45 protein-coding genes, 8 pseudogenes and 1 riboswitch are annotated in these 53,490 nt (G+C 65.3%); of the genes and pseudogenes, 27 read left to right on the plus strand and 26 right to left on the minus strand.

Annotated features, from left to right (window positions below):
• From NI18_RS25030 to NI18_RS26845, 4 genes and pseudogenes are all read left to right on the plus strand, one after another.
• Window positions 1-595: pseudogene (locus tag NI18_RS25030) on the plus strand (chromosome segregation protein SMC); the annotation flags it as partial.
• A gap of 1,480 nt (window positions 596-2,075) precedes the next feature.
• Window positions 2,076-2,258 (plus strand): hypothetical protein, encoded by a 183-nt coding sequence (locus NI18_RS24320; protein WP_128082175.1) that lies wholly within the window; start codon window positions 2,076-2,078, stop codon window positions 2,256-2,258.
• A 300-nt stretch (window positions 2,259-2,558) separates the two neighbouring features.
• The gene (locus NI18_RS25645) at window positions 2,559-2,801 is read left to right on the plus strand and encodes a hypothetical protein (protein ID WP_198526991.1); all 243 of its coding nucleotides are present in this window, start codon (window positions 2,559-2,561) and stop codon (window positions 2,799-2,801) included.
• A 569-nt stretch (window positions 2,802-3,370) separates the two neighbouring features.
• Window positions 3,371-3,643 (plus strand): helix-turn-helix domain-containing protein, encoded by a 273-nt coding sequence (locus tag NI18_RS26845; RefSeq protein ID WP_306286341.1) that lies wholly within the window; start codon window positions 3,371-3,373, stop codon window positions 3,641-3,643.
• Window positions 3,644-4,325: 682 nt separating this feature from the next.
• Here the strand turns inward: NI18_RS26845 and NI18_RS09905 are convergent.
• The 10 genes from NI18_RS09905 to NI18_RS09955 all read right to left on the minus strand — a co-directional run bounded on the left by NI18_RS09905 (window position 4,326) and on the right by NI18_RS09955 (window position 15,708).
• Window positions 4,326-5,846: a hypothetical protein gene (locus NI18_RS09905; protein ID WP_037529795.1), complete on the minus strand. Its 1,521-nt coding sequence runs from the start codon at window positions 5,844-5,846 to the stop codon at window positions 4,326-4,328.
• Entirely contained in the window at window positions 5,843-6,391 is a 549-nt protein-coding gene (locus NI18_RS09910; protein WP_037529797.1) for a hypothetical protein, read from the minus strand. The genes NI18_RS09905 and NI18_RS09910 overlap by 4 nt, the downstream gene beginning before the upstream one ends.
• Window positions 6,388-6,924, minus strand: a complete 537-nt coding sequence (locus NI18_RS09915; protein WP_037529798.1) for a hypothetical protein — start codon at window positions 6,922-6,924, stop codon at window positions 6,388-6,390. Before NI18_RS09915 ends, NI18_RS09910 begins: the two co-directional genes overlap by 4 nt.
• Entirely contained in the window at window positions 6,915-7,148 is a 234-nt protein-coding gene (locus NI18_RS09920) for a hypothetical protein (RefSeq protein ID WP_037529800.1), read from the minus strand. The genes NI18_RS09915 and NI18_RS09920 overlap by 10 nt, the downstream gene beginning before the upstream one ends.
• Window positions 7,149-8,086: 938 nt before the next feature.
• Window positions 8,087-9,820 carry a hypothetical protein gene (locus NI18_RS09925; protein WP_128082176.1) on the minus strand — a complete coding sequence of 578 codons (1,734 nt, stop codon included), beginning with the start codon at window positions 9,818-9,820 and terminating at the stop codon, window positions 8,087-8,089.
• A 22-nt stretch (window positions 9,821-9,842) separates the two neighbouring features.
• Complete coding sequence (locus NI18_RS09930; protein WP_157840514.1) at window positions 9,843-11,825, minus strand: S8 family serine peptidase; 1,983 nt, start codon at window positions 11,823-11,825, stop codon at window positions 9,843-9,845.
• Between the two features lie 774 nt (window positions 11,826-12,599).
• Entirely contained in the window at window positions 12,600-12,881 is a 282-nt protein-coding gene (locus tag NI18_RS25650; protein WP_037529804.1) for a hypothetical protein, read from the minus strand.
• A gap of 669 nt (window positions 12,882-13,550) precedes the next feature.
• On the minus strand, window positions 13,551-14,270 hold the full coding sequence (locus NI18_RS23300; protein ID WP_306286342.1) for an MBL fold metallo-hydrolase: 720 nt from the start codon (window positions 14,268-14,270) through the stop codon (window positions 13,551-13,553).
• Window positions 14,234-14,617: a hypothetical protein gene (locus NI18_RS26850; RefSeq protein WP_037529805.1), complete on the minus strand. Its 384-nt coding sequence runs from the start codon at window positions 14,615-14,617 to the stop codon at window positions 14,234-14,236. The genes NI18_RS23300 and NI18_RS26850 overlap by 37 nt, the downstream gene beginning before the upstream one ends.
• Window positions 14,618-14,700: 83 nt before the next feature.
• Complete coding sequence (locus tag NI18_RS09955; RefSeq protein ID WP_084215142.1) at window positions 14,701-15,708, minus strand: alpha/beta hydrolase fold domain-containing protein; 1,008 nt, start codon at window positions 15,706-15,708, stop codon at window positions 14,701-14,703.
• A 710-nt stretch (window positions 15,709-16,418) separates the two neighbouring features.
• Here NI18_RS09955 and NI18_RS09960 point away from each other — a divergent pair.
• From NI18_RS09960 to NI18_RS09975, 4 genes and pseudogenes are all read left to right on the plus strand, one after another.
• Window positions 16,419-16,784 carry a MarR family transcriptional regulator gene (locus tag NI18_RS09960; protein ID WP_347574838.1) on the plus strand — a complete coding sequence of 122 codons (366 nt, stop codon included), beginning with the start codon at window positions 16,419-16,421 and terminating at the stop codon, window positions 16,782-16,784.
• A 321-nt stretch (window positions 16,785-17,105) separates the two neighbouring features.
• The gene (locus NI18_RS09965; RefSeq protein WP_037529807.1) at window positions 17,106-17,759 is read left to right on the plus strand and encodes a hypothetical protein; all 654 of its coding nucleotides are present in this window, start codon (window positions 17,106-17,108) and stop codon (window positions 17,757-17,759) included.
• A 777-nt stretch (window positions 17,760-18,536) separates the two neighbouring features.
• The gene (locus NI18_RS09970; protein WP_198526992.1) at window positions 18,537-19,472 is read left to right on the plus strand and encodes a phospholipase D-like domain-containing protein; all 936 of its coding nucleotides are present in this window, start codon (window positions 18,537-18,539) and stop codon (window positions 19,470-19,472) included.
• 9 nt (window positions 19,473-19,481) lie between these two features.
• Window positions 19,482-20,413 (plus strand): annotated as a pseudogene (locus NI18_RS09975) (IS5 family transposase).
• A 75-nt stretch (window positions 20,414-20,488) separates the two neighbouring features.
• Here NI18_RS09975 and NI18_RS09980 read toward each other — a convergent pair.
• A complete protein-coding gene (locus NI18_RS09980) occupies window positions 20,489-22,732 on the minus strand; it encodes a TonB-dependent siderophore receptor (RefSeq protein WP_037529808.1) in 2,244 nt (747 codons plus the stop codon).
• Window positions 22,733-22,872: 140 nt separating this feature from the next.
• On the opposite strand from NI18_RS09980, the gene NI18_RS09985 reads away from it, so the two are divergent.
• The 4 genes from NI18_RS09985 to NI18_RS10000 all read left to right on the plus strand — a co-directional run bounded on the left by NI18_RS09985 (window position 22,873) and on the right by NI18_RS10000 (window position 25,517).
• Entirely contained in the window at window positions 22,873-23,430 is a 558-nt protein-coding gene (locus tag NI18_RS09985; RefSeq protein ID WP_037529809.1) for a pyridoxamine 5'-phosphate oxidase family protein, read from the plus strand.
• The gene (locus NI18_RS09990; protein ID WP_037529810.1) at window positions 23,427-23,627 is read left to right on the plus strand and encodes a DUF2007 domain-containing protein; all 201 of its coding nucleotides are present in this window, start codon (window positions 23,427-23,429) and stop codon (window positions 23,625-23,627) included. The genes NI18_RS09985 and NI18_RS09990 overlap by 4 nt, the downstream gene beginning before the upstream one ends.
• A 171-nt stretch (window positions 23,628-23,798) precedes the next feature.
• Window positions 23,799-24,137 (plus strand): P-II family nitrogen regulator, encoded by a 339-nt coding sequence (locus tag NI18_RS09995; RefSeq protein WP_031439291.1) that lies wholly within the window; start codon window positions 23,799-23,801, stop codon window positions 24,135-24,137.
• A 15-nt stretch (window positions 24,138-24,152) separates the two neighbouring features.
• Complete coding sequence (locus tag NI18_RS10000; RefSeq protein ID WP_192007886.1) at window positions 24,153-25,517, plus strand: ammonium transporter; 1,365 nt, start codon at window positions 24,153-24,155, stop codon at window positions 25,515-25,517.
• A gap of 186 nt (window positions 25,518-25,703) precedes the next feature.
• Here NI18_RS10000 and NI18_RS10005 read toward each other — a convergent pair whose 3' ends face one another.
• From NI18_RS10005 to recQ, 3 genes are read right to left on the minus strand one after another with little or no spacing between them, the layout of a single operon-like run.
• A complete protein-coding gene (locus tag NI18_RS10005) occupies window positions 25,704-26,054 on the minus strand; it encodes a hypothetical protein (RefSeq protein ID WP_306286339.1) in 351 nt (116 codons plus the stop codon).
• Entirely contained in the window at window positions 26,051-26,479 is a 429-nt protein-coding gene (locus NI18_RS10010) for a TIGR01244 family sulfur transferase (protein WP_037529812.1), read from the minus strand. Before NI18_RS10010 ends, NI18_RS10005 begins: the two co-directional genes overlap by 4 nt.
• Complete coding sequence (gene recQ / locus NI18_RS10015; RefSeq protein WP_037529813.1) at window positions 26,476-28,245, minus strand: DNA helicase RecQ; 1,770 nt, start codon at window positions 28,243-28,245, stop codon at window positions 26,476-26,478. The genes NI18_RS10010 and recQ overlap by 4 nt, the downstream gene beginning before the upstream one ends.
• 200 nt (window positions 28,246-28,445) lie before the next feature.
• Between recQ and NI18_RS10020 the strand changes: the two genes are divergently transcribed.
• The gene (locus tag NI18_RS10020; RefSeq protein WP_031439295.1) at window positions 28,446-29,519 is read left to right on the plus strand and encodes a type I restriction endonuclease; all 1,074 of its coding nucleotides are present in this window, start codon (window positions 28,446-28,448) and stop codon (window positions 29,517-29,519) included.
• Between the two features lie 212 nt (window positions 29,520-29,731).
• On the opposite strand, the gene NI18_RS10025 is transcribed toward NI18_RS10020, so the two are convergent.
• Complete coding sequence (locus tag NI18_RS10025) at window positions 29,732-31,561, minus strand: ABC transporter ATP-binding protein/permease (RefSeq protein ID WP_052149115.1); 1,830 nt, start codon at window positions 31,559-31,561, stop codon at window positions 29,732-29,734.
• A gap of 121 nt (window positions 31,562-31,682) precedes the next feature.
• On the opposite strand from NI18_RS10025, the gene NI18_RS10030 reads away from it, so the two are divergent.
• Entirely contained in the window at window positions 31,683-31,913 is a 231-nt protein-coding gene (locus NI18_RS10030) for a hypothetical protein (protein ID WP_037529814.1), read from the plus strand.
• Between the two features lie 145 nt (window positions 31,914-32,058).
• On the opposite strand, the pseudogene NI18_RS10035 reads toward NI18_RS10030, so the two are convergent.
• The 4 genes and pseudogenes from NI18_RS10035 to crtY all read right to left on the minus strand — a co-directional run bounded on the left by NI18_RS10035 (window position 32,059) and on the right by crtY (window position 36,575).
• Window positions 32,059-33,005: pseudogene (locus NI18_RS10035) on the minus strand (phytoene/squalene synthase family protein).
• A 148-nt stretch (window positions 33,006-33,153) separates the two neighbouring features.
• Window positions 33,154-33,735, minus strand: coding sequence for a TIGR00730 family Rossman fold protein (locus tag NI18_RS10040; protein WP_037529815.1), 582 nt, complete (start codon window positions 33,733-33,735; stop codon window positions 33,154-33,156).
• A 198-nt stretch (window positions 33,736-33,933) separates the two neighbouring features.
• Window positions 33,934-35,412: a phytoene desaturase gene (locus tag NI18_RS10045; RefSeq protein WP_031394044.1), complete on the minus strand. Its 1,479-nt coding sequence runs from the start codon at window positions 35,410-35,412 to the stop codon at window positions 33,934-33,936.
• The gene (gene crtY, locus NI18_RS10050; protein WP_037529816.1) at window positions 35,409-36,575 is read right to left on the minus strand and encodes a lycopene beta-cyclase CrtY; all 1,167 of its coding nucleotides are present in this window, start codon (window positions 36,573-36,575) and stop codon (window positions 35,409-35,411) included. Before crtY ends, NI18_RS10045 begins: the two co-directional genes overlap by 4 nt.
• A 369-nt stretch (window positions 36,576-36,944) precedes the next feature.
• Between crtY and NI18_RS10055 the strand changes: the two genes are divergently transcribed.
• Window positions 36,945-37,373 carry a GNAT family N-acetyltransferase gene (locus tag NI18_RS10055; protein WP_306286340.1) on the plus strand — a complete coding sequence of 143 codons (429 nt, stop codon included), beginning with the start codon at window positions 36,945-36,947 and terminating at the stop codon, window positions 37,371-37,373.
• A gap of 296 nt (window positions 37,374-37,669) precedes the next feature.
• Here the strand turns inward: NI18_RS10055 and NI18_RS10060 are convergent, their stop codons facing one another.
• The gene (locus NI18_RS10060) at window positions 37,670-37,984 is read right to left on the minus strand and encodes a hypothetical protein (RefSeq protein WP_052149116.1); all 315 of its coding nucleotides are present in this window, start codon (window positions 37,982-37,984) and stop codon (window positions 37,670-37,672) included.
• A gap of 409 nt (window positions 37,985-38,393) precedes the next feature.
• On the opposite strand from NI18_RS10060, the pseudogene NI18_RS23305 reads away from it, so the two are divergent.
• The 4 genes and pseudogenes from NI18_RS23305 to thiC form a co-directional block, all read left to right on the plus strand.
• Window positions 38,394-38,761: pseudogene (locus tag NI18_RS23305) on the plus strand (sterol desaturase family protein); the annotation flags it as partial.
• A complete protein-coding gene (locus NI18_RS10065; RefSeq protein WP_244654865.1) occupies window positions 38,667-39,116 on the plus strand; it encodes a DUF2141 domain-containing protein in 450 nt (149 codons plus the stop codon). The pseudogene NI18_RS23305 and the gene NI18_RS10065, both read left to right, overlap by 95 nt.
• Window positions 39,117-39,185: 69 nt before the next feature.
• Window positions 39,186-40,034, plus strand: a complete 849-nt coding sequence (locus NI18_RS10070; protein WP_052149117.1) for a MipA/OmpV family protein — start codon at window positions 39,186-39,188, stop codon at window positions 40,032-40,034.
• Between the two features lie 101 nt (window positions 40,035-40,135).
• Window positions 40,136-40,245, plus strand: a riboswitch (TPP riboswitch).
• 39 nt (window positions 40,246-40,284) lie between these two features.
• Window positions 40,285-42,205: pseudogene (gene thiC / locus NI18_RS10075) on the plus strand (phosphomethylpyrimidine synthase ThiC).
• A gap of 55 nt (window positions 42,206-42,260) precedes the next feature.
• Here thiC and NI18_RS10080 read toward each other — a convergent pair.
• Entirely contained in the window at window positions 42,261-42,566 is a 306-nt protein-coding gene (locus NI18_RS10080) for an alkylphosphonate utilization protein (protein ID WP_031439303.1), read from the minus strand.
• 25 nt (window positions 42,567-42,591) lie between these two features.
• Window positions 42,592-42,717 (minus strand): hypothetical protein, encoded by a 126-nt coding sequence (locus NI18_RS26855; protein ID WP_260171387.1) that lies wholly within the window; start codon window positions 42,715-42,717, stop codon window positions 42,592-42,594.
• Between the two features lie 168 nt (window positions 42,718-42,885).
• On the opposite strand from NI18_RS26855, the gene NI18_RS10085 reads away from it, so the two are divergent.
• Entirely contained in the window at window positions 42,886-43,434 is a 549-nt protein-coding gene (locus NI18_RS10085; RefSeq protein WP_042466426.1) for a hypothetical protein, read from the plus strand.
• Window positions 43,427-44,064, plus strand: a pseudogene (locus NI18_RS10090) (YbhB/YbcL family Raf kinase inhibitor-like protein). Before NI18_RS10085 ends, NI18_RS10090 begins: the two are co-directional and overlap by 8 nt.
• 43 nt (window positions 44,065-44,107) lie before the next feature.
• Here NI18_RS10090 and NI18_RS26860 read toward each other — a convergent pair.
• The 3 genes from NI18_RS26860 to NI18_RS10100 form a co-directional block, all read right to left on the minus strand.
• Window positions 44,108-44,236 (minus strand): hypothetical protein, encoded by a 129-nt coding sequence (locus NI18_RS26860; RefSeq protein ID WP_268745752.1) that lies wholly within the window; start codon window positions 44,234-44,236, stop codon window positions 44,108-44,110.
• 335 nt (window positions 44,237-44,571) lie between these two features.
• Window positions 44,572-45,582, minus strand: a complete 1,011-nt coding sequence (locus tag NI18_RS10095; RefSeq protein WP_327195633.1) for a GGDEF domain-containing protein — start codon at window positions 45,580-45,582, stop codon at window positions 44,572-44,574.
• Between the two features lie 95 nt (window positions 45,583-45,677).
• Window positions 45,678-46,208, minus strand: coding sequence for a peroxiredoxin (locus NI18_RS10100; protein WP_031439307.1), 531 nt, complete (start codon window positions 46,206-46,208; stop codon window positions 45,678-45,680).
• A 91-nt stretch (window positions 46,209-46,299) separates the two neighbouring features.
• Here NI18_RS10100 and NI18_RS10105 point away from each other — a divergent pair, with 91 nt between their 5' ends.
• Window positions 46,300-47,130, plus strand: a complete 831-nt coding sequence (locus NI18_RS10105) for an inositol monophosphatase family protein (protein WP_031439308.1) — start codon at window positions 46,300-46,302, stop codon at window positions 47,128-47,130.
• A 190-nt stretch (window positions 47,131-47,320) separates the two neighbouring features.
• Here NI18_RS10105 and NI18_RS10110 read toward each other — a convergent pair.
• Window positions 47,321-49,443, minus strand: a pseudogene (locus NI18_RS10110) (AsmA family protein).
• Window positions 49,444-49,642: 199 nt separating this feature from the next.
• Here NI18_RS10110 and rpmI point away from each other — a divergent pair.
• The 5 genes and pseudogenes from rpmI to pheT form a co-directional block, all read left to right on the plus strand.
• Complete coding sequence (rpmI, locus tag NI18_RS10115; protein WP_031395289.1) at window positions 49,643-49,846, plus strand: 50S ribosomal protein L35; 204 nt, start codon at window positions 49,643-49,645, stop codon at window positions 49,844-49,846.
• A gap of 19 nt (window positions 49,847-49,865) precedes the next feature.
• A complete protein-coding gene (gene rplT, locus NI18_RS10120; RefSeq protein ID WP_031395288.1) occupies window positions 49,866-50,231 on the plus strand; it encodes a 50S ribosomal protein L20 in 366 nt (121 codons plus the stop codon).
• Between the two features lie 244 nt (window positions 50,232-50,475).
• Entirely contained in the window at window positions 50,476-50,817 is a 342-nt protein-coding gene (locus tag NI18_RS10125; RefSeq protein WP_031439310.1) for a GIY-YIG nuclease family protein, read from the plus strand.
• 22 nt (window positions 50,818-50,839) lie between these two features.
• Complete coding sequence (gene pheS, locus NI18_RS10130) at window positions 50,840-51,934, plus strand: phenylalanine--tRNA ligase subunit alpha (protein WP_192008174.1); 1,095 nt, start codon at window positions 50,840-50,842, stop codon at window positions 51,932-51,934.
• Window positions 51,931-53,490, plus strand: a pseudogene (gene pheT / locus NI18_RS10135) (phenylalanine--tRNA ligase subunit beta); the annotation flags it as partial. The gene pheS and the pseudogene pheT, both read left to right, overlap by 4 nt.

Raw genomic sequence — 53,490 nt, forward strand, 5'->3', positions numbered from 1 at the left:
CGCCCGCATCGCCTTCGCGGCGCTGGACGTGCATGGCGACGGTGCCGCGGCCGCCGCCGCGGAAGCGGAGGAGGCCCGCGCTGAGATGGGTGTACAGGCGGAGGCCTATCTGCTCAGGCGATCGCAGGCCGTTACACTGCGCTGGGCAGTGGAGCGTCACCGTCGTGAGCGGCAGGATCCGCTGCTCGCACGGGCGGGAGGGCTCTTCCGTCGCCTGACGCTTGGACGGTATTCGGATCTCAGGATCGACCACGACTCGTCGACGCCCCGTCTTCTCGGGGTCACCGAAGACGGAAGTCGGGCCATCGACGTGGACGCCATGAGCGACGGCACCGCCGACCAGCTCTTCCTGGCCCTCCGCCTCGCGGCCGTGGAGCAGTCCGTCGAGGCCGGATCTCGTCTGCCGTTCCTCGCCGACGACCTATTCATCAACTTTGACGATGCCCGCGCCCGCGCCGGTTTCGAGGTGCTGGCCGAGCTTGCCGGCTCGACGCAGATCCTCTTCTTCACCCACCACGCGCATCTGGCCGATCTCGCCCGGGACGTCGTCGGCGCCGACCTGCATTCGCGGTGCGACCTCGACCGGCAGGGCTGACGGCGGGAGCGCCACGTCCGCCGGAGACATGGACCGGACGCGGCGGCGAAACGCGCGGGCACGCCGGCTGCCGCCGGCGGTCCTTCCGCGTTGCGAATATCCTGCGGATGGCCTGGACCCCTTGGAAAGAGTGCAGGATCCACGAGCCTATAGATACTTACTTGGAACCATGTCGCAATGTGGGTGGAGCCAATGGGCTTCAGCTATGGCCTGGTCCGTAGCGATTCAAAATTAGGTGTCTCGCGCACGCGCGTATACGTACGCGCGCGGAGAGTCTCTCATCTCCTTGTAAGTATGATAAGAGATAGAAGTAAGAAGGATAAGAAGAGCGCGGGTGCGCAGCGCGCGAGCGATACACGTCGTCGCGGCTTTGTCAATTCGGAAAATCGTAAAGTTTTTGCAGGGTGGCGTCTCGCCTCGGGGCACGTCAGGCAACCTCTTGAACTCTACGGATGCACATATGTGCATCCGTGCGTCGCCGGCGTTTGCACATGTGTGCATAAAGGGCGATTTTTTTGCACACATGTGCATAATTCCTTGATTTATGCACATGTGTGCATCGGGGATCACTTGCACACGTGTGCATACTGGGACCGATGCGGCACAAAGATTTTTCGCTTTTCAGATCTGGGACTTCGTGGACTGGAGGGCTTGGCATTGAACGGCGAGCCTGCTTCACCAGAGTGCGTGGGGGCGCCGCCGTCCGCGGTGGCTCCAGGCGGATTGGGCGGCCGTCGTCCTGATCTGCGACGTGCTAGCCCGAATCGTCGAGCGATTGTCCTATAGTCCACGCTTACGATGGACGCCTACACGGGACGATCATCCAGTTGCTTCTGGAGGCGGCCTTAGCTGTGCCAGCGTCCGATGCACACATGTGCATCTTCGCGCGACACGGTTTGCACACATGTGCATAAACGGCGCCAACTTGCACACATGCGCATACTAGGTCCGATGCGGGACAAGATTTCCGTTTTTATCTGGGTTCCGGACGCCGCCTGCTGCGATGTCTCCGCGGTGGCTGACAGCATGCTTCGCCTGCCGTACGTGTAGCCGTTGCCGTCGTCGTCTAATGAAAATCCGGTGGCAGGTCGAATGTGACGGCAGGTGCTATTTTCCACCGTCAGCAAGATCTGAGAATGCATCGAGAAACGGCGTTTCAAACAGCCTAGTCTGGTTCGAACAGATCGATGCATGATCAATTGCCCAATCGGCGGGCGAATATGCAGGAGCCATCGCCGAGCTTGAGATATCCTCCCAAGCCCAGCAAAACCATTCAACCGGCTGAATGGCTGCCCGCTGTCATCGCGGCGCTCCGGTATCAGCAATGTCAAGCGCGCTAAATGAAATCTCTATCTTGAGTAGGGGCCTAATTAACGGCTGGCGAAGGCCAGAATTTAATCAGATTGCGTCCTGAGGCAAGAGGTATCAATTCGCAGAAATATACTGTATGGCTTCCAGATAAAGTCTTTGGAGGGAGCAAATGGCGGCGATAGCTGATAATCAATATTACGCGATGCGTGCGCAGCAGGAGCTTGATATGGCGTCGCTCGCCACTGACCCCATCGTTAAAGTGCTGCATTTAAATATGGCAGCAGAGTATGCGGCTTTGAGAGAGCGGGCGGATGCGGAGGTTACGGATGCAGGAAATGGTGCCGGGGGCTGATCTGGAGGCGCTAGCCCGAAGCCTCGACGCGCTGATCGCGTTTGCCGATCGCGAAGGAAACTTCGTTCTCGCCGCTACCCTCGATGCGGCACGGGTACAGTTCGGTGACCTATACGGGCATTTAAAAGGCTAATCCAATTTTCATGTGATCGGTCGGATGGCAATGTATCTGGTAACCGTGAGAATTATATGAAAAATGGAGATCGCGCGACCGCGACCGCAATCGCTATACTGAAATTTCGTAGAATACGTTCTGAGATACTGCCCCGAGAGTTGTTTGGAGAGCCTGGGTGGGATCTGTTGCTGGAACTGTTTGTCGCTGACGCCCGCGGTCGCCGTCTCACTGCGCGTGACGTTAGTGACCGGAACGATATACCACCAACTGTCATATCGCGTTGGCTAATGCACCTCACGCAAATAGGGTATATAGTTGGTGATGGTGAAGGTAATATCGATGATTTGCTGACGCTTTCTGGTAAAGCGCTGGACGCGATTGAGAGCGCTATGGCTATGGCAAATAGCTTACGAGAATCAGTCGAGTGAATCATTGATCAGATAAACTTTTATTTGACCTATCGCAATCTTGCAAAAGCAATTGCCAAAAGTTGCATCGGGTAAGAACAAATGATCTCGCGAAAATTCCTGATGGGGCGTGGTCGTGATCGGTTGAGTCCTGAAGTCCAAATTGCGATTGAGGATGCCATCACTGACATTCGGGAAGTTTCCGCGCGAAACGTGTTAGTCCGTCGAGGACACCGGGTGCGTTGTAGCATTTTGTTACTTGAGGGCTTTGTTTGCCGGTCTTTGAATGATTTTCAGGGAAAGCGGCAGACGGTTGGAATGTATCTACCGGGAGACTTTGTCGATCTAGATGGGTTTCAGCTTAAACGCCTCGACAATGAGATCGTCTCGATTGGCGCGGCAAAAATTGCTGTTTACGATCATACTTCGCTAGCCCGGACAATCGAACGTTGTCCCTGTTTGACCCTAGCTCTATGGAAAAGCTCACTACTAGACACTGCGATACATAAAGAGTGGGTTTTCGACTCGGCCGTCTCGGGGCAGAGGCGCGCATTGCTCACCTCCTTTGCGAATTACATGCTCGACTCGAGATGGTTGGTCTTGTTCAAGACGATAGCTTTGTGCTGCCACTGACCCAAGTGGACATCGGGGAGGCGACGGGTTTGACCAACGTCCATGTAAACCGCGTACTGCGCACGCTGCGTGAACGTGGCCTCTTAAAGTTTAACAACCGGCGAGCTGTCATTCTCGATCGAAATGGGCTCGCGTCGCTTGGTAATTTCGACGCGCAATTTCTATACGCGTCTAGATCAAACATCGGGGAAGCGGACCTTGTCCACTGTGGCGGGCCTGATACCTGGTGATACGCAACCAAGACATTTCCATACTTTGTCCCCATCGAAACGACGTGGCATGCGTCAGGCCCTTCTGAAGCGTCCCGGCCATACCTTGCATATGGGGGCATCGATGACGCCACATACAAATGTGCATCTCAGACCTGATCCGGAACTGGGACTTTTCATCCTGTCAGTATCAACTGCGCCGCCGGTTGCGAAACTTTAAATTGGCCCGCGATTTTGCTTCGGCGGGGGGGCGTGTCGCCGCCGAGTGTCTGACCTTCTGTCGGAAGGACGACTGTGACCATACTGGCAGAGCGGCGCCCGTCCTAGTGGTGGCCGTTTTTTCGGATCGCTACGGGAGAAGGCCCGGAGTGCGACTAAGGTGCGACGGATGCACACATGTGCATCCGCGCGGCGAAGCGTTTGCACACATGTGCATAATCGACCCCATTATGCACATGTGTGCATAATCCAACGGTCTATGCACACATGTGCATCGGCAGCCGACTTCCACAAATGTGCATACAAGGTCCGACGCGAAGCGAATATTTCTCGTCTTGCCGGTCCTTGGCCATCACGAGGCGTGATGCTCCGGACGGGAAGCCCACGCGCGAGCATGATTCGTCGGGCGGGCGGCCGCTGTCGACATGATGGGTGGCGGGATAGTGGAACGTCGCGACGCTGGACCTCGATGTCTGATCGGCAGCTAGCGGGAAGGGCGGTCTTCCAGGATCACCTCATCCGGCGTGACGATCATGCGGAACGTGCCCGACGGGTCGAGGCGGCTGGTACTGCCCCTCGCCCGGTCGACGAGGCGCATCTGCGCCACGGTTGCGCCTACGGTGTGGGTGGTCGTCCGTACTGTGAGATGCAATCGTGATCCGAGTTCAGGATCGCTCAGCGCCTGGGCCAGGGCAGGGCCTGCCGTCGCCTCTACGCGTCCGTATTCGAAGGCCTGTCTGACGACCATGGCGAAGAAACGGGTCCGTGACGGGGAGTGCAGACCCATGACCATTCGCTTGAGCTGGTGTCCGATCACGGACAGCGGAGTCGTGGTCCGCGGGTCCATCCCAATCAGGTCGCGGACGTCGACGGCGAGCTCGTCGGTCGTGCGCAGCTGCGCCAGGACGCTGGCCGGAGTGGCACCACAGGTCACTACCAGGCCCTTCAGCCGCCTCAGGTCGGAAAGCGTCGCGTCGTCGGAACTATGGACCTCCGGGGCGATGCGCCCGATGGGTTCCGCGAATCGCATGTTCAGGTCACCCAGGTTGCCAGTGAGCCTGATCGGCAGGTCCTCATCGCGATGATCGCGGTCGGCAGGTGACCAGTGCTGTCGTTTCATGAGCTGCACTATCGCACGCCGATGGTGGACATGGTCGTCGGACGTCCGTGGCTTAAGATCGACGAGCATGGCCGCGGTCGCGCGCGACATGGCCATGACTCGCTCGATCGCCGGGCCCCGGATCGGCCTCTCGGCCTCGAGCAGCTCATGAGCGGTCCAGTCCTCCCCGGTCGCTATGGTCGGATCGTCACCCGACCGCATGAGACAGAGGCTGCGCCATGGAGCAAGCCCCATCGACCATGAACGATCGTAGAGGGCGGCCCACCCGTCCGAGCGCGCATCGGGTCCCGTCCCCTGGGCGCGAAGAAGGATGGCGGCGCCGAACGGCCACGATAGATCGGATCCCACCCGGTCGAGCTCGGCCGCGATCGCAAGCTCCAGGGCAGCGAGAATCCCTCTGTCGCGGCCTGCGCCGTTCGCTCGTATTCCCGGTGCGACGACATGCGTCGTCCGCCAGGTCCGATCCTCGCCAGCGCTTCGCACGGCGGCGGCGGTCGAGCCTATCGCCAGAGCGTGCATGTCCCGAACGGTCCAGTCGCCTCGCGCACGACGCATCTGATCCGGATCATCGCCATCGTAGGCGACGAACAGCGGAGCCTTCGTCTCTTCGACCACCTGCGCGAATTCGGGGCCGTTTTTCCTGAAGATCCGCAGATCCAGGGCGGGCCGCCAGTCGTGGCTGACCGCCTTCTCGGCCACGACGAGCACCGCCGCATCCGGCGCCCGTCCTCTCCTTGGCAAGGCAGGCATCAGCATCAGCCGCCATCCGTCCGCAGGGCGGGGGTAGAGGGCGACGAAGTCGTCGAGCAGCCGCAGGACTTCGCCCTTCAGTTCGTCGACGCGCGCCGGCTCGACCGTGCGGGGCAGGCCGGAGATCTCGATCACGCCATCGCGCGCGGTTGCGACGATCGAGCCGGCCAGGCGCCGAGACGCCGGGTGTCGGGCCGCTCCCAGCCGTCGGCGGCAGCGGTGGTGAGGATGCTGAGGTCGCGCCATGTATCGGCCGCCTTCCGGGAGGTCTGCCGAAGCCTGCGATGTACCTCGATCGCCCGGTCGACGAGCAGGTCGTCTCTACGCAGGAACGTTGCCAGCTCGACGGCCAGCATGGGGCGTTCGAGAAGGACCGGGTCGTCGATCCGACGCGTCAGCTCCTCCAGACCGACGTGATCGGCGACCAGGACGACGTCGTGCCGACCGAATGCGAAGGCGTGGACGGCGTGATCACCGGCGCGGACGACAAGATGGGGTGCACGCAGCGTCGTAGCGTCTGGGACCTCGTACGGCTCGAAGCCGCGTATCGTGCCATCGTCCCCGATGATCTGAACGAGCGGCGCGTTAGACCGGCGGTCGCCAAACAGCGGCACGAGGAACCCGAGCATCGCTCCGCCGGGATCGACGAAGTCGGACAGCGTGCGGACATCAGGCGTCACGACATCACCTTCTGCGAGACGAGGTATCTTGCGACGTGATCGTACAGCAGGCCGGTGTAGGCGGACGGCTGGTGCCGTCCGTAGGTCTCGTACGAGATCGGCACGACGTCCGGCATCGCCGCCAGCGCGGCGGCTATGGGGAGGTCGGATAGCAGCGACGCCGGCGCGACCACGGCCCGGAGCGCACCCGACAGCGGGACCGACCTGGCGATCTGCACCTCTATCGTCGACCTGCGATCGTCGTCGTCCGCGATGGACTGGTCACGGCTGAGGCGGGCGAATGCCCTTGCAGCCTCGTGCGCGATGGAGATGCCGTCGGCGTCCGCCGTCGGCCGGGACCGGAAGTAGTTGCCGTTGCTGTCGAAGAAGGCCCGCACCAGTCGCATCGGCAGATCGCCACGCGAACCCAGTTCGAAGTCGGACCGGTCGAGCAGCGGACCTATGTGCGGAGCGTAGCGGTCGTAGCCGCCGCTGTCGAACGGCAGGATCCTGAGCGCATTGCCGAGCAGCGCCGGATCCAGGATCAGGCACATGGAAGGTGCTCGGACATGGCGCCGGGCGCGAGTCCCGGGAGCGGCTTGAATGCTGGACGGCCGTAGAAGAGGTAGAGGAGGTCGGTCCCGTATACCCTGCAGCTTCGCGTGCGAAGTTCGCCCTGGACGATGATCCGGGCACCGATCGCGGTCGCGGTGGAATGCATCAGCGGCATCGCCAGTTCGTCGGCATCGAAGGCCTCGAGATAGTCGAGAAGACTCACCGGACGTTCGTGGCGCACTCAGCCGAAGGACGCAATCGCCGCAGGTCAGCCGCAAGTCTGAGGGGCGGCTTCGACGATGACCCGCCCACGCGCATGCACCAGGCAGCCTGCCGGTTCCAACGCATGGCGCCGGCCATCCTTGATATTTCAGGCCATCCGACGGCCGACGGCACTCCAGCGACAGTGATCTGCCACGCGTCGGTCTGAATGGACCCGGCTGCCAGGCGGCTCGAGTTCGTGCTATCGAGTATCGATGAAGGCGCGGTGTTCCCTCCGGTTTCACGCCGCTTTCGCTGCGCCGTAGGGCGGGGCCGATCGACCTAGTTTGCCTCGGCAGGCGAGCCGACGCCCGCCTGTATCGCGTTCGCCGATCGGGGGTCGCATACGACACCCTGTGCGAAATGCTCGCTAGAGACGCCGGTCCTGTGTGCAGCCGCACGCCCGTTCGCCGTTGGCAGGCTATTTGCCCCATGGCGATGGTGATGCGCGCTTTCATGATGCGGCCCGACACGTGATCGAAGATGCCTTGATCGACCGTACTACCGGATCGGTGAAAACGAACGGGAGTCGGCTCGGATCCTGCCCTGCGAGCACGCGCTCGGCCAGCGGCGTGCAAGTGCACACTTGCACGCGCGACGCGCTCGCCGTCACGCCGGGTCGCGAACCGCTCGAGATCTTTCAGACTCCCTGCGCGGAACGTCCGAGAATAGACGCCCATCGGCTGGTCGAAGACGAACGGCCGACAGCCGGCGGTCGGTCCAGCACCCCGATGCTCCACTCCCAAGGCCGATTTCCGCGGACGAATGCGAATGCGAATGCGGCTTCGGCAGCAGTGCGTCATCCCTCGTCATGGATCAGACGGGTCGCGCGGCGTCCGCGAGGCTGGTAAGCCGGCGGCCCTGGTCGACGCCAGCCGAAAGGACGCAGACCGAGGGCGATCAGTCGGATGAGCCTTCAGTCGCGTCCAGCGCCTTCAGCTCCTGCCTCTTCCTCCTGAGTAGGATCTCCTCCTCGACATGCTTGCGCTCAGCCTCCAACAGTCGCGTCTCGTTCTCGATCTTCGTCTGTTCGGATGGCTGCTTCAGCGGGATCGCAGAGGTAAGCAGTGCCGCCCTCGCATCGTTCTCCGCCTTCTCGGCGGCAAGCGTGCGGAGCTCGGATCCCTTGCCGTAGGCGATCAGGCTCGTGGCTGCGTCGAGACCTCCATTGATGGTCTGTCCGATCGCGACGGCCTCGGCACGCGGCTTCCGGTAGCCGAACTTCACGAGACTGCCGTCTTCGGCGAACTCGGCCGTAAGGACGTTGTTCGAGAACGGTCCGTTCGTCAGGCCGAGAGACGCTAGGTGGCCCAGCTGCGGAATGGCCCGCTCGTCGCTTGCCAGAACGCGGTCGTCCGAGGCCGCGATCTCCAGGCACGTCCTGTCGTCCGGCAGGCCCGCATCGCCGCCCGGCCGACAGACGCGGACCCGGCCCTGAGCCCGCGTGCGGTAGACGATGCCGCAGCGGGGGGCCCCTGGCGCACCGCACGTAGGGGCGGCAGGAAGCTGGAGCGCCGTTGAGCGCCTGGTCAGCGGTCCTGAGACAATGACCACTTGAGCCTGCGTCAGACCGGCGACGACCTGTCCAAGCGCGTCGCGTCGCGCCGTCGCATCGTCGGACCAGTAGCCCTGCGCTGCGGCTATCGCGCGTGTCCGTTCCACCTCGTTGGTCGCGGAGACCCAGGCCGCTTCCGAAGATCGGTCCTGGGCAAGCGCCATGTTCCTTCCGAGGCGGTGCACCAGCCATCTGGGGTTTCCCTGATCCTTCTCCAAGGTGCGCAGGACCACGACGTCCTGCGGCTTCGTCGAGTCGGCGGTCGCGTCCGCCAGCGCATCCGCTTCGGAGCGCAGCGTCTCGCCCGGCTCGTAGACCCTGCGGGAGACGAGGGTGAGCTGGCTGACGGCCTTGGCCGCCGCCTCGTTGGCGTCGGACGCTGTCTCGCTCGCCAGCCGCATGTCGCGCTGGAGGTCGGCGGCCTTTGCCGAGACCTCAGGGGACCTCTGCGCCTCCTGATGGTCGGACGCGAAGTCGTCACGGGCCTTCTTGGCCTTCTTCAGCGAGGCTTCGGCGACCTTGATCCCGCCGCGGAGACGGGGAAGCTCCGCGAGCGCCTGGGCCGCGGTGTCCGAACATGCAAGGAAGGCCGTCGTCGGAACGGCTTCCGCGGCGACTGCGCCGCCGCCTGGCACACCGATCGCGATCTTGCCCACGGAGATGGCCGCCTTGAAGGCTTCCGCCGCCACGTCCGCGGTTCGATCGTCGACGGTCACGTTTACCGACTTCAGGATACCGCTGGGGTATCGTTCATAGCCGAAGTCGCTGATCTTCATGAAGTCGGCGAGCGCGGCGTAGTCGATGGCGACCTCCTCGCCGGCAACCGTCCGGGCGGCGAGGCCCGCCCTGACCTCGAAGACTACCTTGCCGAGCGCCGACGGGTGTGCGTCGTCCGGCGCAAGCGGACACTCCACCAGCGTTCGCCGCACCTCGACGTCGTAATGCACCTCCGGCAGGTTGTAGACGGCTCCCTGCGTGATCTTGCCGGCGGCGGGCACTCCCGTCTGCAGATGGGTGGTGGTGCATCCCCCCAGGACCAGCGCTCCCAGTGCCGCCTGCACTATCCTCTTCGTCGGCATCACGATCCCCCCTCGATTGACGTCATGCTGGCATCGGAGCGGACGAACTCCTGCAGATCCGCCAGCGGTACGACGATGGTGGTCCAGGGCGCCGGGCCAGGTGGGGAGCTACGCTCGGCGAGAACGGCCTCACCACCGTGAACTCGATTTCCGGCGTACCGCCCGGTCTTACGCGGGTCGGACTGCGGCGACCGTTCGAGAAGCACCAAAGACCGAACGCGAGGCTCCGCTTGAGCGCGAGGATCATGCGGGTGTCGACGTCGCGGCTTCCGCAGCGCAGATCGCCCTGCGTATGGAGGATGCCGAGAAGCTCGACCGTCCTGCGGGGATTGTCGAGGCTGCCCTCGACCCCGACGGTCGCCCGCAGATAGTCGCTGCGGAAGAGCAGGGCCTTCGCGACGTTCAGGCGGGAGCGCGAGTAGATGGGAATGTCGGAGGCGTCGTCTGCCACTACGGCGGCGAAGGATTCGCCCTGAAGCTCGAGCGATCCCGCGAGCAGATCGCCGCTCAGAAGTATCCTGCGCTTGATGCGCCTCGCATCCAGACGGTAGCGCGACAGCAGCGATGCGGCGAAGGTGACGAGGGGGGCGGCCTGCGACGTTCCGCTAAGCCTCTCGATACGCTCATCTGCGATCCACGACGGGATCCCGCACCCTGGCGCCGCGATGTCGACATGCTCGGCACTGCGGTTGGTGAACTTGGTCAGATATCCCCTACCGTCCTCGGCCGCGACCGAGATCACGTTGGCGGTATCCCCTCCCAGCCGCGCGGGGAAGACGGTCCGCTGCTCCTGCCGGGTTGCGATGACGTCGCTACCATCGTTGCCGGCCGCCGCGACGAAGAGCGTGGAGGGATTGCGGTCGATCGCCGCGACGAGAGCGGCGGACACGTCGGAATCGTAGCGCACGCTGAGGTTCGCCACCGAAGCCTTCGCCAGATCCACCTTGGACGTCGCGGCGCGCAGCGCCATGCTGGACACTTCCCGCCCCCCGGCCGAGAGCGGCACGATCGTGAGGCGAAGCCAGGAATCGTCCGGCTGCAGATCGAAGAAGGCCGGATCGTCCAGCGTCGCGCTGCCGATGATGGTACCGGCAACGTGCGTGCCGTGGCCCGAGACGTACCAGGGCGTGCCTGCCGCCGGTATCACGATGGCATCCAGATCCGGCCCGGCATCCGAGGTGCGAATCCTCGGTCCGATCGTCGGCGTGCCGTCCGGCAGGTCCTCCACGCTGAACCGGCGGGCCGGGAAGCGAGGCTCGAAACGGATGCCGTCCGGCTCCAGCCGGGCCGCGGTGAAGCCGTTGTCCAGCACCCAGACGGATACCGAATTGTTCTTCTGGACGTCGCCAAGCGTCGCAATGGCGCTCTTCAGCCGGACGACGTCGACTGGAGGCGGCGCGGACGCAGGACAGTCGGGAGGGGGGGAATAGCTCGCGGCGCCGTCGTCCTCGGCCGCTGCCAGGAGGATCTCTCCGCCCGCGTCCTTCGCGATAGTTTCGGAGATCTCTCTCGCCGCCGTTCTCGAGAAGGCGTCGAACGCCTTCGAGTAATCGCGGACCTGGTTCGCGAAGTCGGAGGTGCCGGGGGCGGACCTGAAGCGGACCGCGCCGGTCGCGAACGCACCGTTCAGGACCTCGCCCGGCTTCACCTTGTCGATGTCCTTCCGACCGTAGAACCGCCGCAGCTCATCACGGCCGCCCGTTCTCCCCGTCCGCGCCAGGAACACGGACCCCAGGTCGCCACCGGGCTCGACGATGGCGTCGTCTGTCACGTCGCTCACGTAGAGGCATGCAGGCCACACATACCCATAGGCCGCATCGCCCATCACCGCGTCCAGGTCGGCATCCGGCGCAAGTCCGTTCCGCGTCCGGAAGCTCGCCTCGTAGGCGGGCAGCACCTTTCCGCAGAGGGTCCTGAACACGCGCCTCGGCCCGAATTCACCGACTCTCGGAAAGTCCGCCCTGTCGAGGCGCGTGCCTTCGGCATTCAGCGCCAGAAAGCGCACCAGGTCGGCAGGCGGTTCGGCACGGGTCGCCCGCAGCGTGATCGCGTCGGCATCGCCGACCGCCGCGGTCTGCGCCGACGCTCCCGCGGAGACGGCTAGGGACAGCACGGCCAGCGACGCCGTCATGCGTGCGGGCTTCATGGGCAGCTCCTCGGGACGGGGGCGGACGCGGATCCCTGACGCGGACCTGCGCGGCCGGATGGCGACCCATCCAGCACTCGAGGAATCTGCGGAAACGGGGAGTGGATAGCGACGTGAAGTAGGACCGCACCTCGTTTACGGCAGCAGGGTTCTGGCTCGCTATGCCGCGGATGACCCGCGGCGTGTCCAGACTACCTGCGCTCACGCCCGAGAAGACTGGTCCGCCTGAGTCTCCGGCACAGAGCGCGGACGCCGTCTTTCCGTCCGAAACCGACACGAAGTGCTCCGCGTCGACCCGATCGACCACGATGTCCCCGACGGCCAGCTGCGGACGGGGCGGACCCTGTACCAAGCGTCCCGTCCCGGGTGTGAAGGCCCATGAGACGCAGCCGTAGCCCGCAGCGAGAAGGCGGGTCGCGGTCGCGACCGCTTCCAGATCGAGCGCCTCCCAGCGCAATTGCTCGAATGCGACCGGTCGCGGTGCCTTCGCGTCGGCCAGACAGAGTGCGTAGTCGGCGTAGTGGCGCACCCCGCTGGCGCTGGGGCTTGCATCGGCATACGCTCGGTCGATCGTGCACTCGAACCTCAGGGGGCCGATGGAGATAGCCGACGGGGTGGTGGCTACCCCTTCGATCACGCAGTGCGCGGCGGTGATGACGACGTTTCTGCCGACCAAGGCTGCCGTGCAGGTCCTCGCGTCGCAGTCCCGGTCTTGGACGAGGCGATCGCAATCGAGGTCCAGTCCCCCTTGTCTGGGCTGCGACCGTTGAAGATCTGAATCTGGCTGGACGCCAGCGACTGCTTCGCCGTGCTGAACTGAATAGGCGGCCCGGAAACGTTTTCGACGAGCGGATCCGACGTCACGTCCTGAGCCAGCGCATTGCTCGGTACGGTAACCACCAGAAACGCGCTCAACGCAAGTCCGAGCGGAGATGACGTTCCGGGAAGTGCGGGCCGAACTTCTATCACGCGTTCCCCCAAACAAGCGTAATATCTGCACCGTCGTACTACGTCTCACAGAAACGATCCAGTGGAGATGTATCGAGCGACAACGCCATCATAGTAGCAGGCCCGCTACGATATTTCTTGCGCAGTTCGGAGGATTGCGCCTCGTGCGGTATGAGAGCTTTGAAAGAAGCTGCATTACCGCTGCTCCGGCAATTTCACAGGGGGCGGTGACCTTCATCGATGATCGCGACCGAAGTACACTGTTCCTGTCGACCGACTCTGAAGTATCTATGTCCTGAGCCACGGATATCGAAGAAGGCTGGGCCCTCCGCGTCTGTCGACGGTTGACATCCAGCAGGGTGACGGCCTGACTGACAGGTCGCGGATCTCGACCGATGGGACGAACACGGCCTTGTCCTAGGCATCACCGGGTCTCCGCGACGACCTGCTGCCCTTACGGAGGGTGTCGGTCTCAATTCCGTCAGGCAGACATCTGTTGCTGCTTCCGATCTGATCGGTCGAACTGCCTCATCGGTGGCGGGCCGACCGCCTGCAAGCGCCGAACATATTCGTTCGCCAGCAGACAGCTGAGTTGGTGAGCAGCCGGCAGACGAACGCCCAGTTGTAAGAAGGTGCTCAGGGTCTTCCGAACATCAATCGTCGGTAGCGGTCGGTCGCGAAGGGGGCCGCCTCGATCCGACCCCCTTCGAGCATGTCCAGCCGGACGGTGTCGAAGGCCTTGTCGACGTCCATTCCAGCACGATCCAGCACGATCGCGCCGTGACCAGGCAGAAGAAGGTCCCAGCGCACGACGTTGCCGAGGCTCATCGTGAAACGCGACAGCTTCCGCAGTGATTCCAGATAGTCGCGATTGTTGGCATAGGCGGTGTCCTGCGTCCCCAGTCGGCTATCGAACAGGACGGTGTCGCCGCTGAACAGGACGTTGCGCCCATCGGCGATCATGTAGAATGCGGTCGAGCCAGCCGTGTGCCCCGGCGTAGAGATCGCGTGGATCGTCTTGTTGCCAAGGCGCAGCTCCTCGCCGTCGACGATGCGCCGGTCCACCGTCGTGGTCGGATAGTCGCGCTCGATCGAGGGGTCGAAGAACTTCGCCGTGACGCGCGTCGCCCGTTCCACGGCATCGGCGTCGGCTACTCCGACGAGGATGCTGGCTCCCTGTCGGCGGAAGAGGCCGTCAACCATCGAATGGTCGAAATGGGCATGCGTGTTCAGGACCCAGCGGACGCGCTTCGGCGAGAAGCCGAGCTTCGTTATCGCCGAACAGATCGCGTCGAAGTTGCGCGAAAGCCCCGGGTCGATCAGGACGAGCCCTTCCGGCCCGGCGTCGAGAGGTATGTCAGCGTCGGATCGCTGCTCACGAGATACACGTCGCCGATGATGCGCGCGGGAACGGGCAGCGTCGCGGGGACGGGGGCCTGGGAGAGGCCGAGCCTCGCCGACGTCCTTGCCATGGCCTCCGGCTGAGGCCACCGCTCGGTCAGCGGAAGCCGCTTGGCCAGCTGCCTGTTGGTCCACGTGTAGCGATCCATCGCCACATGCTGACCTTCCTCCGTGACGGTCACCGGCAGCGATCCAGCGCTCGCGTTCGAGCCTGACGACTGAACCTGCGCCGCGGCGGACGCGACCGGGCCGGGCGCAATGCAGAGAGACGCGGCGCAAGCCCATACCAGCTTCTTCGACATCCGCTTTCCTTCGTCAGTGAGTAGATCAGTCGAACCGTCGAGGCTCGCCCATCGCGCTGCGTCGCGTGAATACCGACGTTCGACTACTTCGCGCGGCCGAGATGCCGATCCAGGAAACGGTTCATCGTATCGAACGCCTCCGTCGTCTCCGGGATGTCCAGTCCGGTCCAGAAGGCATGGGGAAGGCCTTCGAATACCACGAGATCCGCATCCACGCCCGACCGCAGCAAGGCCCGGTGATATATGGCGGACTGGCTCAGCAGCTGATCCCGCGTACTGGCGAGAACCAGTGTCGGCGGCAGTCCGCGAAGATCGCTGAATAGCGGCGAGACCATTGGATCCGATCGGTTCGCCGAGCCGACATAGCCCGTCAGCACCTTTCCTACGCCCTGACCCATCAGGGGAGGCAGGTAGCCTTCGCTGTCCCCGGACCGGGTAAAGTCCGCCGTGAGCGAGAAGACGCCCGCAGCGGCGGGCATCGGCAGACGTTCCTTGGCCAGCCTGGCGAGCAGTTCGGCCGTGAGAATGGCTCCGGCCGACGTGCCATAGACGCCGATGTCGGCGGGACGGTGATCCTTCAGTGCGAAACGATAGGCAGCGAGCGCGTCGTCCACCGCGGCAGGGAACGGGTTTTCCGGTGCGAGACGGTAGAGGACGGAGACTATCCTGGTCTTGCTGAGAGCCGCCAGACGGACGTTCTCGGTCATCGATCCCGCATCGACGATGAAGCCGCCGCCGTGAAAGTTGATGAGCAGACTACGTCTGCGATCTTCACGGATCACCTTCGGCTCGAACGTCAGAGCCGGCACTCCGGCCCAGGTCGTCTTCGTCACCTTGACCCCGTACCTGGCAGCCTGTGCCTGGCCGATAGTGAGCTGCTGGGCGGCTGTCATGGCGCGCATCTGGGGGATGGACGGCGGGGCCGCAGCGGTGATGCCCAGAGTTTCCTTCCCCTGATCGGCAAGAAGAGCGCGCGCCTGATCGCTCATCGTCTTCGGAAGAGGCGGTTGGGGAAACTCCTGCGCAAAGGCTGACGTGCCCAGGAAAAACGCAGCGATCGCTGCTACGGAAAATACAGGGCTGGTCTTCATCGCTTTTCTCCGCGTCGATTCTTTCAGCCGCCCCTCGACCCTTCGCGTTCTGCAAGGCCGAGCTGTCACATGTCATCGGACCTGCCGGCGACAGAGGAGCGCTGCTGTACGCCCCTCAACATGACAAAAACCGTTACGTTCCCAGTTTTGGGCAATCGATTGCCCAATCGCGCGTTTTTTCTGGAAGCGGGCGCTGCGCACTGTCTTCCGCAACGTGAAGCGAAGGTTTCGGTGGAAAGCGGATGCGACGCTGAACAGGCTGCATCGCGTCGAGGAACATCCTCGTCCGCGATCCTGCGAACGAGCGACCGTCGTCTTTCCGGTACGCGATCACTGTCGCCCGTCTGCCGCAGCCAGGAGATTAACGCGCGAACGCGTGGACGGAGATGAACGGTAAAGACGGGCGGCGCCATCGTGGCGAAGAGTGTCGTCAGCTCGCCCGAACGCAATGCGATGAACTCTACTGCACGGTGAACGACAATCCTGTTGCCATTTCAAACTCGCTGGATTGAAAAGCGCAGCAGGCGATAGTGCGCTGCGGATCGCAGGCCGCATGACGCTGGTCGTGAAACCAAGGGACGCTCGTGGCTGAACCGATAAAACCACCCCCTGCTCAGTATCTGCGGGACGACGTCGTTCGCGGCGGGATGGATCTGCTGCTATTCGCCCACAAGGCTCATCTTCGGCATGCCGATGCGGAGCTCGATGCCATGGGCCTGGGCCGGGCACATCATCGCTGCCTGTACTTCGTCGGGCGGCAGCCGGATCTGTCCGTCGGCGACCTGCTGCGCCTCCTGGGCATTACCAAGCAGTCCCTCGGCCGCGTGCTGGGCAAACTGGTCAAACAGGGTCTCATAGCACAGCGGGTCGGTGACGCCGATCGACGTCAGCGCCTGCTTCGGCTGACGACTTCCGGCGCAGCACTGGAAGCGCAGCTTTTCGACGGACTCCACCGCAACATGAGTCGCGCCTACGTCGCCTCCGGAGAGGACGCCGTGAACGGCTTCTGGACGATGATGCAGAATCTCATGAGCGAGGACGTGCGGGAACAATTCGCCGCCTTCCACTTCCGGTAGACCGATCGCCTGGGCCAGCATTCACGAGGAGCGGCACCCCGACGCGCGGCAGCGGCCGCAGTTTCGTCAGGGCCGACGTCGATATTCGAGAACAAGCCCACCCACGATCTCGGAAAGGCAGGCGGGACGCAAATGCCTTCCAGGATCCGGCCATTGGCGAGGCGCGACCGGCACGCCGCCGTACTGGCGATGACGAGATACGCTTCGACGAACGATCATCAACCATCTCGCCGAGCGGCAATTCGGCCGACCACCCGCGTGCGGCTTCCGGACCTTCCGAGCCGACGGCTCGCACTCGGCGGCATATGCGAGGGAGAAGACATGAACTATCGTGATATCGGACTTCCGAACTACCTCGAACTGGCCATGTCGGACGGCAGGCCGAAGGGCGTCTGCTTCGTTGAAGACGAGGCAAGTAGGAACGCCCTGCGGGCAGGGCGCTGCGAACTCGACAGGATCGCGATCGAACGGGGGCTGCTTCCGGTCGGAAGCAGTTTCGTATCCCGCCCAGGTGTCGGCCGGGAACCCGGGCTGACCTCCGGCGATGCCGCAGGCTCGCGGCAGATGGTCTCCGGTACTCTCCTGGGCTTCCCCGATGACGACGACTTCGATCCAGACGACTTCATCACGCCTGAGAAGGACGCGACGGCGCGGGAGGTTCGGCCGACGTCGGCGGGACGCTATCACTCGCTCGTCGATGCGCTTCAGGCCGAGCGCGGCAGTAGTACCCATCTGGCATTCGCGCTGATCGTCGATGCGCTCGACGGAGGTGTCGAGGGCGATCCCGACCGTGGAGCGATTCGGTCCTGCTGCAGCACGCACCCCGATCCGACGAGGGGCCTGTACATCAGCGGCGGCGGAACGCGCTTCCACTGCTTCTCCTGCGGAGCAGGCGGAACCGAGGTCGACTGGCTTGTCCTGCGTCATGGCATATCCCGCATGGAAGCCGGTAGGATCGTGGCTTCGAGACGCTGACCGGGGGGGCGCTTCTCCCGGACGATCTCCATTGCCGAACGGCCACGCCGCAGGAGTGTGCGTCGCGATCCAGGCCGCCGCCTCTGCGATGCAGCATCATGTGGATGATCGCTTCAACCAGACGACATCGTCGATCACGGGCCGCTGCTCGCGCAGGTCTGACAGATAGGCTCTCCATCTGCGACCGGACGCGGCGGCGGGGCGCGGAATCGCGACGCGCCCTGTCAGGTCGACGCCGGGTGAAAGCCGGGGCCACGCGACAGCTACTGGCCGCCGCGCGGCACCGGCATGGATCCCGAGGACGTCGTGCGCGTGAACTCGCGCGACCGGCATTGACCGCATATCCCGTCGTGATCGTATCATCGTGGAATTCTCGCTGCATGTCCTGCAGGCTGCCGTGGCAAGGGGGACAGCGTCGATGCCGTCGAGATCGGTTCGTCCTTCGGCGCCTTCTGTCGGACTGTCCGGAGCACTGCCGGCTCAAGATGTTCTGCAGCTTGGCGGGGGCCGATGACGACATCGGACGCGGGCATGCTGCACGGCGACGACGTGCGGGATCCTGCGCAAGCTCGAGATAGGCAAGCCGGGATGATCATCGCCGCCGGGCATTCCGCAGCCCAGGGCATGAGCGGCCCCCGGGTCCGAGCATGGAGACGATGGCGGCCATGTGCTATCGTCGGCCGATGTCGCCTAGGGGATCGCATGGGTATCGAATGCTTCGCTGAGGGAGAAGTCGCCAATGCGCCCTTCATGCTCAAGGTCCACCGTGGAGAGGGAATGGCGCTGCTTGCGATGGACTGGCGCCGCGGACGGCCACCGCAGGATTTCGTCGGGTTCGCGATCGAATATGCGGAGCCCGGCAGCGATCGCTTCTACCCGCTGAAGAACCGACTGACGTTCGGTGGCGACGCGGGCACCGTCCCGAGCGCCGAACGGCCCGAAACCTTCTCGACGCTCGTCGCGCCGATCCAGAAGTTCCGCTGGATACACTTCCCGCGCAACGCCGAACTTCAGGGCGACTTCTCCTACCGGGTCACGCCGATGCATATGGACGCCGACGGGACGCTGGAGGCGGGCGTCGCCCAGACCGCCTCACTGGCCCTCGCTCGCGACACCGTTCCGGGGCTGCTCAACGTCGCTTTCACGCGCGGATTCGTATCCTCGCAGGCGTTCGTCGACCGGTTCGCCCGCCGCGGTGGGATCGACAGCCTTGTGCCCGGCGACGCGGACGACGGCCTGACCTTCGTTCCGACCCACCACGACGCCGCGGCGGCCTATGCCTGGATGGGCTTCGAGGCCCGTCAGGCGATTTTCGACCTGCTGGACGCCGCCTTGGACGATCCTACCGCCCAGGTCGGCGTGATCGCTTTCGATCTCAACCTTCCCGAGATCGTCGAGCGGTTGACCAGGCTCGGCTCACGCGCCCGCGTGATCATCGACGATTCCGAGGCTCACGTCGGCGGTTCCGAGGACGAGGCCGAACGGGTCCTTGCCGAGGCCGGCGTGACGGTCAGGCGCCAGAGCATGGGCAGACTCCAGCACAACAAGACCGTCTACGTCGATGGCGACGCCGTTAAGCAGGTGCTCTGCGGCTCGACGAACATGAGCTGGCGCGGCCTCTACGTGCAGTCCAACAACGCGCTGGTCCTTACCGGAGAGCGGCTTTGTTGCACAAAGGGCGTTGGGATTCCCTGTGAGGGTCAGGAAGCGTAGGTGGGATGGATGCCAAAACCGACCATGCCGAAGTACCGCACGACGAACTGGAGCGAGTATAACGCAGCGCTGAAGCGCCGCGGGTCGCTGGAGGTCTGGTTTGACCCGGGCATGGATTGGCTGGCAGCCCCGATTGGTCGTCGAGGTCGGCCGATGCGGTTTTCGGACAGCGCGATCAGGGTTTGCCTGACGCTGAAGATAGTGTTCGGACTGCCGCTACGGCAGGTGACGGGACTGGTTGCCAGCCTGCTGAAGCTGGCAAAGCTGGATTGGCCGGTGCCGGATTACACGACGCTATGCCGTCGGCAGAAGACATTGGCGGTGTCACTTGATGGTCGCGCCAGTACGGGTGGTCTGCATTTGCTGGTCGACAGTACCGGGATCAAGATGATGGGCGAAGGCGAATGGAAGACGCGCAAGCACGGCGCTTCCTACCGTCGCCAGTGGCGTAAGGTTCACCTTGGGATCGACGCCGAAACCCTGGAGATCCGGGCCATCGAGGTCACAACCAATGCGATTGGCGACGCCGCGACACTGCCGGATCTGCTGGCGCAAATCCCGACGGACGAACGGATTACGATCGTCGGGGGTGATGGCGCCTACGACACCAGAAAGTGTCGGGCCGCGATCGCAGCCCGGGGCGCAGACGCGGTCATTCCCGTACGCCGGGGCGGCCAGCCATGGAAGAAGCCGGCGGCCGGCGCCGATGCTCGCAACGAAACGCTACGCGCGATGAAAGGCTCGGTCGAACAATCTGGAAGAAGTGGAGCGGCTACCATCGCCGCAGCCTGGTCGAGACGAAGATGCACTGCTTCAAGCTGCTCGGCGAGCGCGTCGCATCGCGCACCTTTGATCGTCAGATTACCGAGCTCAAACTCCGTGCCGCAGTTCTCAATCGATTTTCACAAATAGGAACACCGACCACCATCCGCGTTGCATAGATCTCGTCAGTAAAACCATATTTGTGCTTAATTATCTTTGTGCAACAAAGCCCCCGCGCATGGTCGAGCAGCCGGTTACCAGCGATACCCGATCGTTGCCTGCACGGTGCGGCGGTTGCCGTACCAGCACCAGGCATAGTTGGCGAAGCAGCTCGTCAGATACTTCTTGTCGAACAGGTTGGTCGCGTTGACGCCGAGATCGACATTGGCAAGCCGCGGGCTGAGCTTGCCCAGATCATAACGCAGCAGCGCGTCGAACACCGTATAGGCCGGCGAATAGCGCGCGACGCCGTCCGAATAGAAATCGGCATAGGTCTTGTCGACGTGCCGCACCGCGCCGCCGATCGCAAAGCCCGACGCCGGCCCTTCGGTCGGTGCCCATTCGAGGTTCGCCGAGATCCCGCCGCGCCCGACCGTCGCGAGCGGCAGGCCGATATTTGCGGGGATGACGTCCTCGACCTTCTTCACGCGCTGGCGGCTATAGGCGAGCTTGGCGTTGAAGCCGTAGGGCAGCGGCGCGCTCGCCTCGACCTCGACACCCTGCGACCGGACCTTGCCGACTTGGTCCGCGGTGAAGTCGGGATAGTTGACGACGACATTGGTCTGCTCAATTCGGAACCAGGCCGCGGTGACCAGGATCGCGGTACCGGTCGGCTGGAATTTCGCCCCCGCCTCGATCTGCTTGCCGAGCGAGGGCTGGGCGAGGCTGCCGTCGCGCAGGCGCGCATTCTGCGGCTCGAACGAGGTCGAGTAGCTCGCATAGGGCGCAAGCCCGAACGGCAGCAGGTACAGCGCGCCCGCGCGCCAGGTGAATTTGTCGTCCTCCTGTGCCAGCCCGTCGCGCGCCTGGCGGGCCCAGTCCTGGCGGCCGCTCAGCGTCACGCGCAGCCCGCCGACCGCGATCTGGTCCTGCGCATAGACCCCCTGCTGGCGCTGGCGGACATTGGCCGATGCGACGTCGGCCAGGCTGCCGTCAAAGGCGTAGCCCGCGACCTCGAACGGCGACTGCGGTGTCGGCATCGTCCCGTAGACCGGGTTGAACACGTCGATCGGCGTCGCGCCGCCAAAGGCCGAGAGCCCGGCCGAATGTGCGACCTGCCGATCGGCGCCGAACAACAGGCTGTGCGTCAGCGGTCCGGTGACGACCTTGCCGGTCAGCTGATTGTCGAACGTCCAGTTGTTCAGCTGTTCGCGCGTCGAATAGGAGTAGCGGCCATAGACGGTCGGCGCCGTCGCAAACGGATCGAGCGCCGGTCCGCCGGTATAGACGATCCCCAGATCGCTCTTCACATATTGATAGCGACCCGACGACCGCAACGCCCAGCCGCTGCCGAAATCATGGTTGAAGATATAGGTCAGCGCCGCCTGTTCGCGGCTGAAGAAATCCCCCGGCTCGCCGCCGTAGAATTTCGTCGAGATCTTGCCCGCCGGGTTGTCGATCAACGTGCCGAGCGCGGGGAAGACGCCGTAATTGCCGTTATAGGGATCGTGCGAATAGGCGCCGAGCAGCGTGAAGCTGGTGCTGCTGCCCGCGCCGGCGGTCACCGCGGCGGAGATCGTCTGGCGTTCGCGCTTGCCCTGACCCTGCGTTTGCTGATCGTCGGCGCCATTCGCGCTGCCATAGATGCGCCACAGCACGCCGTCCCCTGCGCGCCCGCCGATATCAGCGTCGACGCGGTACAGGTCGTAGGTGCCATAGGTGCCGCTGACCGCACCATAGGTTGCGCGATCAAGCGGCAGCTTGCTGACCTCCGCGACCAGACCGCCCGGGCTCGACTGGCCATAGAGCACCGACGCCGGGCCCTTGATAATCTCGACCCGATCGAGCCGCGACACGTCGACCTGCGGCACCGCATAGCCGGTCGCGCTGCCGAACTGGCGCAGGCCGTCGAGATAGACCGGTGCGTCGAACCCGCGCAGCTTGAACTGATCGTACACTTCGGCCGATGCGCCGCGCGTCTCGGGGGTCACACCCGCGACGAAGCGCAGCGCCTGATTGAGGTTCTGCAGCCCCAGCCCGGCAATGTCGGCGGCGCTGATCACGCTGATCGACTGCGGGGTCTCGACGATCGGCGTCGCGCTCTTCGTCCCCGACGACGCGATCGTCGTCGCCTTCTCGCCGGTCACGACGATCACGCCGTGATCCTGCGGTTCGGACGCGTCGGACGCGTCGGACTCGTCGAGGCTTGTTGCCGCTGCCACAGACGCGTTGGGGGTCGTGTCATCCGGGGCGGACGTGGCCCAAGCCGGTGCTGCGGGCAGCGCGGCCGTGAGAATGGTGCCGGCGAGCAGCAGGCGGGCGAAGCGACGATCGGACATGAAAAACCCCTTTCCGGCTCGCTACTGTTGTCGCGACTGATTTGCAATAGCGTTGCGACCGATTCGCAAACCGCGCTTTCAGTGGCGTGGAAAGCGGTTCACCGTTCGCGTCGGGGCGATGGTCCTGATAGGGTGGCGACATGGACTTCTTCCCCGCCCTTACCGACGCGCACCGCGCGTTCGTCGAACGCCAGCCCGTGTTCTTCGTTGCGACCGCGGCCGAGGGTGCGCGGATCAACCTCAGCCCCAAGGGCATGGACAGCTTCCGCGTGCTCGACGCCGGCACCGTCGCCTATCTCGACGTCGGCGGCTCGGGGAACGAGACCAATGCACATCTCGCCGCCGACGGACGCATCACGATCATGTTCTGCGCGTTCGACCGTCCCGCGCTCATCTTCCGCATCTATGGGCACGGCACCGCGGTGCTGCCGCAGGACGATCGCTGGGACGCGCTCTATGCGCAGTTCACGCCGTTGCCGGGGACCCGGCAGATCTTCGAGATCGCGGTCGATCAGGTGCAGACGAGCTGCGGATGGGGCGTGCCCGTCATGACGCTCGATCGCGAACGCCAGACCCTGTCCAAATATCAAGCCGGGCAGAGCGACGCCGAACGGCTCGCCGAATGGGCCGAGCATCCGCGCAGCATCGATGGTCTGCCGACGCGCGTGCCGACCGTCGCGCCCGGTGCAGCCCGATGAGTCTCGCCGAGCTTGGCCGCTACAGCCGCAACGAGGCGCTGATCATCGCCGGTCGGCTCGAAAGCGAAGGCATCGCCGCGATCGTGTTCGATGGCGACATGGCGATCGGCGACGGCAGCGATCTGCTGATACCGGTCCGCGTGATGGTCGACGCCGACGATTTCGCCGAGGCACGCGAAATTATTCCTGACCGCTGATCAGAAATCGTCCGGCGACGCTCTGCCCGTTTTTCAGGCAATTGTCCCGCGCTGCACAGTTTCTAGCGGCCCGGCGCATCTGACACCCCGTATTCCACCCCCTCCCGCACCCTGTCAGAAAACTGGCACGGTCGTTGCGTTGTGTTCGACGTAACAAGGGGAAGGGGCGCGATGAAACTCGTCATTGCCATCATCAAGCCGTTCAAGCTCGACGAGGTGCGCGAAGCGCTCACCACGCTCGGCGTGGCGGGCATGACGGTCACCGAGGTCAAGGGGTTCGGCCGGCAAAAGGGTCAGACCGAGATTTATCGCGGTGCCGAATACACGACCAACATGGTGCCCAAGATCAAGGTCGAGGTCGTGTGCGCGACGAGCCTGGTGGACCGCGTGGTCGAGGCGATCCAGGCATCCGCCAACACCGGCGCGATCGGCGATGGCAAGATCTTTGTGGTCGACGTCAGCCAGGCGGTGCGCATCCGCACCGGCGAAACCGACGACTCGGCGCTCTGAGGGGAGGGGGACACGATGAAGCATGACATGAAGACAGCCGCCGCGGCGGTTCTGGGGTTCGGTGCCGCGCTAATCGCCGCCGCGCCCGCCTTTGCACAGACGGTCGTCGCACCCGCGGCCGCGCCCGTCGTCGCCACCGTCAACAAGGGCGATACCGCCTGGATGATGACCTCGACGATCCTCGTCCTGATGATGATCCTGCCGGGTCTCGCGCTGTTCTACGGCGGTCTCACCCGGTCGAAGAACATGCTCTCGACGATGACGCAGATCGGCGCGGTCGCAGCACTCGCGATGCTCATCTGGGTGATGTGGGGCTATACGCTGGCCTTCGGTCCCGACGTGACCAATCCGCTGCTCAGCAACTTCATCGGCAGCCTCGACAAGGCGTTCCTCAAGGGGATCACCCCGGCCTCGCAGGCGGCGACCTTCACCGCGGGCGTCGAAATTCCCGAATATGTCTTCGTCTGTTTCCAGATGACCTTCGCCGCGATCACGATCGCACTGGTGCTGGGCTCGGTCGTCGAGCGGATGAAATTCTCCGCGGTGATGGTGTTCGGCCTGGTCTGGCTGACGATCGTCTATTTCCCGATCGCGCACATGGTCTGGGCCGCGTCGGGCTATTTCTTCAAGGCCGGCGCGCTCGATTTCGCGGGCGGGACCGTCGTCCACATCAACGCGGGCGTTTCCGCGCTGGTCGCCGCACTGATGCTCGGCAAGCGGATCGGCTATCCCAAGGAGCCGATGGCGCCGCATTCGCTGGTGATGACCGGGATCGGCACCGGGCTGCTCTGGGTGGGCTGGTTCGGCTTCAACGCCGGCTCGGCGCTCGAGGCGAACGGGTCGGCCGCGCTGGCGATGATCAACACCTTCGTAGCGACCGCGTCGGCCGCGTTGTTCTGGATGCTCGCCGAGCGGCTGTCGGGTCACAAGGGCTCGGCGCTCGGCTTCTGTTCGGGCATTGTCGCGGGGCTGGTCGCGGTGACGCCGGCGGCGGGCAATTCGGGTCCGTTCGGTGCGATCGTGCTGGGCGCGATCGCCTCGCTGATCTGCTTCATGGCGGTGTCGAAGATCAAGCCGCTACTCGGCTATGACGACTCGCTCGACGCGTTCGGCATCCACGGCATCGGCGGCATGGTCGGCGCGATCGGCACTGCGGTGGTCTATGCGCCGTCGCTCGGTGGCCCGGGTGCCGCCGACTATGCGATCGGCGCCAAGCTGCTGGTGCAGATCCAGGCGGTTCTCGTCACGATCATCTGGGCCTCGGTCGGCACCGTGATCGCGATCCTGATCGCCAAGGCGGTCACCGGCCTGCGCGTCTCGCCCGAAGTCGAGGTCGAGGGTCTCGACATCGGCGAGCATGGCGAGCGTGCCTATAACTGATCCTGTTCGGTAGCGGGCCGCGCGAGCCCGCACCCACGATGTTCCTCCTGCGGACAACCTGGCCCGGTGCGCACAACGCACCGGGTCTTTTTGCGTGTCGATCGCGGTGCCGGCAGGGTGGCCGCTACACGCCGATGTTCCTGGGAGCCAGCCGCCGGATATCGAGCACGTCGACCCGCGAGAGCATCACCGCGCCGAGCGTCCGGTCGCCGGTCTCGACGAGAATTCCCTCCTGCGTCGCGCGCACCGTCCGCAGGTGACCTCGCGCACCGCGATCCGCTTGCCGACACGCTTGACCGCGGCGACACGGCCATCATCGGCGACCGCGAGCGCGCCGCGCCCATCGGCGCCGACGACCGCGCCCGACACGGCAAAGCCCGGCAGTTGCGCCTGCGCCGCCTCGGCGGCCTCCTCGGCGGTCTCGATCCGTATCACACGCCGCTTCCGGACCGCCGCCCAGCCGATACCACCGACCGACGCCACCAATGCCGCGACCGCAGCCCCGATCACCGCGGGGCCGAGCGCGATCGGGATCATCGCGGCCCTGCGAGCGCGTCCAGCATCGGGCGGATCCCGCGCAGGTCATAGCCCGCGTCCTCGGCCTGCGCGAGCAACAGGTTGGGATTGCGCCCCGCCTTTGCCGCGGCCAGCGCCCACAGATTGCAGCTCCGTGTGCCCGACCGGCAATAGGCGAGGACGGGGCCTTTGGCCTCGGTCAGCGCCTGAGTCATCGCGTCGATCTGCGGATGCGAAAAGCCCGCATGCGTCACCGGGATCGCGACATAGTTCAGGCCTGCCGCCTCCGCCGCCGCACGGATCGCGTCACCCGAAGGCTGGCCCGTATCCTCGTCGTCGGGGCGGTTGTTGACGATCGTCTTGAACCCCGCCGCGGCAATGTCCGCGACGTGCTCGACCGCGATCTGCGGCGCGACCGAAATGCTTTCGTTGATGTGCCGGATCATGCGGACTCGCGGATAACTGCCAGAAAGGCATCCCCATAGGCGTCGAGCTTGCGCGCGCCAATGCCCGATAGCACCGCGAGCGCCGCGCGCGATGCGGGTCGCTGCGCCGCCATGTCACGCAGCACCGAATCGTGGAAGATCACATAGGGTGGAACGCCCGCGTCCTTCGCCAGATCGCGGCGGCATACGCGCAGCGCCTCGAACAGCGGATCGTCGACCGGGTTCGGCACGGCCCCCGGTGCAGCCTTGCGCCGTCGCTCGCGCTTGGGCGGCACGATCACCGACAGCGCCGCCTCGCCCTTCAGGATCGCCTTGGCCGCCGGTCCGAATTCGAGGCCGCCGTGCGGGTTCGTCCGCAGCGCATCCTTCAGCATCAGCGCGCGCGATACGGGTTTCAACAGCGCCACCTCGTCGCCCTCGACGATCCCGTACACCGACAGCGCCTCATGCCTGTTCATCAGGCTCCGCTCGCTCGACACCCCGGTCAGGATGCCCTCGATATAGCCGACGCCGAACATCTGCCCCGTCCGGAACACCGCCGACAGGAATTTCCGCGCGGTCTCGGTCGCGTCGACCGCATCGACATTGCCGAGGCAATTGTCGCAATTGCCGCAATCCTCTTGTCTGTCCTCGCCGAAATGCTTGAGCAGGATCCGTCGCCGACACCCCGCGGTCTCGACCAGCCCGCCCATCGCGGTCAGCCGCTGGCGTTCGCCCGCCTGCCGCTCGGGCTCGACCTCGCCGATCCGCTGGCGCGCGCGCGCGAAATCCTCCGCGCCCCAGAACAGATGCGCAATCGCCGGATCGCCGTCGCGGCCGGCACGCCCGGTCTCCTGATAATAGGCCTCGATCGATTTCGGCAGCCCGGCATGCGCGACGAACCGCACGTCGGGCTTGTCGATCCCCATCCCGAACGCGACCGTCGCGCAGATCACCATGTCCTCGCTCGCGACGAAATCCGCCTGGTTCTTCGCGCGCACCTGCGGATCGAGCCCGGCATGATAGGCGCGCGTCGGCCGCCCGCTGCGCCCCAGCGCCTCGGCGAGCTTCTCGGTCGCGGCACGCGTCTGCGCATAGACGATCCCCGGCCCCGGGATCTTCTCGAGGATGTCGGCAATCTGCCGGTTGACGTTGTCGCGTGCCGAGATCGCATAGCGGATGTTCGGCCGGTCGAACCCCGACACGATCAGCCCCTCACGCGAGATCCCCAGCTGCTCGAGGATGTCCGCGCGCGTGTGCGGGTCCGCGGTCGCTGTCAGCGCCAGCCGCGGCACGTCGGGAAAACTGTCGAGCAACGGCCGCAACAGGCGATAGTCGGGGCGGAAGTCATGCCCCCACTCGCTGACGCAGTGCGCCTCGTCGATCGCGAACAGCGAGAGCTTCGCCTGCGACAGCAGATTGCGGAAACTCTCGTTCGAGGCCCGCTCCGGCGCGACGTACAGCAAATCGAGATCGCCCGCGCGGAACCGCGCGATCGTCTCCTCGCGATTGGTATCCACGCTCGTCAGCGTCGCCGCCTTGATCCCCACCGCGGTCGCGGCACGCAGCTGGTCGTGCATCAGCGCGATCAGCGGCGACACGACCACGCACGTCCCCTCGAGCATCGTCGCCGGCAACTGGTAACACAGCGACTTACCAGCCCCGGTCGGCATCACCGCCAGCGTCCGCTGCCCCGCAAGCACGCGGTCGACGACATCGCGCTGCACGCCACGAAAATCAGGAAAGCCGAAGATGCGCTGGAGATCGGGAAGGGGGTCGAGTGCCATCGCCGTCTAGGTAGCGATCCTCGGGGGGATGTCGAGGCGCGGGCGGCTTTCCCTTATGTCCCCTCCCGCCAGCCCTTTGCGTCCTCGACCGGCGGCGCTCGCACCGCGCAAATAGATCGAGATCCAACCAAGTTACAGACGTCGCGGCATAGACCCTTGAAATATCCCGGCGCACGTTCGTGAATTAACGGGAGGCGCGCGTGGAACTGAGTATCAGACTTAGCGAGTTGCAAAAGCGGACGATCGAACACCGCGAGGTTCTACTGACCGAAGAGGCGGCGAAGACCGCGCTGGTCATGCCCTTCCTTCAGTCACTCGGTTACGACGTGTTCAATCCATCCGAAGTCGTCCCGGAATTCAGCGCCGACGTGGGTACCAAGAAGGGTGAGAAAGTTGACTATGCGATCTGCGCTGGCGGCAAGGTGTCGATCCTGATCGAGTGCAAGCCGTCCTCGGTACAGCTCAACGTTAATCATGCGGGGCAGCTGTTCCGCTATTTCAGCGTCACCGATGCGCGGCTCGCGGTGCTTACCAACGGTGTTGTCTACCAGTTCTATTCGGATATCGAACGCCCGAACAAGATGGACGACAAGCCGTTTTTCACGTTCACGATGGACGCGATCAAGCCAGGCGACATCCGTACGCTTGAGAAGTTTACCAAGGCGGCGTTCGACATCGACAAGATCGTCCTGGAGGCCAGCAGTCTCAAAACGCAGTCCCTGATCCGCCTTGAGCTCGAAAAGGAATTTGCCGAGCCGTCCGACGAGTTTGTGAAGATGATGGCGCAGCGAGTCCATGGTGGCCGGCTGACGCCTGCGATCAAGGACGGTTTCGCCAAACTGCTCGCACCCGCGATTGCCGGGCTGATCCGCGATTTTGTCAACGAGCGGCTGTCGTCAGCTTTGAAGGCGTCGAGCCCGGTCGAGGACTTTTCCGAGTCGGTCGATGACGATCCGTCGGATGGCGACGGCATCATCACCACGCAGGAGGAAATTTCCGGCTTCCACATCGTTCAGGCGATCGCTTCGCGGCTGGTCGATCCGAAGCGTGTCATCGTCCGCGATGCGAAATCCTATTGCGCAGTCCTGCTTGACGACAATAACCGCAAGACGATCGCGCGAATGCATTTCAACGGCATTACGACCAAGTATCTCGGTATGTTTGCCGGTAAGGATGAGACGCGGCACCTGTTGCCGGACCTGACGCATATTTACCAGTATTCGGCTGCGATCGAGGCCCGGCTCCGTGAACTGGACCCGTCGATTCCGGCATAAGCGCGGCCAGCGCGTCTTCTTATCTGTCTCAAAAGGACGAGCGGGAGGCGCGCGGCGTGTCTGGTTGGAAGTAGAAGCGCATACGCATCGCCCAACCACCCCGGCGAAGGCCGGGGTCCAGTTGGAGAGGGTGCAGTAACGGAGCGACGTCCTTCGTTATCGACGTCTGCCAACTGGGCCCCGGCTGCGGGGTGGAAGACGGAGCGGCGACGCTATTCTGCCGCGAGCGCCCCCGCGTCATCGCCAGCACGCTCCTGCGCCTGGCGGTTCCACATTTCCGCATACACGCCCTCGCGCCGCAGCAACTCCGCATGCGTGCCCTTCTCGACGACCCGCCCCGCCTCCAGCACGACGATCTGGTCGGCATGCACCACGGTCGACAGCCGGTGCGCGATCACGATCGTCGTGCGGCCGCGCTCGATCGCCTCGAGCGTGTCGAGGATTTCCGCCTCGGTGCGGCTGTCGAGCGCCGACGTCGCCTCGTCGAGGATCAGGATCGGCGGGTTCTTGAGCAGCGTGCGTGCGATCGCCACGCGCTGCTTCTCGCCGCCCGACAGCTTGAGGCCACGCTCGCCGACGCGCGTTGCATAGCCCAGCGGCTGGCGTTCGATGAACCCCGCGATCGCCGCGCCCTTCGCCGCCGTCTCGACCTCGGGCATCTCCGCGCCCTCGCGGCCATAGGCGATATTGTAGCCGATCGTGTCGTTGAACAGCACCGTGTCCTGCGGGACGATCCCGATCGCCGCGCGCAATGATGCCTGGCGCACCTGCGCAATGTCCTGTCCGTCGACGGTGATCCGCCCGCCCGTAAGGTCGTAGAAGCGGTAGAGCAGCCGCGCGAGCGTCGACTTGCCCGCGCCCGACGGCCCGACCACCGCGAGCGTCGATCCCGCAGGCACGTCGAGTTCGAGATCACGCAGGATCGGCCGGCCCGCATCATAACCGAACGAGACATTCTCGAACCGGACATGACCCGCGCTCACCGCCAGCGCGGGCGCATTGGCCACGTCGACGACGGAAGCGGGCGTGTCGATCAGGTCGAACATCGCCGCCATGTCGAGCGCGCCCTGGCGGATCGTGCGATACACCATGCCGAGCAGGTCGAGCGGCCGAAATAGCTGCGCCAGCAGCGTGGAAACGAAGACCACGTCGCCCGCCGACGCCTCGCCCCGGCTCCACCGCCACACGACGAAGCCCATGCCGCCCGCGAGCATCAGATTGGTGATCAGCGCCTGGCCGAGGTTCAGCCATGCGAGCGAATTTTCGCTCTTCACCGCGGCTTCGGAATAGGCGGTGATCGCGCTGTCATAGCGCTTCGCCTCGCGCTCCTCCGCGCCGAAATATTTGACCGTTTCGAAATTCAGCAGCGAATCGACCGCATGCGCGACGGCACCGGTATCGAGGTCGTTCATGCGTGCGCGGAGGGCATTGCGCCAGTCGGTGACCATCCGCGTGAACGCGATATAGCCGACCACCATCACGACCGTCGCGACGACCAGCGGCCAGCCGAACTTGGTCCAGAACAGGCCCAGCACCAGCACGAGTTCGAACAGCGTCGGCGCGATGTTGAACAGCAGGAAATACAGCATCGTGTCGATGCTCTTGGTCCCGCGCTCGACCACCTTGGTCACAGCACCAGTGCGCCGTGACAAATGGAAATCGAGGCTCAGCGCATGGAGATGGCGAAACACCTGCGCCGCCAACCGCCGCGACGCGTCCTGTCCGACCCGCTCGAACACCGCGTTGCGCAGATTGTCGAACAGCGTCGTCCCGAACCGCGAGGCCGCATAGCCGACCACCAGCAGCGCGACGAGCGTAAGCGCGCCGCGGTCATTCCCCGCCATCCGGTCGACCGCATATTTCAGGGTGAAGGCCGCGCCGAACACCTGCACCAGCTTCGACGCGATGACGAGCAGCATCGCGACGACGATCCGCACCTTCAGCTTCGGCTGCCCCGCCGGCCACAGGAATGGCAGAAAGCGACGGAGCGTCGGCAGCAACGGCTGGTCCGCGCGGGTGGAGGTGTAGGTATCAGGGGGCATTGCTGGTGGTGATGTAGGCGTGGTCAAGCCCCGGCGAAAGCGGTTGACGGAACAATCCTGCCACTTCGTCGCTTTTCATACCGTGTCCAACGCCGGGCACGGCGATCCACTGGAGAATGAAATGGAACCGCTGTTCTACGTCATGGCCATCATGGGTTGCAGTGACGGCAATATGAACTGCACCGAGGCACGGGTCGTGCCGGCGCGGTACGAAACCATGGCGCAGTGCCGCGCGGCGCTTCCCGATCAGCTCGCGCAGAACACCGACGTCCCCTATCCGATGATCGGCGCCAACTGCCGCACCGCGGGCGCGCATATCGCCGTGACAGGCAAGGCCAAAGCACGGGGCTGATCCGCTCGTGTGGGGGTCACCGCCCGTCCCCCCCTCCGTTCGTGCTGAGCGAAGTCGAAGCACAGGCCCCGAACGGATGCCCTTCGACTTCGCTCAGGGCGAACGGAAGGGGCAGGGACAGACGTTGAATGTGCTAGGGCCGGATCTACCGCGGTCGTGTCCACAGCCTCGGATCCCGCGGCGTCCGCGGATACAGCCGCTCCCGCGCCGCCGCCTCCCGCGCGGCTCTGGCGATAAACCCCAGCTTTTGCGCCCCCGACGTCGTAACGCGGTGATCCCAGGCATGCTCGCCACGCGCCGCGACAGCCCGCCCGATCGCGCCATAGATGCCGGCCGCTGACAGCACGGCCCAGGCCGACCGAAACGACAGCGCGGGCGTGCCCTCCCGTGCGCTCGCCTCGAACGCCGCCGCGCGGTCCGCCATCCGCTTCGTGAGCACCGCGAGGCGCGCGCGGAACGGCGGCTTCATGTGCTGGCCGGGCGGAAAGTCCATCTCGACAAGCCAGTCCTCGGGCAGGTAGCAGCGCCCGACCCGGTCGTCCTCCTCGACATCGCGCATGATGTTGGCGAGCTGGAACGCCATTCCCAGGTCACAGGCGCGGTCGAGTGTGTCCTCGTCATCGGGATCGACGCCCATCGCGATCGCCATCATGCAGCCGACACGCCCGCGACATGGTAGCAATATTTGTACAGGTCGTTTTCGGAGCGCGGTCGCCACTCGCGCGCATCGAGCGCGAAGCCCTCGACCAGGTCGCGCGCGAACCGCTTGGGCATCCGCGTCTCGGCCGCGACGATCCGCAGCGCGTCGAATGCGGGCTCGCCGACGACCTCGCCCGCCAGCGCCTGCTCGGTCATCGCCGACAGCGTGACGAGCCGGGCCGGGGCATCGTCGACCACGGTCATGCCGTGCCCGTGATCCTGCCCGTCGGCGATATCGTCACACCGCCGGCACCAGGCGTAGAGCAGCCACGCCCGTTCGCGCGTCGGCTTGTCGAACAACAGGCTGGCGGCCGCGAAACTCTTCGATCCGCGCGCGATCGACTCCTTCGCCGTCGCGACGATCGCTTCGCGGGTGGGGGAGGGGGAGGTCATGCCGTCACCGTTACTACCACCCCGGCGAAGGCCGGGGTCCAGGTGGGAAAGCGAGTGTAACAACGCTTAGAGCGAGCCAATCCGCGTCCCCCAACTGGGCCCCGGCCTTCGCCGGGGTGGAGCAGGATAGTGTGCGGCCTCAAGACGCTCACAGATCCGACGCGTTCATCCGGACGATCGGCTGCGTCGGCACATGCTCCGCCATCCGGTCGAGCAGCAGGTCGAGCGTATCCGCGACGATCAGCAGGTCACGGTGCTGCGGTCGCAGGAAGCCGACCTCGCCCATCTTGTCCCAGAACGCGATCAGATGGTCATAATAGCCCGCGGTGTTTAGCAGCCCGACGGGATCCGCATGATAGCCGAGCTGCGCCCAGCTGAGCGCCTCCCACAGCTCGTCCATCGTGCCCGTACCGCCGGGGATCGTCACGAACCCGTCCGACAGGTCGGTGAACATCTGCTTGCGCTGGTGCATGCCCTGCACGACGTGGAGTTCGGTCAGCCCCCGGTGCGCAACCTCCGCATCGACCAGCGCCTGCGGGATCACACCGATCACCTCGCCGCCACCCTCAAGCGTGCCGTCGGCGATCGCGCCCATCAGGCCGGTGCGGCCACCGCCATAGACGAGGCCGATTCCGCGCTCGGCAAAGGTCCGTCCCAGCGCGCGTGCGCCTTCAATATACAGGGGATCAGCCGGCGTCGCCGACCCGCAATACACAGCAAGTCTTTTCATGTGGCCTCGCTAGGGGAAGCGCGCGTGGTGCCGCAAGAAAAGAATGGGTTCGCGCGGAGACGCGGAGGCGCGGAGGTGTTGCAGTCCGGACAGCGCTTGCGCTGTCTTCACGCCCGCTCCGCCATGGGTTGGAGACGCGGTCGCTTCGCAACACGCGCATCACCTCCGCGTCCTCCGCGCCTCCGCGCGAACAAACCCTTACTGCTCGCCCTCAAGCATCAACCGCGCCGTCGCCTTAGCACTCCCGACGACGCCCGGAATCCCCGCCCCCGGGTGAGTCCCCGCGCCGACGAAGTACAGGTTCGGGATATGATCGTCGCGGTTGTGCACGCGGAAATAGGCGCTCTGCGTCAGCACCGGCTCGAGCGAGAAGGCCGAGCCCAGATGCGCGTTCAGATCCTGCGCGAAATCCTTCGGCGCATAGCTGAACTTGGTCACGATCCGGTCGTGGATGTCGGGGATCAGCCGCCGACCGATCTCGTCGAGGATCCGCTTCTCCAGGATCGGGCCGATCTCGTCCCAGTCGACCGGGAACTTGCCGAGATGCGGCACCGGCGCGAGCGCGTAGAAGGTCGAATGCCCCTCCGGCGCCAGGCTGGGGTCGGTGACGGTCGGATGGTGCAGATAGAGCGAGAAATCTTCCGCCAGCACGCCGTGATCGTAAATGTCCGACAGCAGCCCCTTATAGCGCGGCCCGAACAGGATCATGTGGTGCGGAATGCCCGGCCACGTGCCCTTGATCCCGAAATGCACGACGAACAGCGACGGGCTGTACTTCTTGCGCTCGAGCGACGCCTTGGTCCGCTGTCCGCTGCGCGACGTCGCCAGCAGGTCGCGATAGGTGTGCATGATGTCGCTGTTCGCCGCCACCGCATCCGCCTGGCCCGACCAGCCGCTTGCCGTCGTGACCCCGGTCGCGCGGTCGCCCAGCGTCTCGATCGAGGTGACCGGGTCGTCGAGCCGCAGCACGCCGCCCAACCGCTCGAACTGGGTCACCAGCGCCGCGACCAGCCGGTTGGTACCGCCGCGCGCGAACCACACGCCGCCGTCGCGCTCCAGCTTGTGGATCAGCGCATAGATCGCGCTGGTCGTCATCGGATTGCCGCCGACCAGCAGCGTGTGGAACGAGAGCGCCTCGCGCAGCTTCTCGGACTTCACGAAGCTCGACACGATCGAATAGACCGAGCGCCAGGCCTGGTATTTCGCCAGTGCCGGCGCCGCCTTGATCATCGATCCGAAGTCGAGAAACGCGACATGGCCGAGCTTCTCATAGCCTTCGTGAAACACGCCGGCGGAATAGGCGAGGAACTTCTCATAGCCCGCCCAGTCGCCCGGATGCAGCTTCTCGATCTCCGCCCGCATTTGCGTATCGTCGTTGGTATAATCGAAGTTCGTCCCGTCCGCCCAGTTCAGCCGGTAGAAGGGCAGCACCGGGTCGAGCGTCACGTCCGCGCTCATGTCGTGCCCGCTCAGCGCCCATAGTTCGCGCAGGCAGTCGGGATCGGTGATGACGGTCGGGCCGGCATCGAAGGTGAAGCCGTCGCGCTCCCAGTAATAGCCACGCCCGCCCGGCTTGTCGCGGCTCTCGACGATGGTCGTCTGGACGCCTGCGGATTGCAGCCGGATCGCGAGCGCCAGCCCGCCAAACCCTGCGCCGATGACGATAGCTGTCTTCATGATCTCATACTGCCTGCGATGGCGCGGACGGCGCGCACGATGGGGACGGGGGGCTTGCCGGTCAGGATCCGCGCCTTGTCGGTCATGGTCGAACGTCCGGCATAGAAACGGCCTATCAGCGAAGGGGAGAGACGATAGAAGCGCTCGAGGATCCGGTAGCGTTCCTCGGGCTCCGCCGCGCGGAACAGCATCGTGTCGAGCATCCGGTAGAAACCGCGACTCTTCCACGTCGCCTGCGCCATCGCATAGGTCGCGTCATGCAGCCGTGCGCCCGAGAAATCCCCCAGCGCCGCGATCATCGACGCGGTCCGCACCGCATCGGGCAGCGAATAGCCGGTGGTCGGGTGGAACATCCCCGCGCGCATCCCCGCCTTGGCGACGCGCGCGCCGGTCGAGCGCCAATAGGCCTCGAAATCGCCGCCCATCGCGACCGGCAGCACGCCCGATTCCTCGCGCTCGATCCGCTTCACTGACCAGCCGCGCTCGGCGACATAGGCATCGATCCGGTCGCGCAGCACGGGCAGATCGAGATCGGGCGTGTCGCTGTAATAGGTGTCCTCGACGAACATCCGCCGCGCCTTGAACGGCAGGCAATAGACGAAGCGATAGCCGTCGAGCTGTTCGACGCCTGCATCCATCACCATCGGCCGCGGCGCCTTGTGCATCGCGTCGAGCAGCATCTCGCGTCCGAGAAATTTCTGCCACGCCAGATCGAGCAGCGTGAGGTCGCCCGGCCCGCGCGCGTCGATCACCCCGGTCGCTTCGATCCGGTCGCCGTCGCTCAGCACCACCGCGGTCGCGCTCGCGCCGCTGACCTTGCGGTCGAGCATCAGCGCGTGCGGCGGCAGGACGCGGCGTACCTCGCGGTCGAGCTGGACGCTCTCGATCGAATTGTAACGCGCGTCGATGGTCCGCGCATGCCCTGGAAAGCGCACGTCATAGCCCTGCCAGCCATGCACCACGAGCGGCGCGACGATCCAGCGGTCCGCCGCCGCCACGTCGCTGTCGAAGAACGACCAGAGGTGATTGCCACCGACCGTCGGGGCGGCATCGACCAGCCGCACGTCGAGCGCCGGATGCTTCGCTTTGAGCGCCAGCGCGATCATCCCGCCGGCCAGGCCCGCGCCAACGATCGCGACGTCGCAGGAGATCGTCGATGCCATGGCTCCGACTAGCGCAAACCGGCGCCTGCGAAAACAGCCTTTCCCGCCCAATCGCACGCGAAGACAACCTGCATTGCCGGCCCCCCTGCCTCTTCCGCCACCGAGGCGATCCCCCTCGGGTTACCGCCTTCCGCTGCCACCGCGCGGCGGACGCGAAGGGACGGGGAGCGCCAGGTCGGGCATGGCGCGCCGCCGCCATCTCCGCCACTATGTCCATGCCAGATCCGGAGCCGCCATGCCCCCTCACACCCGACCGACGCTTCGCCAGCACCGCACGCCGGCCCCCGCCACCCCCAGGCGCCGACGCTGGCCACGGCGCGCCTGACGCTGACCGGCCATGTCCCTGCCGATCTCGACGACTGCGCCGCGATGTGGGCCGATGCCCGCGTCTATGCGATGATCGGCGGCTCGCCGCGCAGTCGCGAGGAGGTGTGGATCCGGTTGCTCCGCTCGATCGGGCAGTGGACCGCGTTCGGCTATGGCAGCTGGATCGTGCGCGAGACCGCGACCGGCCGGCTGATCGGCGAGATGGGGTTGATCGATGCGCGGCGCGCGATCCTGCCGCCGATCGACGGTCCCGGTGCGATCGGCCCCGAAATGGGCTGGACGCTGACCGGCGACGCGCAGGGCCAGGGCTATGCGTCGGAGGCTATGGCGGCGGTCCTGGCCTGGGCCGACCCGCGCATCGCCGCCACGACCTGCATCATCGACCCCGGCAACGCGCCCTCGCTCAGCCTCGCCGAGCGCCTCGCTACCGCCTGCGCATCGAGGGTCGTTATCGTGACGCGCCGATCCTAATCCTCGACCGGCGCGCCTGACCTCGGTTCCGGACGCTCGGCGGACAGGTCGAGCGATGCTGGCCGAGGAACTGCGCGGGTTTTTACGGTACCGGGCAGCCGCAAGTCGTCGCTGCTGCCCGGCACCGTGTGCGGTGCGCGCTCTTTTCCGGATCAGCCGGGAGCGCTCATGCCCATGTTTACGCGCTGGCGATCAGTTCGCCGGGACCTTGATGAACGGGTCATAGCTGTAGGTCTTGCCCGACATCGAGAAGACGACGCTGTACTGGTAGGACCCCTGTCCTGTGCCGTTGTTGATCACACAGGTCCAATAGATGCGCCCGCGGGCGTCGTCTGTTTTTCAAGATTCTGGAATACACTATTCGGCGGGTTCTGCGTGCATTGACCGGTAAACCCGGTGATTGCGATATTATCGGCGGGATTGATGGGATAGACGGTCCACACCAAGACGTCACCGGCATTGCACGGCGTCGTCAACTCGTTGCCACCCTCGGACGTGCCTTCATAGCCCGTCGTGTCGATCATATACAGACCCTGGGTGATGGTCTGGCCACTGGCCGTCGACTGAGCTGTTTCCACATCCACAGCAATCATGATGTTGATGGTTGCCATATCCTCATCTCCTAAATTTATAGTATCGAGATGGCCTGTCTCCGACATGGCGTCAGACTTTCAAACAGGCGTTATCGTCGTAATGGAGCAATGTTCTGCTATCCGGATCTGAAATTCGTTGACCTGAGTGAAATTTCACATTGCAAGGCGTCAATGAGACTTCAACAACCGAGTTGTTGGCGCATGAATTCTGCAAAATCGATAAAGTTATGATGAGGATTCGGTGTTCGGACATAGATCAGGGCGGCGTCAAGTTTGCAGGCGCACAGGCCGTCGCGCTTTGCAGCCGCGTACCCGGATGCCGCCGGTATCGATCATTTTGCGGGGGCGATAGGCTAGAGTGAGTGCAAACAGGTGGAGCACCGTCCGGGTGTGGTCGACCTAGGATCTGAATGGCAACGGCGTTCGATCCGGTCCCGTTGCTGTGATAATTCCGCTACGGGTCGTCGCGATTCCGACCCTGGCGGTGCGCTCGGTTTGGCTCTGACGGTCATGACCGTTATGGAGGGGGCCAATCCGATGGGCCGGGAGGTTTTTCCCCGGTTCATGTGGAGGGGAGCATTGGGGACATGGCTGATCACGGCCAGCCACCATCAGCCACATCATGAACGATACAGGTGCAATTATGAGCTCACTTTCCGGTTCTGGGATCGGCTCTGCGGCACCGACCGGGAGCACGGCGATGCGGGCAGCTCGCATGCCAAGGCTGCCGCGCGTGCTGGCGGCGGCCGCGGTCTGGGCCGTTCTGGCGGCAGCGAGCCCGGTCACGCGGCTTGACGTCGAGGTCGACAATCTCCGCTCGGCCAAGGGGTTGATCCGTATCTGCCTGACCGCCGACCCCGATAATTTCCCCGCCTGTGTCGACGATGCCAAGGCACTGACCCGGACCCTGCCCGCCGCGGTCCGGACGACGAGCTTTCCGGGCCTGCCGCAGCGTGGCTATGCGCTGGCGATCATCCATGACGAGAACAGCAACTCCAAGCTCGACACGATCGCGGGTATCCCGCGCGAGGGCTATGGCTTCTCGAACAACGCGGCGGTACGCTTCGGACCGCCGCGCTTTTCCGCAGCACGGTTCATGCTCGCCGGTGATGCCGAAATGCAACAGGTTAGGATGCGTTACATCTTCTGACGGATTGCAACGGACCGAATGGGGTTGCCCCGCGTTGCGCGGTGGAACCTTTTTGTCCGGAGCCCGTCCTTGCGCGCATTCTCACTCGTTCTGACTGCCGCAACCGCGGCCGTCGCCCTCGCCACGCCGGCACTTGCGCAGACGGATCCCAATCCGACCCCGCCAATCACCGATCCCGCCGACAACAACCGCATCACGCTCGGTCTCGGCGTCGCGTCGCTTCCCGATTACGAGGGTGCGGACAGCAACAGCTTCACCCCCGGCGCGGTCGCGATCGGCACGATCCGCGGGCATGACTTCTTCACGCGCGGTACGCAGCTCTATGTGAACCTGATCCCCAATACCGGGTCGGTCGGGATCAACTACGAAGTCGGCGTTATCGCCGCCGTCCGCACCGATCGCACGGGCCGGGTCGACAACCGGCAGGTCCGCGCGCTCGGCAAGATCGACACGGCCTATGAAGTCGGCGGCTTTGTCGGCATCGGCAAGACCGGCGTCATCACCAGCGATTACGACACGCTGACCGCGCGTGTCGCCTATATCCACGACGTGTCGGGCACGCACGACAGCTATGTCATCACCCCGCAGGTCAACTACACGACGCCGCTGTCGGTCCGCACCCTGGTCGCCTTCGGCCTGTCGGCGGATTATGCAGGCAAGGGCTTTGGCCGGACCTATGCCGCGGTCACGCCGATCGGCACGATCAACAGCGGTCTGCGCACCTATGACATCAACGACAGCGGCTTCCGCCGGGTCAACGTCTCCGCGTTTGCTTTGCAGAGCCTGTCGGGCGATCTGCGCCGCGGCTTCGGCGTCGGCGCAGGGGTGCTCTACGGCCGCATGCTCGGCAAGTACAAGGACAGCCCGATCGTCGCGGACGCGGCGATGCCGACCAGTGGCTCGGCGCGGTGGGCCTGACCTACACCTTCTGATCGCAACCCGCCGATCGATCCGAAACCCCGTGCGGCCCGGCCGTGCGGGGTTTTTCCGTTTGCGCCCCCGTCCGTTGCGCCTATGCTCGCCCTACCCCGGGGGAGCGCCGATCCGCGCTTGAGAGGAAGGCAGGAGCCTTCGACCCGCTGAACCTGATCCGGTTGATACCGGCGGAGGGAGGGAGCGGTCGCCACAGAACCGCATGCCTTGCTCCGAGACCTTTAGGAGCAAGCGCATGGCCGATTACGATCCCCGCATCCCGACCGCCGACATCGGCGTCACCACCGGCCCGATCCGCGGCTCGCGGAAGATCCATGTCGCGGTGCCCTCCAGCCCCGACGTCCGCGTCGCGATGCGCGAGATCGTGCTCGACCCCAGTTGCTCCGAGCCGCCCTTGCGCGTCTACGACACCAGCGGTCCGTACACCGACCCCAGGGCGACGATCGACATCACGCCGGCCTGCCGCAACTCCGCCGCCAGTGGATCGAGGCGCGCGGCGACGTCGAGAGTTACGACGCGCGCGCGGTCCGGCCCGAGGATAATGGCCAGCTCGGCCCCGACCGCTCGGGCGGCGTCCCGCAATTTCCCGGCAGCATCAAGCGCCCGTTGCGCGCCAGGCTGGCGCCAATGTCAGCCAGATGCATTACGCACGCCGTGGCATCATCACGCCCGAGATGGAATATGTCGCGACGCGGGAGAATCTCGGCCGCGCGATGCTGAAAGAGTATAAGCGCGACGGCGAGAGCTTCGGTGCGTCGATCCCCGACTTCGTCACCCCCGAGTTCGTCCGCGACGAGGTCGCGCGCGGCCGCGCGATCATCCCCAACAACGTCAACCACCCCGAATCCGAGCCGATGGCGATCGGCCGCAACTTCCTGGTCAAGATCAACGCCAATATCGGCAATTCGGCGGTCGCGTCGAACGTCGCCGCCGAGGTCGACAAGCTCGTCTGGTCGATCCGCTGGGGCGCGGACACGGTGATGGACCTGAGCACCGGCCGCAACATCCACGACACGCGCGAATGGATCCTGCGCAACAGCCCCGTGCCGATCGGCACCGTGCCGATCTATCAGGCACTCGAGAAGGTCGGCGGCGTCGCCGAGGATCTGACTTGGGAGATCTTCCGCGACACGCTGATCGAACAGGCGGAGCAGGGCGTGGATTACTTCACGATCCACGCCGGCGTGCGCCTCGCCTATATCCCGATGACCGCCAAGCGGGTCACCGGCATCGTCTCGCGCGGCGGCTCGATCATGGCGAAATGGTGCCTCAGCCACCACAAGGAGAGCTTCCTCTACGAGCGCTTCGACGAGATCACCGAGATCATGAAGGCGTATGACATCGCCTATTCGCTCGGCGACGGGCTGCGCCCCGGCAGCATCGCCGACGCGAACGACGAGGCGCAGTTCAGCGAGCTCTACACGCTCGGTGAACTCACGCACCGCGCATGGAAGAGCGACGTCCAGGTTATGATCGAGGGCCCCGGCCATGTGCCGATGCACAAGATCAAGGAGAATATGGAAAAGCAGCTCGAGGTCTGCGGCGAGGCGCCCTTCTATACCTTGGGGCCGCTCACCACCGACATCGCGCCGGGTTATGACCATATCACCAGCGGCATCGGCGCGGCGCAGATCGGCTGGTACGGCACCGCGATGCTTTGCTACGTCACGCCCAAGGAGCATCTGGGCTTGCCCGACCGCGACGACGTGAAGGTCGGCGTCGTCACCTACAAGCTCGCCGCACACGCCGCCGACCTCGCCAAGGGTCACCCTGCCGCGCAGATGCGCGACGACGCGCTGAGCCGCGCGCGCTTCGAGTTCCGCTGGCGCGACCAGTTCAACCTGAGCCTCGACCCCGATACGGCCGAGCAATATCACGACCAGACGCTCCCCGCAGAAGGCGCCAAGACCGCGCATTTCTGCTCGATGTGCGGTCCGAAATTCTGCTCGATGAAGATCACGCAGGAGGTGCGTGACTTCGCCGCCAAACAGAACGGCCCCGCCGACACGTTCCTAGCGGCCGATATCGATCAGACCGACGCCAACCGCGCGATCTTCGCCAAGGGTGCGCATGCCGACGCAGAAAAGGGCATGGCTGAAATGAGCGAGAGGTTCCGCGAGAAGGGCAGCGAGATCTACCTCCCCGCGGACGTCTGATCCGCCACATCCCGAACTCCTCCCCCGGCAGGGGGAGGATCAGGGGGTGCGTCCGTTACCGCTTGCGCACGAACTCCGCGCGCAGCACCAGACCCTTGATCCCCTCATAGCGACAGTCGATCTCCTGCGCGTCACCGGTCAGGCGGATCGCCTTGATCAGCGTGCCGCGCTTGAGCGTCTGGCCCGCGCCCTTGACGGTCAGGTCCTTGATCAGCGTCACCTGGTCGCCGTCCGCCAGCACGTTGCCGACCGAGTCGCGGACCACGACCGTGTCGTCGTCCGCCGCGCGGGTCGTGGATGCGGCGTCGGCGGCGACCCATTCGCCGCTGGCCTCGTCATAGACGTAATCGTCGTCCGCCATCGTCATCGTCCTGTTTCGTGCCGGATCACTTGAGCGTCGTCATCTCGACGGGCTTGCCCTTGGTCGTCGGGTTCGACGCGTTCGCCTTGGGCTCCTTCTCGGCCTTGGGCTTGCGGACTTCCTTGTTCGATTTCTTCTGGCTCTTGGCCATGATGCTGCCCTTCCGGCGGGGCGGAGCGCCCCGGGACGGCGACGATACACGCTTGCACTCGCGCATACCCGTAGATTCGGATCGTCGAGTCGCCCCGGCAGCGCCGGCATCGCGGGCAACCTCAGCCCGGTCGGCGCGTTGGGATGAAAAGACCATGAGGGGGCTGCGATGCATATCGGATCCGGGGCTGCGCCGATCACCCTGTCGCTGCGTGCGGGGATGGCAATGCTTGCCATGGCCGTGTCAGGCTGCAGTGCGGGCGACGATCCCCAGCAGACCGCTGCGGTCGCCAACTTCACGCCGCCTGCCACGCGGACGCCGACCCCCGTGGCGGGGCAGGCGCAGACCACGCCGCTCACCGCCTATGTCGGCAAATACCCGCATGACGCGGTCGATGGCGTCGATTTCTTCGATCGCACCGAGGTGGCCGGCGGGTTGCTCGCGGTGGTCGACGATGCCCGGCTGCGGTCGCTGATCCGCGGACGCTCGGGACCGCAGACGCCGATCTTCCAACGGGGCCGGCGCATCGCCTCCTGGGGGTGCGAGGCACATAACTGCGGCGATCACAACTGGATGGTCGCGATCGATCCGGCGGGTGGGACAGCGCAGGCCTGTTATCACGATGCCGGCACGATGCGCGATCAGAGCCGCTGGTATGCCGATGGCGCACCGGTCCTGCGCCCTGGCGCCTGTCCTTCGGAGGGTAACGATGCTTGAACACATGCCTGCCTGGCTCGGCCACGCACTTAAAGGATTGCGCGCTGGTGCCGACGCGTTGGTGATCGCCCGGTCCGGTCTCGGGTCGGCGCGCAGGCCGGCACGGGGTTCGCGACGCTCGACCTGACCAGCCCCGCCTTTGCGCATGAGGGGCGGTTGCCGCCGCGGTTCACCGCCGATGGTGACGGGGTGTCGCCGCCGCTGGTCTGGAGCGTGCCACCTGCGGGCACCGCCGCGCTCGCGCTGATCGTCGAGGATGCGGATGCGCCGACGCCGCAACCGCTGGTTCACGCGATCGTCTGGCATATCGCTGCCGATGGGCTGCGACTGGCCGAAGGTGCGATCGCGGCCGACGGCGCAGGGACGCCCGACGGCGATGTCGGGCGCAATTCATATCTGCGCGAAGGCTGGCTGCCGCCCGATCCGCCGACCGGGCATGGCGAACATCGCTACGCCTTCCAGCTGTTCGCGCTCGATGCGGCGCTGGGCGATCCAGGCGTGTCACCGGGCCGCACCGCGCTGGTCGAGGCGATGTCGGGACATGTGCTCGCGGCGGGGTTGCTGATCGGGACCTATTCGCGCGAGGAGGCCGCGCCCGTCGGCCCCGCTTCTTCGGCCATGCTGGCCTGACCGCGACCCGCGCCTGGCGGGCAGGGATCCCCCGCGCTGCCGATCAGGCGAACGCTGCGGCATGAGTCGCGATCAGCAGGACGGTGGTCGAGAAGGCGACGATGCCGACGAGCAGGCCGCTGTCCCGCAGGCGGTCGGGCCGGTATTGGCCGCGATGGAGGTGATGAAGCATGATGCAGTCTCCGCAGTCAGGCCGGATCACGCGATCGGGATGATCGGCGTCGCTGCGCTGATCGCGATGCCGGCGAAGACCAGCGCCCCGGCGAACGAGAGGAGGATGCGCTTGGCGGATTCGAAATGGATCGAGGACATGGTGGCTTCCCTTCGGTGATGGCGGCGTCCGGACCATCCGGCTGCCGATATCCCCTGCTTTGCACACCCCGTGCCAGTTCCGTATCCGGCTGAATCAGCGCGGTTTTTCGCAGCAGCCACGCAGCAGTTGGGATTTTGCGCCACACTTATCCGGTGAACGGCGCCAAGGATCGGTGCCGCGGACCGCCGCGCGGATCAGGCGGCGCAGATCCGGTCGCGCCCGTCGCCCTTGGCAGTGTAGAGGAGCCGGTCCGCACGGGCGAACGCGCTCTCGGCGGCTTCGTCCGCATGGATCGCGGTGACGCCTGCCGAAAAGGTGATCTGGCCGAGCGGGGAATCGGTCTCGCGATTGCGGAAGCGTTTGGCGGCAACGATCGCGCGGACCGAATCGAGCAGGCGCGCGGCGTCGCTCAGGCTGACGCCGCACAACAGCACCGCAAACTCCTCGCCGCCGTGCCGCACGACGAGATGCCCTTCGCACCCCGCCGCGATCATCTGGCCGATCGCGGTCAGCACCCGGTCGCCGACGCCGTGGCCGAACGCGTCATTGACGCGCTTGAACCGGTCGACGTCGCATACCGCGAGGCAATAGGGGCCTTTGTCCGCGTCGCGTGCGCCGAACGCCTCGTCGAACGCGCGCCGGTTCGGCAGGCCGGTCAGCGTGTCGCGTCGTGCGCTGTCGCGGGCCTCGATGAGCTTGGCCCGCAGGACGTCGGTCTCGTGCTTCGCCTTGGCCAGCCGCACCTCCGACTCGCGGATCCTGCCGATCATCGCGGTCGTGATCCGCGTGATCTCGTCGATCTCGGCCAGTCCCGGCGACGTCGTGATCGCCGCCGCGCTTTCGGCCAGGTCATGGCCGAAGCCGCGGGTCTCGGCGTGGATGCTGTGCATGATCGTCGCGAATCCGTCGACATGCTCCTGCGTCTCGGCGACCAGCCGGTCCGCCTCCCCCTCGCGCAGCGCGGGATCGCATTGGTCGTCGGGGTCGACGGTCGCGGGCGTATCGGTAACCTGTCCGCCAAGCGCCTCGATATCCCTGCGCAGCAGCCGGACGCCGCCCTCGGTCAATCGCGCAACCTGCGCCGCGAGCGGGCCGTCGGGTGCCGACAGCACGGCATGCGCGAACGCATAATGCGACGGATCCGGACGCAACCGGTGCTTACGGAGGAATCGGCCGATCTGGTCGAACAGGTCCTCCGTGCTCACCTGTTGTGCGCCCTGCGCGTCCCGCATGTCATTTGCCCCCGTTTCGCCCCCGGAATAGAACGATAAAGGTTAGCAACGCGTGACGATTTGCGGATCTATCGGCGGTTAAGCGTCTCAACTGCGGCCAGCGTCGAACTGACATGCTCGGCCGGGTTCATGTCGTCGTGAACAAAGGCGACCCGGCCGTCGCGGCCGATCACGTAACTGGTGCGCTTCGTGACGTCGCGTCCCATCACTTGCTTGCCGAGCGCGACGTCATAGCCGGCGACGACCTTCGGCCCTGCACTGGCGACCGCGAACTTGCCCGCGCATTTCTCTGCCGAGAATTTGCTCAGCGTCTCGACGTTGTCCGCCGACATGCCGATCACCGTCGCGCCGGCCTTCTTGAACGCGGGGACCGCCTCGGCAAAGGCATGCGCCTCGGCATTGCAGCCGCCGGTATAGGCCGCGGGGAAGAAGTAGAGCACGACGGGGCCCTTCTTCAGCTGTTCGGCGAGGTGGACCGTGAACACCTTGCCGGCGATCGCGCCGCGCGTGGTGAAGTCGGGCGCCTTCGCACCGGGCGCGAGCGCCGCGACTGCGGGGGTGGCGACGAGGAGGGCGGCAAGGGTCGGGACGAGGCGCATGGGGCTATACTCCGGTATGATCGCAGTGACGTACGCCCGCTCGCGGCATCCGTCCATTGCTCGCGCCGTACCGTATCGATAGGCAGGGCGCATGCCAGTGACCCAAGCCGATATCGACCTCGCGCACCGCCTCGCGGATGCCGCGGGCCACGTCATCCGACCCTATTTCCGCCACGAGCACGGCGTCGAGATCAAGGACGACCAGTCCCCCGTCACCCGCGCCGACCGCGAGGCCGAATCGGCGATGCGCCGGCTGCTCGACGCCGAACGCTCGGGCGACGGCATCGTCGGCGAGGAATTTGGCGAGAAGACCGGTGTCACCAACCGCAAATGGGTGCTCGACCCGATCGACGGCACGCGCAGCTTCACCGTCGGCCGCGCGATCTTCGGCACGCTGATCGCGCTGGTCGAGGATGGCTGGCCGGTGCTCGGGATCATCGACCAGCCGGTCCAGCGCGAACGCTGGGTCGGCGTCGCGGGGCGTCCGACGACGCTGAACGGCGTGCCGGTGCGCACCCGGGTCTGCCGCGAACTGGCGGGATCGACGATCGCGACGACCAGCCCGCATTTGTTCGGCGAGGCTGACGTCCCGCATTATCTCGCGCTCGTCGCGGCGATCTCGGGCGGCAACCCGCGCCAGGGGCCGGTCTATGGCGGCGACTGCTATAATTACGGGCTGCTCGCGAGCGGGCATCTCGACGTCGTCTGCGAATCGGGTCTCCAGCTCTACGACTTCGCCGCGCTGGTCCCGGTCGTCGAAGGCGCCGGCGGGATGATGTGCGACTGGAACGGCGACCCGCTGACCGCGGCGAGCGAAGGCCATGTGCTCGCGATCGGCGATCCGGCGCGGCTGGACGACGTGCTCGAGGCGATGCACCGGATCACGGGTGATGCGCATGACCATGGCGGTCACGACCACTGAGGCCGTCATGGCGGGAAGGCTGGCGTTACGCCTCGCACCCCGCCTGATATCCGTCATCCCGGTGAAAGCCGGGACCCACGGACACGGAACGGTCGCTAACCGCGCTGGCCGAAACCATGGGCCCCGGCTTTCGCCGGGGTGACGGGGGCCAGTGAGGTGAGCGGCGCGGGTGAGACCAAAGCCGCCGCCCTTAGAAGATCCCCAGAAACTTCTTCTTCTGCCCCTTCTTCTCCGCCTCGGACGCCTTGCCATCCTCGCCCTTGGCGGTCGTCCCGCGGCCGACATCGTCGCGCGTCTCGCCCTTGGTCGTCCGCTGCGCCTTGGCGGTCGCGCCGGCCAGCACCGGGCCGCACGCGGTGGCCTTCGCATCGCCGACATCGACGAACGCGAGCACACCCGCGACCGGCGTCGCCACCAGCGCGAGGCCCAGCCCGGTGCCGACGCGGGCGAGCAGGTCCTTCGACACCACGCTCATTTTCGGTGCCGCGAACACCCCGCCAAACCCAACCGGCGACTGGCCCGCAAACAGGCTGAACTTCTTCGAATCGGCGCGGAAGGCGAGGTCGACCGCTTCGTTGCGGAAGCTGAACCCGCCGCGGCCGACGATCACGTTCTTCTTCGTGTCGATCAGGATCGGGTCCGCTGCCGCCACACCGCCGCGCACGGTGAAGCCGATCAGGCCGCAATTGACCTGGACCGGCTCGTCGAGCTTGCCCTGGAACATGCGCTGCGCGAACGTGCCGATGTCGAGCTCGGCGAGCTGGACGTTGCGCACCGACAGTGCGCCCGACGGCATCACGAACGCGATCCGGCCGCGTGACGACGCCAGCGAATCATGGATCGAATCGCCGCGCCCGTCGAGCTTGATCCGCCCCTTGATCGTCCCGGTCGTCCCCGCCTCGGCAAGCCCATAGCCCTTGAGCAACCGCCCCATCGGCGTCGGCGCGAGGCGAATGTCGTAGGACACCGCGCTCGGCCGCGACCGCGTGTCGAAGACGCGTCGGAGGCGACGTTGCCGCGCGCCATCGCAAACGTCAGTGGCGACAGCGCCAGCCGCCCGCGCTCGAGGTCGAGCGTCAGATCGACGTTCGAGATCGGGATGTTCTTCGATCGCACTACGCCGATCGTCCATTTCAGGTCGGCATCGAAGATCTGCATCGTCTCGACCGGGAAATTCCCATCGGGCAACAGGCGTTGCGCGCCCGCGCCGGTCGCGGCGGCGGCCGCCACCGCGCCGCGGCTCTCGACGATGTCGGGATTGTAGCCGATGAACGGCGCGGCATCGACGATGTCGAGGCTCTTGGTCGCCAGCACCGAATCGAGATGGATGCGTTCGCCATTGGTGATCGTCAGCTTGCCCGCCAGATCGGTCTTCCCCGCCACGCCGGTGATCCGCGTGAAATGATATTCCTCGCCCTGTTTCACGAGCTGCCCGCGCAGCCGATAGGTGCGTGTGTTCGGGATCGCGACGTCGATCACGCCGAGCAGGGTCGACAGGTTGGCGCCGCGCGCGGTCACCGCGAGCGGCACGTTCTCGACGTCCGCTATGCTCGGCAGCGTGCCGGCGACGTCGATCACGTTGCCCGCCGCGCGCATCCGCGCGACCAGCTTGTTCTGTCCCCGATTGGCGGTCGCGTCGGGCGACAGCAGCTGCGCGGTCACCGTGAACGGCGTCTCGCGCAGCTGGCCGGTGCCCTTGAGGCCGACCGCGCGGCCGATCGTCGCATCGACCGAGCGGATGTCGGCGACGTCGAGATTGGCGAGCACGCGCATCCGCGGGTCGAGATAGCGCACGCTCGTCCCCGTCACCGTCGCCACGTCGATCCGCGGGAATTCGAGCGGCTCGCCGCCCTTCTTGTCGCTGAACGTCCAGCTGTTGGCGGTATGCGCGGCATTCCATTCAAGATCGACCGCGCCGTTGACCAGATCGAGCCAGTAGAGCCGCCGCTTGCCGAAGATCAGCGACAGCGGCGCGATCCGCGTGTCGAGCTTGTCCGCCTGGAACAGGTTGGGCCGGCTCGCCCAGTCGGGGTTGGAGAGCGTGAAGCGCTCGGCATAGAATTTGATTCGGAACGGCGCGAAATAGAGCTGGAAATCGCCGCCGACGGTCACCGTGCGGTGGGTCATCGACCCGACGATCCGCTCGAACGGATGCTTCAAGAAGCGACCCTTGGTGATGTAGAGCACCAGCCAGATGGCGGCGATCACCGCGAGGATCCCGATCAGAATGTTGCGCAGGATCCGCCGTTTGCGCCTCTTCTGCGCCGCGGCGGGCGGGGGGGCGTCGATCGGCTGCGTCGGGCTGGCGTCCATGATAAGCCTATCGCATGGCGGGCGTAGCGGTTCCACTATGGTCGGATGCCGCATTAATCCGGGAATGCGACTTGAGATTTCGGACCGATGCGGGTATCGGCCCCGCTTCCTCGAAGGGATGCGCGTTCGACGAATCGCCCGGCCAGTGTGGGCTGCCGCGGCGATTTCAGCGTTTCCCTTCGTAACCGAAAGGATAAAAATGCCCAAGCTGAAGACCAAGAGCGGCGTCAAGAAGCGCTTCAAGCTCACCGCCACCGGCCTGCTCAAGCACGGCGTCGCCGGCAAACGTCACCGTCTGGCGCATCACAACGGCAAGTACATCCGTCAGAACCGCGGCACCAAGCTGCTGTCCAAGGCCGATACCGCAGCAGTGAAGGCCTGGGCGCCTTACGGCCTGCGTTGAGCTGAGAAGGAATTAGACAATGGCACGCGTAAAACGGGGTGTTACCACCCGCGCCAAGCACAAGCGTATTTTGGTTCAGGCGAAGGGCTATTATGGCCGTCGCAAGAACACCATCCGTATCGCCCGTCAGGCCGTCGAAAAGGCCGGACAGTACGCATATCGTGACCGCAAGGTTAAGAAGCGCACCTTCCGTGGCCTGTGGATCCAGCGCATCAACGCCGGCGTCCGCGCCGAGGGTCTGACCTATTCGCAGTTCATGCACGGCGTGAAGCTGGCGGGTATCGAACTCGACCGGAAGGTCCTGGCCGACATCGCGATGCACGAGGGCGCAGCCTTCAGCGCGATCGTCGCACAGGCGAAGGCAGCACTTCCCCAGGCCGCGTAATTCGCGACTGAGGTTGGGTTTGAAAAGGGCGCCGGTGGGAAACCACCGGCGCCCTTTTTCGCGTTTGGGGTTCGCCAGCCCGTCATCCCCCCTTCCGTCATCCCGGCGAACGCCGGGACCCACGGTTACGGCGGACCCGGCGAAAGCGTGCTACCATCATCCGGCCCGCAACCATGGGTTCCGGCTTCCGCCGGAATGACGGATGTAAGAAATCTGGGGAAGGGCGATCAAGGGGGAGCAAGAAATGCGCGAAACCTTCCAGCCCTGCGTCTACATCCTCGCCTCCCGCCGCCACGGCACGCTCTACATCGGCGTCACCTCAAACTTGCTCGCGCGGCTGGTTCAGCACCGCGAGGGGTTGATCCCCGGCTTCACTCACCGGTACGGCATCAGGCGTCTCGCCTATTACGAGATGTTCGACACGATGGAGGCCGCGATCGTTCGCGAGAAGCGGCTGAAGGAGTGGCGAAGAGCGTGGAAGATCGAACTGATCGAAGCGCGCAACGAAAATTGGGACGATCTGGGTATCGGTCTGGGGCTGCCCCGCCTACCCGATCTGCCGACCGAACCCGCCCTGGGAGTATGACGTGACGCAAGACCTGAACCAGATGCGCGAACACATGTTGGCGGCGATCGCCGCGGCATCCGGCCTCGACGCGCTGGAGGCGTGCCGGGTCGAGGCGCTCGGCAAGCAGGGCACGATCACCGCGCTGCTGAAGACGCTCGGCAAGATGACCCCCGACGAGCGGCTCGTGCAGGGCCCGATGATCCAGGGTCTTCGCGAAGCCGTCGCCAATGGCATCGCAGAGCGCAAAGCGACGCTCGAACGCGCCGCGCTCGACGCGCGGCTCGCCAGCGAAACGCTCGACATGACGCTGCCCGCCGACGCGCCCATGCCCGGCACGATCCACCCGGTCAGCCAGGTCATGGACGAACTCGCCGAGATCTTCGCCGACCTGGGCTTCGCGGTCGCGACCGGGCCCGAGATCGAGACCGACTGGCATAATTTCTCCGCGCTCAACATCCCCGAGACGCATCCGGCGCGCGCGATGCACGACACCTTCTATCTCCAGCAGGGGATCAACGCGAAGGCCGCGGGCACCGCCGACGAGAAGACGACCTTCTCGCTGCTCCGCACGCACACCTCGCCCGTCCAGATCCGCACGATGCTGAGCCAGAAGCCGCCGATCCGCATCATCGCGCCGGGCCGCACCTACCGCTCGGACTCGGACGCGACGCACACGCCGATGTTCCACCAGGTCGAGGGCCTCGTGATCGACAAGGGCATCACGCTCGGCCATCTGAAGTGGACGCTCGAGACGTTCGTGAAGGCGTTCTTCGAGCGTGACGACATCGTCCTGCGGATGCGCCCGAGCTATTTCCCGTTCACCGAACCCTCGGTCGAGATCGACGTCGGCTACACGCTGGTCAAGGGCAAGCGTGTCGTCGGCGGCGCGGAGCCAGACGGCTGGCTCGAGATCCTGGGCAGCGGCATGGTCCATCGGAAAGTGATCGAGGCGTGCGGGCTCGATCCGGACGAGTGGCAGGGCTTTGCGTTCGGCTGCGGGATCGATCGGCTCGCGATGCTCAAATACGGCATGGACGACCTCCGTCCGTTCTTCGACGGCGATATCCGCTGGCTGAAACATTATGGTTTCTCGAGCCTCGACGTCCCCACTTTGTCGGCAGGAGTCGGCGCATGAAGTTCACGCTCAGCTGGCTCAAGCAGCACCTCGACACCACCGCCACGCTCGACCAGATCGTTGACGCGCTCACGCGTATCGGCCTCGAAGTCGAAGGCGTCGAGAATCCGGGCGAGAAGCTCGCCGCGTTCCGCATCGCCAAGGTGCTCAGCGCCGAACGCCACCCGCAGGCCGACAAGCTGCAGATCCTATCGGTCGACGCCGGTGATGGCCCGCTGCAGGTCGTCTGCGGCGCGCCCACGCGCGCGCCGGGCTGGTCGGCGTGTTCGGGGCGCCCGGCGCGTACGTCCCCGGGCTCGACGTGACGCTCAAGCTCGCGAGCATCCGCGGCGTCGAATCGAACGGCATGATGTGCTCGACGCGCGAACTGGAACTCGGCGAGGATCATGACGGCATCATCGAACTGCCCGCGGACGCGCCGATCGGCACGCCGTACCCCGATTATGCCGGGCTCACCGATCCCGTCATCGACGTCGCGATCACACCCAACCGCCAGGACTGCATGGGCGTCCGCGGCATTGCGCGCGACCTCGCCGCGGCCGGCATGGGCACGCTCACGCCGCTGATCTTCGATCCGATCGTCACCGACGGGGCAGGGCCATCGGTCCGCACCGCCGACACCGCCGGCTGCCCCGCCTTCTTCGCGCAGACCGTCACCGGCGTGCGCAACGGCGAGTCGCCCGACTGGATGCGCCGCAGCCTGCTCGCGATCGGCCAGAAGCCGATCTCCGCGCTCGTCGACATCACCAACTATCTGATGATCGACCTCGGCCGCCCGCTGCACGTCTATGACCGCGCCAAGCTGTCGGGCGGCCTAGTCGCGCGGAAAGCCAAGGACGGCGAACAGGTCGTCGCGCTTAACGGCAAGACCTACACGCTCGACGAAACCATGACCGTCATCGCCGACGACGTGGCCGTGCACGACATTGGCGGCATCATGGGCGGCGAGCATTCGGGCGTCTCCGCGAACACCACCGACGTGCTGATTGAATGCGCCTATTTCGATCCCGACCATATCGCGCGCACCGGCCAGAAGCTCACGCTCACCTCCGACGCGCGCAGCCGCTTCGAACGCGGCGTCGACCCCGCCTTCCTCGACGACGGCCTGGCGATCGCCACCGCGCTCGTGCTCCACGTATGCGGCGGCACCGCAAGTGAGGTCACGCGCTCGGGCGAGCCACCGCTCGAACCTCGCGTCGTGCACTACGACCCGCGCCTCAGCGCCGACCTAGGCGGGCTCCACGTGGCCCCCGAACGCCAGGCCCGCACGCTCCTGTCGCTCGGCTTCACGATCGGTGCGATCAAATCGGCCGACGCGTTCAGCGACGCGCTGTTCTCGACGATCGAGGGCAAATGGCCGGTCACGGTCCCGAGCTGGCGCCGCGACGTCGACGGCCCCGCCGACCTCGTCGAGGAAGTCGTCCGGATCGAGGGCATCGACAGCATCCCCTCGACACCGCTGCCGCGCCTGCCCGGCGTCGCCAAGCCGACCGCCACGCCCGAGCAGAAGCTCGAACGCCGCGCGCGTCGCGCCGCCGCCGCCCGCGCCTCGACGA

The organism is Sphingomonas sp. Ant20 (assembly GCF_000783375.1).
Taxonomy (GTDB): Bacteria; Pseudomonadota; Alphaproteobacteria; order Sphingomonadales; family Sphingomonadaceae; genus Sphingomonas; species Sphingomonas aerolata.

Bases quoted from the DNA above. Each gene is read 5' to 3' on its own strand.
- NI18_RS09970 (WP_198526992.1), top strand. From the start codon at position 18,537: ATGGCGCTGCTTGCGATGGACTGGCGCCGCGGACGGCCACCGCAGGAT.
- NI18_RS10010 (WP_037529812.1), bottom strand. From the start codon at position 26,479: ATGATCCGGCACATCAACGAAAGCATTTCGGTCGCGCCGCAGATCGCG.
- NI18_RS10005 (WP_306286339.1), bottom strand. From the start codon at position 26,054: ATGATCCCGATCGCGCTCGGCCCCGCGGTGATCGGGGCTGCGGTCGCG.
- crtY (WP_037529816.1), bottom strand. From the start codon at position 36,575: ATGGCATCGACGATCTCCTGCGACGTCGCGATCGTTGGCGCGGGCCTG.
- NI18_RS09915 (WP_037529798.1), bottom strand. From the start codon at position 6,924: ATGTGCCTGATCCTGGATCCGGCGCTGCTCGGCAATGCGCTCAGGATC.
- NI18_RS09980 (WP_037529808.1), bottom strand. From the start codon at position 22,732: ATGTCCGATCGTCGCTTCGCCCGCCTGCTGCTCGCCGGCACCATTCTC.
- NI18_RS10100 (WP_031439307.1), bottom strand. From the start codon at position 46,208: ATGCGCCTCGTCCCGACCCTTGCCGCCCTCCTCGTCGCCACCCCCGCA.
- NI18_RS09965 (WP_037529807.1), top strand. From the start codon at position 17,106: ATGAACTATCGTGATATCGGACTTCCGAACTACCTCGAACTGGCCATG.
- NI18_RS09990 (WP_037529810.1), top strand. From the start codon at position 23,427: ATGAGTCTCGCCGAGCTTGGCCGCTACAGCCGCAACGAGGCGCTGATC.
- NI18_RS10125 (WP_031439310.1), top strand. From the start codon at position 50,476: ATGCGCGAAACCTTCCAGCCCTGCGTCTACATCCTCGCCTCCCGCCGC.
- NI18_RS10000 (WP_192007886.1), top strand. From the start codon at position 24,153: ATGAAGCATGACATGAAGACAGCCGCCGCGGCGGTTCTGGGGTTCGGT.
- NI18_RS09985 (WP_037529809.1), top strand. From the start codon at position 22,873: ATGGACTTCTTCCCCGCCCTTACCGACGCGCACCGCGCGTTCGTCGAA.
- NI18_RS09995 (WP_031439291.1), top strand. From the start codon at position 23,799: ATGAAACTCGTCATTGCCATCATCAAGCCGTTCAAGCTCGACGAGGTG.
- NI18_RS26855 (WP_260171387.1), bottom strand. From the start codon at position 42,717: ATGGCCAAGAGCCAGAAGAAATCGAACAAGGAAGTCCGCAAGCCCAAG.
- rpmI (WP_031395289.1), top strand. From the start codon at position 49,643: ATGCCCAAGCTGAAGACCAAGAGCGGCGTCAAGAAGCGCTTCAAGCTC.
- NI18_RS26850 (WP_037529805.1), bottom strand. From the start codon at position 14,617: ATGTCGAAGAAGCTGGTATGGGCTTGCGCCGCGTCTCTCTGCATTGCG.
- NI18_RS10080 (WP_031439303.1), bottom strand. From the start codon at position 42,566: ATGGCGGACGACGATTACGTCTATGACGAGGCCAGCGGCGAATGGGTC.
- NI18_RS10085 (WP_042466426.1), top strand. From the start codon at position 42,886: ATGCATATCGGATCCGGGGCTGCGCCGATCACCCTGTCGCTGCGTGCG.
- NI18_RS09925 (WP_128082176.1), bottom strand. From the start codon at position 9,820: ATGCCGACGAAGAGGATAGTGCAGGCGGCACTGGGAGCGCTGGTCCTG.
- NI18_RS10055 (WP_306286340.1), top strand. From the start codon at position 36,945: ATGTGGGCCGATGCCCGCGTCTATGCGATGATCGGCGGCTCGCCGCGC.
- pheS (WP_192008174.1), top strand. From the start codon at position 50,840: ATGCGCGAACACATGTTGGCGGCGATCGCCGCGGCATCCGGCCTCGAC.
- rplT (WP_031395288.1), top strand. From the start codon at position 49,866: ATGGCACGCGTAAAACGGGGTGTTACCACCCGCGCCAAGCACAAGCGT.
- NI18_RS24320 (WP_128082175.1), top strand. From the start codon at position 2,076: ATGGCGGCGATAGCTGATAATCAATATTACGCGATGCGTGCGCAGCAG.
- NI18_RS10025 (WP_052149115.1), bottom strand. From the start codon at position 31,561: ATGCCCCCTGATACCTACACCTCCACCCGCGCGGACCAGCCGTTGCTG.
- NI18_RS10045 (WP_031394044.1), bottom strand. From the start codon at position 35,412: ATGAAGACAGCTATCGTCATCGGCGCAGGGTTTGGCGGGCTGGCGCTC.
- NI18_RS26845 (WP_306286341.1), top strand. From the start codon at position 3,371: ATGGTTGGTCTTGTTCAAGACGATAGCTTTGTGCTGCCACTGACCCAA.
- NI18_RS10030 (WP_037529814.1), top strand. From the start codon at position 31,683: ATGGAACCGCTGTTCTACGTCATGGCCATCATGGGTTGCAGTGACGGC.
- NI18_RS09955 (WP_084215142.1), bottom strand. From the start codon at position 15,708: ATGAAGACCAGCCCTGTATTTTCCGTAGCAGCGATCGCTGCGTTTTTC.
- NI18_RS09960 (WP_347574838.1), top strand. From the start codon at position 16,419: ATGGGCCTGGGCCGGGCACATCATCGCTGCCTGTACTTCGTCGGGCGG.
- recQ (WP_037529813.1), bottom strand. From the start codon at position 28,245: ATGGCACTCGACCCCCTTCCCGATCTCCAGCGCATCTTCGGCTTTCCT.
- NI18_RS10060 (WP_052149116.1), bottom strand. From the start codon at position 37,984: ATGGCAACCATCAACATCATGATTGCTGTGGATGTGGAAACAGCTCAG.
- NI18_RS10040 (WP_037529815.1), bottom strand. From the start codon at position 33,735: ATGAAAAGACTTGCTGTGTATTGCGGGTCGGCGACGCCGGCTGATCCC.
- NI18_RS10065 (WP_244654865.1), top strand. From the start codon at position 38,667: ATGCGGGCAGCTCGCATGCCAAGGCTGCCGCGCGTGCTGGCGGCGGCC.
- NI18_RS10105 (WP_031439308.1), top strand. From the start codon at position 46,300: ATGCCAGTGACCCAAGCCGATATCGACCTCGCGCACCGCCTCGCGGAT.
- NI18_RS26860 (WP_268745752.1), bottom strand. From the start codon at position 44,236: ATGCTTCATCACCTCCATCGCGGCCAATACCGGCCCGACCGCCTGCGG.